The sequence below is a fragment of the Psychrobacter sp. NPDC077938 genome (assembly GCF_044542635.1).
In the GTDB taxonomy this organism is placed as follows: Bacteria; Pseudomonadota; Gammaproteobacteria; order Pseudomonadales; family Moraxellaceae; genus Psychrobacter.
This window is the reverse complement of the sequence record NZ_JBITUW010000002.1, coordinates 173,015-230,685: the sequence shown is the minus strand read 5'-3', so window position 1 is coordinate 230,685 and position 57,671 is coordinate 173,015. Positions and strand designations below refer to the sequence as shown.

Annotated in this window: 40 protein-coding genes (2 of these 40 running past the window's edge); 11 read left to right on the top strand and 29 right to left on the bottom strand. The window is 42.9% G+C overall.

What is annotated here, in order from left to right; genetic code table 11:
* The 5 genes from ACIGBM_RS04485 to ACIGBM_RS04465 form a co-directional block, all read right to left on the bottom strand.
* Nucleotides 1–21 carry the start of an adenylate/guanylate cyclase domain-containing protein gene (locus ACIGBM_RS04485; RefSeq protein ID WP_397476905.1) on the bottom strand. The gene continues 1,011 nt to the left of window position 1, outside the view, so only the first 21 of its 1,032 coding nucleotides appear in the window; its start codon is at nt 19–21; its stop codon lies off the left edge, out of view.
* A gap of 684 nt (nt 22–705) precedes the next feature.
* A complete protein-coding gene (locus ACIGBM_RS04480) occupies nt 706–1,137 on the bottom strand; it encodes an HIT domain-containing protein (RefSeq protein WP_057759208.1) in 432 nt (143 codons plus the stop codon).
* 144 nt (nt 1,138–1,281) lie between these two features.
* On the bottom strand, nt 1,282–4,998 hold the full coding sequence (gene mfd / locus ACIGBM_RS04475) for a transcription-repair coupling factor (protein ID WP_397476904.1): 3,717 nt from the start codon (nt 4,996–4,998) through the stop codon (nt 1,282–1,284).
* A gap of 217 nt (nt 4,999–5,215) precedes the next feature.
* Nucleotides 5,216–5,752: a ribonuclease E activity regulator RraA gene (gene rraA / locus ACIGBM_RS04470; protein ID WP_397476903.1), complete on the bottom strand. Its 537-nt coding sequence runs from the start codon at nt 5,750–5,752 to the stop codon at nt 5,216–5,218.
* A gap of 189 nt (nt 5,753–5,941) precedes the next feature.
* Nucleotides 5,942–6,643 carry an NAD-dependent epimerase/dehydratase family protein gene (locus ACIGBM_RS04465; protein ID WP_397476902.1) on the bottom strand — a complete coding sequence of 234 codons (702 nt, stop codon included), beginning with the start codon at nt 6,641–6,643 and terminating at the stop codon, nt 5,942–5,944.
* A gap of 464 nt (nt 6,644–7,107) precedes the next feature.
* On the opposite strand from ACIGBM_RS04465, the gene rpsT reads away from it, so the two are divergent.
* Nucleotides 7,108–7,374 (top strand): 30S ribosomal protein S20, encoded by a 267-nt coding sequence (gene rpsT, locus ACIGBM_RS04460; protein ID WP_010200097.1) that lies wholly within the window; start codon nt 7,108–7,110, stop codon nt 7,372–7,374.
* 152 nt (nt 7,375–7,526) lie between these two features.
* On the opposite strand, the gene ACIGBM_RS04455 is transcribed toward rpsT, so the two are convergent.
* The 19 genes from ACIGBM_RS04455 to ACIGBM_RS04365 all read right to left on the bottom strand — a co-directional run bounded on the left by ACIGBM_RS04455 (nt 7,527) and on the right by ACIGBM_RS04365 (nt 30,361).
* On the bottom strand, nt 7,527–8,363 hold the full coding sequence (locus ACIGBM_RS04455) for a histidine phosphatase family protein (RefSeq protein ID WP_397476901.1): 837 nt from the start codon (nt 8,361–8,363) through the stop codon (nt 7,527–7,529).
* A gap of 156 nt (nt 8,364–8,519) precedes the next feature.
* The gene (locus ACIGBM_RS04450) at nt 8,520–9,317 is read right to left on the bottom strand and encodes a metallophosphoesterase (RefSeq protein ID WP_397476900.1); all 798 of its coding nucleotides are present in this window, start codon (nt 9,315–9,317) and stop codon (nt 8,520–8,522) included.
* A 225-nt stretch (nt 9,318–9,542) separates the two neighbouring features.
* Nucleotides 9,543–10,241, bottom strand: coding sequence for an orotidine-5'-phosphate decarboxylase (gene pyrF / locus ACIGBM_RS04445; protein ID WP_102091941.1), 699 nt, complete (start codon nt 10,239–10,241; stop codon nt 9,543–9,545).
* 104 nt (nt 10,242–10,345) lie between these two features.
* The gene (locus ACIGBM_RS04440) at nt 10,346–10,753 is read right to left on the bottom strand and encodes a lipopolysaccharide assembly protein LapA domain-containing protein (protein ID WP_102091942.1); all 408 of its coding nucleotides are present in this window, start codon (nt 10,751–10,753) and stop codon (nt 10,346–10,348) included.
* Nucleotides 10,754–10,815: 62 nt separating this feature from the next.
* Nucleotides 10,816–11,127, bottom strand: a complete 312-nt coding sequence (locus tag ACIGBM_RS04435; RefSeq protein WP_397476899.1) for an integration host factor subunit beta — start codon at nt 11,125–11,127, stop codon at nt 10,816–10,818.
* 325 nt (nt 11,128–11,452) lie between these two features.
* On the bottom strand, nt 11,453–13,141 hold the full coding sequence (gene rpsA, locus ACIGBM_RS04430; protein WP_057759193.1) for a 30S ribosomal protein S1: 1,689 nt from the start codon (nt 13,139–13,141) through the stop codon (nt 11,453–11,455).
* A gap of 307 nt (nt 13,142–13,448) precedes the next feature.
* The gene (gene cmk / locus ACIGBM_RS04425) at nt 13,449–14,216 is read right to left on the bottom strand and encodes a (d)CMP kinase (protein WP_397476898.1); all 768 of its coding nucleotides are present in this window, start codon (nt 14,214–14,216) and stop codon (nt 13,449–13,451) included.
* A gap of 189 nt (nt 14,217–14,405) precedes the next feature.
* Nucleotides 14,406–14,930 (bottom strand): tRNA adenosine(34) deaminase TadA, encoded by a 525-nt coding sequence (gene tadA / locus ACIGBM_RS04420; protein WP_397476897.1) that lies wholly within the window; start codon nt 14,928–14,930, stop codon nt 14,406–14,408.
* A 27-nt stretch (nt 14,931–14,957) separates the two neighbouring features.
* Entirely contained in the window at nt 14,958–15,695 is a 738-nt protein-coding gene (locus ACIGBM_RS04415) for a uracil-DNA glycosylase (RefSeq protein ID WP_397476896.1), read from the bottom strand.
* Nucleotides 15,696–15,874: 179 nt separating this feature from the next.
* Entirely contained in the window at nt 15,875–18,415 is a 2,541-nt protein-coding gene (locus ACIGBM_RS04410) for an AAA family ATPase (protein ID WP_397476895.1), read from the bottom strand.
* A gap of 636 nt (nt 18,416–19,051) precedes the next feature.
* Nucleotides 19,052–19,447 carry an ATP-dependent Clp protease adaptor ClpS gene (locus tag ACIGBM_RS04405; protein ID WP_397476894.1) on the bottom strand — a complete coding sequence of 132 codons (396 nt, stop codon included), beginning with the start codon at nt 19,445–19,447 and terminating at the stop codon, nt 19,052–19,054.
* A gap of 166 nt (nt 19,448–19,613) precedes the next feature.
* The gene (locus ACIGBM_RS04400; protein ID WP_397476893.1) at nt 19,614–20,480 is read right to left on the bottom strand and encodes a hypothetical protein; all 867 of its coding nucleotides are present in this window, start codon (nt 20,478–20,480) and stop codon (nt 19,614–19,616) included.
* A 103-nt stretch (nt 20,481–20,583) separates the two neighbouring features.
* Complete coding sequence (argC, locus tag ACIGBM_RS04395) at nt 20,584–21,651, bottom strand: N-acetyl-gamma-glutamyl-phosphate reductase (protein WP_397476892.1); 1,068 nt, start codon at nt 21,649–21,651, stop codon at nt 20,584–20,586.
* A gap of 136 nt (nt 21,652–21,787) precedes the next feature.
* Nucleotides 21,788–22,924, bottom strand: coding sequence for a uroporphyrinogen decarboxylase (gene hemE / locus ACIGBM_RS04390; RefSeq protein WP_191114928.1), 1,137 nt, complete (start codon nt 22,922–22,924; stop codon nt 21,788–21,790).
* A gap of 92 nt (nt 22,925–23,016) precedes the next feature.
* Complete coding sequence (proB, locus tag ACIGBM_RS04385; RefSeq protein ID WP_057759177.1) at nt 23,017–24,189, bottom strand: glutamate 5-kinase; 1,173 nt, start codon at nt 24,187–24,189, stop codon at nt 23,017–23,019.
* Nucleotides 24,190–24,266: 77 nt separating this feature from the next.
* Nucleotides 24,267–25,472, bottom strand: a complete 1,206-nt coding sequence (cgtA, locus tag ACIGBM_RS04380; protein ID WP_057759175.1) for an Obg family GTPase CgtA — start codon at nt 25,470–25,472, stop codon at nt 24,267–24,269.
* A 290-nt stretch (nt 25,473–25,762) separates the two neighbouring features.
* Entirely contained in the window at nt 25,763–27,205 is a 1,443-nt protein-coding gene (locus ACIGBM_RS04375; RefSeq protein WP_397476891.1) for a glyceraldehyde-3-phosphate dehydrogenase, read from the bottom strand.
* Between the two features lie 352 nt (nt 27,206–27,557).
* Nucleotides 27,558–28,775 (bottom strand): lipocalin family protein, encoded by a 1,218-nt coding sequence (locus ACIGBM_RS04370; protein ID WP_397476890.1) that lies wholly within the window; start codon nt 28,773–28,775, stop codon nt 27,558–27,560.
* Nucleotides 28,776–29,224: 449 nt separating this feature from the next.
* A complete protein-coding gene (locus ACIGBM_RS04365) occupies nt 29,225–30,361 on the bottom strand; it encodes an NUDIX domain-containing protein (protein WP_397476889.1) in 1,137 nt (378 codons plus the stop codon).
* 299 nt (nt 30,362–30,660) lie between these two features.
* On the opposite strand from ACIGBM_RS04365, the gene hemP reads away from it, so the two are divergent.
* Nucleotides 30,661–30,819: a hemin uptake protein HemP gene (gene hemP, locus ACIGBM_RS04360; RefSeq protein ID WP_227672156.1), complete on the top strand. Its 159-nt coding sequence runs from the start codon at nt 30,661–30,663 to the stop codon at nt 30,817–30,819.
* A gap of 323 nt (nt 30,820–31,142) precedes the next feature.
* Here hemP and ACIGBM_RS04355 read toward each other — a convergent pair whose 3' ends face one another.
* Nucleotides 31,143–36,137 (bottom strand): translocation/assembly module TamB domain-containing protein, encoded by a 4,995-nt coding sequence (locus ACIGBM_RS04355; RefSeq protein WP_397476888.1) that lies wholly within the window; start codon nt 36,135–36,137, stop codon nt 31,143–31,145.
* Nucleotides 36,138–36,239: 102 nt separating this feature from the next.
* Entirely contained in the window at nt 36,240–39,770 is a 3,531-nt protein-coding gene (locus tag ACIGBM_RS04350) for an autotransporter assembly complex family protein (RefSeq protein WP_397476887.1), read from the bottom strand.
* A gap of 483 nt (nt 39,771–40,253) precedes the next feature.
* Between ACIGBM_RS04350 and ACIGBM_RS04345 the strand changes: the two genes are divergently transcribed.
* From ACIGBM_RS04345 to ACIGBM_RS04315, 7 genes are all read left to right on the top strand, one after another.
* Entirely contained in the window at nt 40,254–41,585 is a 1,332-nt protein-coding gene (locus tag ACIGBM_RS04345; protein ID WP_397476886.1) for an MFS transporter, read from the top strand.
* A gap of 241 nt (nt 41,586–41,826) precedes the next feature.
* Nucleotides 41,827–42,471, top strand: coding sequence for a 2-polyprenyl-3-methyl-6-methoxy-1,4-benzoquinone monooxygenase (gene coq7 / locus ACIGBM_RS04340; protein WP_057759163.1), 645 nt, complete (start codon nt 41,827–41,829; stop codon nt 42,469–42,471).
* A gap of 236 nt (nt 42,472–42,707) precedes the next feature.
* Nucleotides 42,708–43,832, top strand: a complete 1,125-nt coding sequence (locus ACIGBM_RS04335; protein ID WP_238053206.1) for a M48 family metallopeptidase — start codon at nt 42,708–42,710, stop codon at nt 43,830–43,832.
* Nucleotides 43,833–44,131: 299 nt separating this feature from the next.
* The gene (locus ACIGBM_RS04330; RefSeq protein WP_397476885.1) at nt 44,132–46,609 is read left to right on the top strand and encodes an esterase/lipase family protein; all 2,478 of its coding nucleotides are present in this window, start codon (nt 44,132–44,134) and stop codon (nt 46,607–46,609) included.
* Between the two features lie 451 nt (nt 46,610–47,060).
* Entirely contained in the window at nt 47,061–48,557 is a 1,497-nt protein-coding gene (locus ACIGBM_RS04325; RefSeq protein ID WP_397476884.1) for a cytochrome ubiquinol oxidase subunit I, read from the top strand.
* On the top strand, nt 48,557–49,573 hold the full coding sequence (gene cydB, locus ACIGBM_RS04320; RefSeq protein ID WP_057759155.1) for a cytochrome d ubiquinol oxidase subunit II: 1,017 nt from the start codon (nt 48,557–48,559) through the stop codon (nt 49,571–49,573). The genes ACIGBM_RS04325 and cydB overlap by 1 nt, the downstream gene beginning before the upstream one ends.
* A gap of 95 nt (nt 49,574–49,668) precedes the next feature.
* Nucleotides 49,669–49,785: a DUF2474 domain-containing protein gene (locus ACIGBM_RS04315; protein WP_397476883.1), complete on the top strand. Its 117-nt coding sequence runs from the start codon at nt 49,669–49,671 to the stop codon at nt 49,783–49,785.
* Nucleotides 49,786–49,967: 182 nt separating this feature from the next.
* On the opposite strand, the gene murU is transcribed toward ACIGBM_RS04315, so the two are convergent.
* The gene (murU, locus tag ACIGBM_RS04310) at nt 49,968–50,705 is read right to left on the bottom strand and encodes an N-acetylmuramate alpha-1-phosphate uridylyltransferase MurU (RefSeq protein ID WP_397476882.1); all 738 of its coding nucleotides are present in this window, start codon (nt 50,703–50,705) and stop codon (nt 49,968–49,970) included.
* A gap of 46 nt (nt 50,706–50,751) precedes the next feature.
* Nucleotides 50,752–51,855, bottom strand: a complete 1,104-nt coding sequence (locus tag ACIGBM_RS04305) for an aminoglycoside phosphotransferase family protein (RefSeq protein WP_397476881.1) — start codon at nt 51,853–51,855, stop codon at nt 50,752–50,754.
* Nucleotides 51,856–52,236: 381 nt separating this feature from the next.
* Between ACIGBM_RS04305 and lptD the strand changes: the two genes are divergently transcribed.
* Both lptD and ACIGBM_RS04295 read left to right on the top strand, forming a co-directional pair.
* The gene (gene lptD, locus ACIGBM_RS04300) at nt 52,237–55,320 is read left to right on the top strand and encodes an LPS assembly protein LptD (RefSeq protein ID WP_397476880.1); all 3,084 of its coding nucleotides are present in this window, start codon (nt 52,237–52,239) and stop codon (nt 55,318–55,320) included.
* Nucleotides 55,321–55,476: 156 nt separating this feature from the next.
* Entirely contained in the window at nt 55,477–56,868 is a 1,392-nt protein-coding gene (locus ACIGBM_RS04295) for a peptidylprolyl isomerase (protein ID WP_397476879.1), read from the top strand.
* Nucleotides 56,869–57,342: 474 nt separating this feature from the next.
* On the opposite strand, the gene ACIGBM_RS04290 is transcribed toward ACIGBM_RS04295, so the two are convergent.
* On the bottom strand, nt 57,343–57,671 hold the 3' portion of the coding sequence (locus tag ACIGBM_RS04290; protein ID WP_397476878.1) for an endonuclease/exonuclease/phosphatase family protein. Its footprint extends 802 nt past the window's final position; the window shows 329 of its 1,131 coding nt (coding positions 803–1,131); its start codon lies off the right edge, out of view; its stop codon occupies nt 57,343–57,345.

Here is a 57,671-nt window from a genome sequence, read left to right as displayed (position 1 = left end):
ATTACTTAAAATGGTACCCACGTAATAAAAAACAATAGCCGTTATAAATGATACTGTAAGCAATTTGAGCTGGTTCTCAGGCCGGCTAAGAATGATACGTATACCAATCAAAACAGCCAAACTGATTGATATGATCATACAAAATTGTAGGGAGCCAATGACAACCGATAATAGAATAGTAACGATGTTAGACGTCCAAAAGCTGGTCTGGCGTCGATAGTTGTATATCAGGATCAGGAGACTTGGCAATGTAATAATAACCAATAGTGCCATTGAGATAGGACGGAAGTCGTAATATATAGCACGCAAAACAACCGTCAGTATTAACACGAACACTTCTGGATAATCGAAACGACAAACTCCAGCATCTTTCAGCGGCGACCTTGATTTTAGTGTCTCTGAGAAGGTCATATGAGTTTCACTTAAATGTTTCGAGCGATATGAGAGACAAGGATATAGCACATGTGCATCATTTGCCCTTATGACGATTTATCATAAGATATATCTAATAATATATTATACTTTTGAAATAAGTTTAAACAAGGTTACTGATGACTAAAAGACGACCTTTTGTCTAGTTTGTTCGCTATTTTACAGTTTTTATCCAAATTTAAATAAAAAGAGAGGCCAGATACATTTAAGTATCTGGCCCCTCTTTTTATTTGAATTCAATCTATCCTTATTGAAGGCAGAATAGCATGATAATTACATTTGCCAATCAAACGGCATTTGGTGATGACCACGTAGCGCCATCATCAATGTTTGCTGCATTTGCGCCAATACTTCTTTAGTATATGGAACAGCTGGCACACCCCATACTGGGTTTGGCCATTGCATATCATTTTGATAACGGACAATGTGATGAAAGTGAAGTTGTGGCACTTGATTACCAAGAGCGGCTACATTCATTTTATCAGCTTGAAAGGTTTTGGCTAACTGGCTCGATAACCAGCTGGACTCTCGTAAGAACTGTGTTTGATCTGCCTCAGACAGCTCATATAACTCTTTGATACCGGATACACGTGGCACTAATATCAGCCAAGGAAATTGGCAGTCATTGATTAAACGACAAGTGGATAATGGAAAATCCCCCACTAAAAAACTATCAGCAGCAAGTTTATGATGAAGTTGGAACATAATGACGGTTCTCTTGTTGTTTAATGCAAATAAAAATACAGAAGGTTAAAAAGTTAGTTTGGCTATTTTATCAGTTATCTGGTTGATAAAATAGCACCATAATTTATTGGCTTAGATTAACTACCTAGCCTACTTGACAACCAGCTATATACTAAGCGACTCTGTCACCATGTGCTCGCTAAAATAGCGCAGCAGCTCTTGTATGACCGTCACGCGCTGTTGCGGTGTGGCCAATTTATCGCTATTTTGGTAACGGATACCAGATGCGCCATTCATACGATAATGCTGACCATTTGATTGGATCAACTTGATAATCGCTAACGCATCAACTGGAGTATCAGGTGCAAATTCCAGCGTCATACTACTACTATTGGCATCAATTTTATTGATCTTGAGCGGCTCTGCTTGTAAACGTAATCCATGAATGGCGAATAATTGCTTGGTTTGATCTGGCAGTGCACCGAAGCGGTCTATCATTTCCGTACGAATATCCGTCAATGCTTCTTTATCATCGGTATTACTAATACGCTTATAGAACAATAAGCGCTGATGCACGTCATGTAGATACTCTTCTGGAATAAGAGCAGAGCTATGTAGGTTGATTTCACTGGTTAGCGACAATGGTGTATTTAAATCAGGCTCCTTGCCAGCTTTAATGGCTTTAGTCGCACGCTCAAGCATATCCATGTATAAGCTAAAACCAATCGCCTGCATATTGCCACTTTGCTGCTTACCCAATATTTCCCCTGCACCGCGAATTTCTAAATCCTCACTTGCCAGCATAAAACCTGCACCCAACGTATTGGCACGTTCAATCGCATGCAAACGGCGCTTGGCATCACCTTTGAGTCCTTTAAGGGAAGGTACTAATAAGTAGCAATACGCTTGATGATGACTGCGTCCTACTCGGCCTCGCAGCTGATGCAATTGCGCAAGACCAAACTTATCCGCACGCTCAATGATAATCGTATTGGCATTGGGCACATCAATACCCGTCTCGATAATGGTAGAGCAAACCAACACGTTGAATTTTTTATGATAAAACTGCTGCATGATCTGCTCAAGCTGACGCTCTTGCATCTGTCCATGAGCTACTCCTACTCGCGCTTCTGGCACTAGGTCACGAATGGTCTCTGCCATACGCTCGATACTGGCAACATCATTATGTAGTAGATAGACCTGCCCACCACGCAGAAGCTCACGCAATATGGCTTCTTTCATCAAGGCTTCGGTCTTTTGCATCACAAAAGTTTTGATGGCAAGACGACGGGCAGGTGGCGTGGCGATAATCGACATATCGCGCATGCCTGAGAGCGCCATATTAAGCGTTCTAGGGATCGGAGTCGCCGTCATAGACATGCTATCAACATCTGTCTGAATGGCCTTGATACGCTCTTTATGACGCACTCCAAAGCGATGCTCTTCATCAACAATCATCAGGCCAAGGTTGGCAAATTTCACATCTGGTTGTAGCAGTTTATGAGTACCAATGACAATGTCCACTTTGCCAGCAGCCAAATCAGCCAATACCATTTCTTGATGTTTTTTGCCGCCAAAGCGCGATAAGCTCTCGATACGAACTGGCCAATCGGCAAAACGATCGCGGAAATTGTCTTCATGCTGACCGGCAAGCAATGTGGTAGGCACCAGTACGGCAACCTGATAGCCAGCACTAACGGCAATAAAGGCGGCTCGCATCGCGACTTCTGTTTTACCAAAACCAACGTCGCCACAAATAAGACGATCCATCGGCTGGTTTTGTCTCATGTCTTCCATAACCGCACGAATGGCATTTGCTTGGTCAGCGGTTTCTTCAAAGGCAAATTGACTGGCAAATAATTCATACTGTGATGGGTCTATCTTAAAATGAATACCTACTTTGGCCTCACGTCTTGCCTGCATATTGAGCAATTCAGCAGCGACGTCATGAATTTGCTCTAATGCTTTTTGCTTGGCTCGGTCCCATTTACCACTACCAATCTTATGTAGCGGTGCTAAGGCAGGATCGCCGCCACTATAGCGACTAATCATTTGCAGATTGGCCACTGGCACATAGATACTAGCGTCATCAGAATATTTTAAATGGATAAATTCTTGCTCACCATCGCCCACATCTAAGGTAATCAAGCCATTATAACGACCGATACCATGCTCAATATGCACTACTGGACTGCCATCTGTTATCTCAGTGACGCTTTTAACCAAGAACTCTTCTGACACACCGCTTTGGCGACGACGGCGCGTCTGTAAGACTTGACGACCAAACAGCTGTGTCTCGCTAATCAACACCAAGCGTTCAGGCACATAGACACCGCGCTCAATTGGCGCTACGGTCAGACCGACATGCGGTAGATGACTGTTATTAATAGCGCTGGTTTTATCTGCGGCTAGAAAGGCTTCAAAGCTATCGTACGCCTTGATATCAATCTTGCCCTTAAACAGTTCAATGAGAATCTCGCGACGGCCTGCGGTTTCTGCAACGATTAGTACGGGTGTTGAAGTCTTTGATTGCGTATCCAAGAAGTCGAGCAATTCAGATAATGGTTCAGACTTTTGATGATTGACTGCTAACTGTGGCGGTTCTTGAGCACTTAATGTCACCAGTCCTTGTTGTTTAGTGACACTCGATGGCAATGGTATTTGTGAGGCATCTATACTTTCTGACACTGCCACACCATTCATCGTAGCCAGTTCATCACGAGCACTTAATATTACTCTTGGATACTGATTTAGCTGTTCGTTAAGCGCGTTAGATAGTAGATACAGCATTGCTGGCTCTACGATAGGCTTATCAATATCATGTCGACGTTCTTCGTAGCGGCGCTGGATTTGTGACCAGTAATCAGCTTGTTTTTCATTGATTAACTCATCGGTGATAAACAACGCATCGCTTGGTAAATAGGAAAATAAACTACTCTCCACCTCCCAGTCTTTCAAGTCAAAAAATAGCGGCTGATAATACTCTAATCCGCTACTAGCAATCCCTGCCATTACGTCTTTATGCAGCTCAGACTTTCGGCTACTGGTATTGGGGAACATCGCGGCAAAGTTTGTGCGGAACGTCTCACGCCCTTCATCGAGCGGAAACTCTTTTGCAGGCAAGATTTGAAATTGGTCGATAGGTTTAGAGATATCTGGCATTTTATGCAGTAGTGACAATGACTCCTTCGCCATACTGGTATCGTTGCCCGTCAACATCGCCTTCAAATCATCGGCAGTCAATGTACGCTGCGTTTGAGGATGGAAAAAGCGAATCGTTTCAATTTCGTCATCGAACAAGTCCAAACGTAGCGGAAAAGGCTGACCCATGGCAAAAATATCAATGATACTGCCACGTACTGCAAACTCACCTGGTTCAAAGACATTTTCAACCGCTCGGTAACCAGCCTTAGCCAACAGCCCGCGTTGGGTATTGATATCAAATCGATCGCCAACACTCAAATCAAAATGCTGTCCAATCAACCAGCTTGGCGGTGCGACGCGATGCATGAGGGCTTGTATCGAAATAAGTAGCACGCCCGTTTTCGGCATATCCGTCAACAGATTGATGCGTTCGCTAACGATGTCTTGATGTGGAGATAGCTCATCATAGGTTAGCGTTTCCCAGTCAGGGAATACGTAAGCATCGACTCCGCAAAATGCCAGCTCAGTCTCTATTTGATTGAGTTGGTTCTGGTCACGTGCCACCACAACTTTTAGGCGCTCGGCAACATTCCACATAGGTGTTTGAACCAAGCTTGCCAACCATAAACTGCTGACCGCACCATGGACAGGCGCTAGCCAACGCCGCTCAGAATTTTGGATAGGAAACAACTGCTGGTTAATAGGGTCAAACGCGTCAGTCAAAGCAGTAATAGGCATAAAGAGTAGAATCAAAGTTAAGGAGTCAGAAAGCTATTATACGAATATTTGAGCAATTACCAAAACTTATGCCGTAACGGTTTGTCACTTAAGAGTTTACTCATTAATGATTGAGGGTTAACAACGATTATTGCGCTTTAACTGTCGTTACATAACAAAAAACCCCAACTTATCAGCTGAGGTTTTCGTTTTGACTAATCAAGCCAAGCCTAAAACTTCAGCTGATAAGTGATTTATCACTAGCGATGATGCCATTGTTATCAGCATAAATGAACATACCCGAATTCAACGTCAAATCACCAAAACTAATTTCGATATCCGTTTGACCTTCATCACGGCGAGTTGATTTACGCGGGATACAACCAAGCGCCATCACACCAAGCTCCATCTCTGCCATGTCATCAACATCGCGGACACAGCCATATACAATTACCCCAGCCCAGCCATTATCGATAGCTGATTGTGCAATCATATCGCCTAGTAATGCACAACGCATAGAGCCGCCGCCATCCACGACCAATACTTTGCCATTGCCTTCTTTGTCTTTGCCACCGCTATTCAATAGAGATTTAACACGGCTATTGTCTTCAAAGCACTTAACCGTCACGATTTCACCGCAGAATTTGTCTTTTGCACCAAACTGACGGAATGACTTACCTTCGATATTTGGTAAGCATACTTGCGACTCAGGATTGGCATCCAATAGATCACAAGTGACAAAATTTCCTCTATCCATTTGTATCGATTCTGACATTGCTCCTGCTCCTTGTTTTAGTGATTCAACTGACTGGTTTTTCAATACTTATCGATGCTTTGATAATAGTTATTGTGTTTTTTACTCTTGTATTTTGTTCTAATGCAATCTTGTCCTAATGCAATTAACAATCGATATCTGTAGCTTTCCAGCTTTGAGACTGAATCTGTCACTAGAAAAACTGTCCTTTTATTTTTTAACACGGGTCATCGCTAGCATCTGCTTATTTTCGATAATGTCGATACGCTTAATTTGAGGCTCGGTACGGTACTTACTACGATGATAGATATCATGAGCACTCATAGCCATGGCACTGGCAACGCGTTTAGCAGAGATAGGATGTAACGATAGTGACTCTGACACGAGCGGCGAGATAAGTTTAAAGGCTTTTTGACCAAGGCTCTCAAGCGGACGACCTTTATGTTTACCAAGCAGTAATGACGGACGAAAGACGACCAATTGGCCAAAATCTAATGCCATAACAGCCTGCTCTGTCTCAGCTTTGACTCGATTGTATAAAAAACGACTATCAATATCCGCATTCATCGAGGAGAGTAAAAAGAAATTCTCTACCCCTTTGTCACGACATAACTTGGCAAAATTTACGTTATAGTCTCGATCTATCTTGCGAAAAGCCTCATCACTACCAGCCTGCTTTTTTGTTGTACCCAAACAACTAAAAGCATCCGTGGTTCGATCGGCACCGACACTTGCAAACACTTCAGAGAGGTTATCAAAATCATTGATTTGATAAAAACGCATGCTGGCATTAATGTAGCGTGGCGGGCGACGAGCAATCACAATCAATGTGTCATAAAGCTCACTCAGTTGCTTTACCAAATGCTGCCCTACTAACCCTGTTGCGCCAATCACAATTGCTTTTCGCTGCATACCCTATCCACTTATATAACATTAGATGAACTATATTGATGAGAAAATACCTATATCAAGGTCTATCGTTAGAATATCATACCTAAATTCCTCAATAACTGACGCTATTATATAGGATATATTGTAAGAGATTTTATCAACCCTCTACGTCTATTAGCGCTTACTACTGATTTAGTTACTAGAATGACCCAAATTCGATGATATTACGTAACTTCTTTGAGCATTAATCATCAAATATATTGTCCTTAGTTCAATAATTTGCTAAGATAATCGGCTTTACACGTCAACGCTGTTTAATTATTCCAAACAGCTCTGACGCTTACGATGATCTATTCATATTAGATACTTTAATATCAGACATCGACATCATATTTGACGAGACGGCTGCTCGTCACCGATGATTGTTAAACCCATTATTGCAATCAACATTCATATTTTTATCTATCTTTATCAAGGAGATACGCGTGGCTAATACTGCACAAGCTCGTAAACGCGCCCGTCAAAACACTAAACGTCGTCAGAACTCTGCGTCACAACGCTCTATGGTTCGTACTTACTTAAAACGTGTTGATGCGGCTATCGCAGCTAAAGATTATGACGCGGCTACCGAAGCTTACAAAAAAGCGGTACCAGTTCTTGATCGTATGGCTGACAAAGGTATTATTCATAAGAATAAAGCTGCTCGTCGTAAGAGCCGCCTAAACAAAACAATCAAAGGCCTACAAGCTTAAGATTTGTATTGATTAGACCGCATTTCGCTTTTATAGCGTAATGACTAAAACCTTGTCACTGGTTCTAATACCATGGCAAGGTTTTTTTATGCCTATTCAAAACGTATTCGACGCATATCAACTCATTTCAATTTGCGATTAAGAACAAAACATCAATTCCACTGTACTTCTGGCGGCAATAGCAACTTGCTAGGATGATAGCCAGCTGCACGGTAACCGTCTAATAATGAACTAATCGGCCGCGTATATACTTGACCCCGCCAAATGAAATGCGCGCTCGCTTGATCAAATGGCTTATCATCAAACCATAAGAACACGCCTTCCATCATCTTTGGCCAATCATTCCAATCAATCTCTACCACATCGAACATAACTGCTAAGAACGCAGATAACAACGTGTCATGACTCACAGCAAGCATCAGATGGCCGTGCTGCGGCTGATTCTGATAAAAAAGCGACAGAATATCCAAACCGCCTTGATAGGTGTTTTTGGTCCCTTCGAGATTGCCTTGCAAAAAACGATTGATAAAGTTCAGCACGCCAATTTCTTTGAACACAGGATTAGCTATTTCAGGCTCGGTGACGAGGCTACCAGGCTCAACCAACAGCGACTGATGTGCAATATCACGTTTTAGCCCAGCTCCCTCTTGCATTAACTGCGCGGTATCGATACAACGTCCAATGGGGCTAGAGATACTATCGACGTCGAGCGAATATGGTAGATGACCTGATAACCAACGACCCCAAGACTTTGCCAGTATGCGACCTTTGGGAGTCAACGGCAACTGATAGCTAGCAAAACCATTACCATCAGAACGCTCGCGTAAAGAGTGCCTAGTAAATAGAATCAGCCGCTTATTTTCAGGCAATAGGCTAACGGAGGAAATCATACTATCTGGTAGGTGCGAAGGTGCAGGCGCGCTTGGGGTGTGACTCGCGAGCTTGTCAGCAGATATTTTGGACAGGGTGTTATTCAAATATTTACTCATGACAGCAAGCCTAGCAGATTTCTTATCAGGAATGAACCACAGACAAATCTAGTTGCAATATATCTTATAAATACCTTCACTCTTTCAAAAAACACTTTATTCAAAAGAGTCTATACCTAAAATAAATGAAGATTTGCCAAATATTTACATACGTTCCTAGCCAATATCAATGACTTTGTCCCATGCAAACTCTAATGCCGTACTACTAACCTCATTAGGGTAAGCTCGTGGATTGACAATCACTCGCGTATTACCAATTTTATAATCGAATGCTTCATGAGTATGTCCATGTACCCAAAGCATCGGTGCCCAATCCTCATTCATCCATCCTGACAAGTCACTCACGAAAGCTGCATTACTCGGTAGATTGGCATACTTTTCAGACACCGATAATGCACTGACACTATGATGACTCATGACTACTGTTTTTTTACCAAGTTTATGAGATTCCATCAAAGCTTGCTGCAGCCACTGACGATGCTCCGCATGAATCAGCATAGATACTTCAGGCGAAAACAGTTCGTTACCTGCGTAAATCTGCTTGTAGTCACGCATAAAATGCCTAGCAGCAGCCATGGTGTCTTCGTTAGCATGATACTGATAATCTGTCCAAAGCGTACAACCTAAAAGGCGTATATCACCGATATCAATATGCTGACATTGTAATACGCGAACACCTTTTTTAGACGCAGCATCATAATTATCCCAAGTTGCCAGTTTACGGTCAAAGCTCAATACGTCTTCATCAAAGTATTCATGATTACCAGCGATAGTAATCAGGGGAACTTCTAAGCGCGCTGCTTGTTCTTGCAACCACGGCATACCTTTGTCGCTATTAGCAGTGTCCCCTGCTACTAATACTAAATCTGCATCAGTTTTAGGAATATGTCCAACGGGGTGCGATTGACGTGCATAACTATCAATATGTAAGTCACTCAATATCTGTAATTTCATATTATCCAACATCACTTAGTGGCGTTATTATTAAAAATCTAATTAGCGATAAACACTCATAGCAGTACTACTGATATTTAGCTAAATGAGCGTTTTTAATATAGTTATTATATTTTAGAAAGGTTGTAAGAATAAATTTAAGTAGTGTAGCAGCTTTTCCTCGACCATCAAAAAGTAAAAAGACAGCCATTTAGGCTGTCTTTTTTTCTTAACATTTATTCAAACTTAAATACTTTGAAGTATTGTCTGTAGTTTAGCAGCAGGGTCTGAGGCTTGAGTGATCGAACGGCCAATGACTAAATAATCAGAACCGTCTATTAGCGCCTGACTTGGTGTACAGATACGTTTTTGATCATCTGCATTATCTTCTGCTAGGCGAATACCAGGCGTCACCAGTTTAAAATCCTGACCACATAATGCTTTAAGTGCCTTTGCTTCTTGAGCCGAGCAAACTACCCCATCAAGACCAGCTTGCTTGGTCAATTGTGCTAATCGGCTTACTTGGGTATCTAAGCTATCAGTGATGCCTGTTTGCATCAACGCTTCACTATCCATAGAGGTCAATACGGTAACTGCGATGAGCAAGGTATCAAGATCTCTATCTAGCAAACGCTGTTTTGCCAACGACATGGCCTCTAACCCTGCGCTAGCATGGACATTCACCATCCATACACCAAGCTCAGCGGCCGCTAACACTGCTTGAGCAGTGGTATTCGGAATGTCATGAAATTTTAAGTCTAAGAACACTTCAAAATCACGTTGATGCAGTGCCTTGATGATATCAGGGCCACAACGCGTAAACAGCTCTTTACCGACTTTTAATCGGCATTGAGATGGATCTAACTGGTCAGCTAACGCTAGAGACGCCTCTACCGTCATATTGTCTAGAGCGACGACAACTGGAGAGTTAATTACATTATTCATGGTTTTACCATATATTTTGAAGTTATCAAAGTATTGTATTTGAGGTCAGTACTGCGATCGTTAAGCTATCACCTAGCAGATCACATAAAAAATCACTTAACGACTTAATCTCGTCTACGCTTAGACAGAGTAGAGCCTTCAGTTAGGCTAGTTGCGTCACTACTTTGTACATTGGCAGCAGAAGCACCATAAACAGCTTCATCTACTGTTGGCGCGCTTGCTTGACGATCGATAACTGTATTGGCTTGAGTCAATTGCTCTTGCAAGTTTGCGTTTGCTTTTTGCAGACGTGAGATTTCCCACTTATTTTGCAGCACACGAAAGATAAGCAATGCCAGTAAAATACCAATAACAATACCTAGCATCAAACACAAAATAAGTAGCAACCCTAGATTCATCGTAGGTGCTTGTGAAAACAGTAGGTTGACTCCGACCTCAGTATTATTTGCCAATACCAAACCAAGTGAATAGGCAAAGCTCAAGAATAGCAATACAAATAGTAGAAAGCGCATGAGACAGTTACCTCTGTTTGGAATGATAAATTTTGACGGTTAGATAGCCAGTGCTGGTTTAATTAACCGTTTGGGTTTGCTACCGTATCGTTTACTGCTTCGCGTAAGGCCTTGCCTGGCTTAAAATGTGGAATCGCTTTAGCCGGTACAGGTACGCTTTCACCTGTCTTAGGATTGCGTCCCATACGGGCACGGCGATGATGTAGACAAAAACTACCGAATCCGCGAACTTCGACTCGGCCATCATTGGCTAAAGTATGGGTCATCAAGTTTAAGATTTCACGCACTGCGTCATCAACCACGGTATCTGCCATGTTGTCACAGTTTGCACTCAAATTACTAATAAATTCGGATTTGTTAATCGCTTGCTGCATTATTACGCTTGCCTTGTTGATTGATGGATAAGCTGATGATAAGTCAACGCTCTATAGTACGTAAATGCGTTTGTATAATTAAACTATATATACTGAATCTTTGAAAACTAACATTCAGAATCATATTATGACCATAAAAAGCTTATAACTATCATCTCGTTACTCAATGGTGCAAATGATAGCGGATATTAGCGTAAATGGGAATAAGAGTTTGCCCATTTGGCTAAAAACCTCTATTACTAACTGTGTTAATAAAATCTAATCATAAAAAAAAAGCGACCGAAGTCGCTTTTTTTATATTACTTTTATATCAATAGTTTGCAGCTTACTGCATTTGCTCTTTGATCAAATCACCAATAGTTTTTGGCTGTGCATCAGAACCTGGAGCAGCAGTAGTGTTGGTGCTACCAAGATCTTTAATCGCTTGACGCTCTTCAGCTTCGTCTTTCGCTTTGATAGACAAGTTGATGTTGCGTGTTTTACGATCAACACTGATGATTTTAGCTTCAACGTCATCACCAACAGTCAGATGCTTAGTTGCATCTTCAACGCGGTCACGTTGGATTTCAGAAGCACGTAGATAAGCTTCAACTTCGTCAGCAAGTTCGATAGTAGCGCCTTTGGCATCTACTTCTTTTACTTTACCATTAACGATAGCACCACGGTCATTGTTGACTAGGTATTCGTTGAATGGATCAGAGCTTAACTGCTTCACGCCTAGGCTGATACGGTTAGCTTCTGCATCTACAGACAATACCATTGCTTCAACGGTGTCGCCTTTATTGTAGTTACGGATAGCATCTTCGCCAGTTTCGTTCCAAGAGATATCAGATAGATGAACAAGACCATCAATACCACCGTCTAGACCGATAAAGATACCGAAGTCAGTGATTGATTTGATAGTACCAGTGATTTTATCACCGCGCTCATGTTTCTTATCAAACTCATCCCATGGGTTAGCTAGAGTTTGTTTGATACCTAGGCTGATACGACGACGTTCTTCATCGATATCAAGAATCATTACTTCAACTTCATCGCCCACTTGAACAACTTTAGATGGGTGGATGTTTTTGTTGGTATGATCCATTTCTGATACGTGTACTAGACCTTCGATACCTTCAGAAATCTCAGCGAAACAACCATAGTCAGTCAAGTTGGTTACGCGAGCTTTTACAACACTACCTACTGGGTAAGTGCCGCCAACGTTATCCCAAGGATCAGTACCAAGTTGTTTTAGACCTAGGCTAACGCGGTTGCGTTCACGGTCAAACTTCAATACTTTAACTTTTAGGTCTTGGCCAACTTCAACAACTTCAGATGGATGCTTGATACGGCGCCATGCCATGTCAGTGATGTGCAATAGACCATCGATACCACCTAGATCAACGAACGCGCCGTAATCAGTAAGGTTCTTAACGATACCTTCGATCTCGATGCCTTCTTCAAGCTTGTTCAATAGCTCTTCGCGCTCAGCTGAGTTTTCAGCTTCCATAACTGCACGACGGCTAACAACAACGTTGTTGCGCTTCTGGTCAAGTTTGATGACTTTGAATTCTAGCTCTTTGCCTTCAAGATGCGTTGTATCACGGATAGGACGTACATCTACCAATGAACCTGGTAAGAACGCGCGTACTGAGCCGATATCTACAGTGAAACCGCCTTTAACTTTGCTTGAGATAATACCTTTAACGATTTCATCGTTATCAGCGATTTTTTCAAGGAAGTTCCAAGTTTCAACACGTTTAGCTTTCTCACGTGACAGCAAGGTTTGACCCATGCCGTTATCAACCGCTTCAACTACGACATCAACGCTATCGCCAACTTCAACTTCAAGTTCGCCTTCTTCGCTTAAAAACTCTTCACGAGCGACGATACCTTCAGATTTAAGACCAGTATCTACTGTGATCCAATCACTATCGATGGCCACAACAGCACCTGTAATAACCGAGCCACGCTCGATATCTAGGCCCTGCTCTTCAATGCTCGCTTCAAATAGTTCAGCAAATGATTCCATTATGTCTACCTTTGTATAGCCGTATCCTGTCCAGCACAGTACGGATCAAATTTATGATTGTATAGAACGAAATACTGGTTTTATATCCCATGCAATCATATAAAAAAACGTTTGTTGATAGCGAGCTCATCGTAATTAAAACTGACTAACAACAACTGTCTTATATCGACTGCAATATCTTAAATAAACTAGGTTTTTCTTACTGCTTCAATAAAATTTAACTTAACCGTATTATTTTATACTAAAACAATGATTAATAGGAAACTTTTTGGTACTTAATATGTTGTTTTTACTAGCTATTAAATAACTAACTGGTGAAAAACACACCTTTATCTTGGCAATGCTTTTTGACCTGCTCATATACTGCATCGGCATTCAGTGCTGAACTATCAAGTAATAGGGCATCTGCCGCAGGCTTTGATGGCGCTGTACTGCGATTTTCATCACGGTCATCACGCTCTTTTATCGTCGCTAAAATTGCCTCAAAATCTGCTGTTTGACCAGCGTTCAACAACTGAGTCACACGGCGCTCTGCACGTGCTTCAGCACTGGCGGTCAAAAACACCTTAACATCAGCATCTGGGAAAACAACCGTACCCATATCGCGGCCATCAGCTACTAAACCAGAACGAGTGGCCATATCTTGTTGTAACTTAAGCAATGCTTGGCGAACCTGTGGAAAGACAGCTATCTGTGATGCATAGCCTCCGACCGTTTCATTGCGTACTTGCTCACCTACTGCTTGTCCATTAACAATGATATCTACACGTCCTGAGTCATTGTTTGGTACAAACGCTATCTCTAAGCTTTCAGTCAATGCCAGTACAGCATCTTCGTCAATTGATTGGCTAGCATCTGCGCTAATCAAACCCGCTTCAAAGGCTTTTAGTCCGACAATTCTATAAAGCGCACCAGAGTCTAACAACTGATAACCCAGTACTTGTGCCAGACGCCATGTAACAGTGCCTTTACCAGCGCCACTAGGACCATCGATACAAATAACAGGATAGCGCACTGATGAGATGTGGCTATTCTCTGTATTGAGTAAAACATTATCAGGTGTAGAACTAGTCATAATACTTACTCAATAATATGCGTTACTTATATCGCTTATCATATGTCATTAATAAAACAATATTTATTCGTATGTTAAGTCTTTAATAGCCCATTGAAATGGGTGCTATCAAATAGGGCAATATTATAGCAAAAAATCATCGTGACCACTAGCACCAAGACTGATATCTTGTTTATTAGTATTTTGAGTTTACATAGTGGCTCTATTCTTTTTCGCCGCTTGCCTACGCTCACGAAAAAATGTCTTGAGTATTTGGCTACTATGCTTGCTACATAACCCACTATAGGATTGGATACTGTGATTATAGAAAGGTTGTAATGATAAGTCCATTTGACTACCAACCATCCCAGCACGCGGTTCACTCGCTGCGTACACCAACTTGTTTACACGCGCATGGATTAAAGCACCGATACACATCGTACAAGGCTCTAAAGTAACATATAGAGTAGTCTGGAGCGGCAGTCGATAGTTTTCTAAACGCGTACAAGCGTCTCTTAATGCAACTATCTCTGCATGCGCAGTAGCATCATGGCTACTAATAGGTTGATTAAACCCTTGGCCGATAATCTGCTGATCATGTACCAATACCGCACCTACGGGTACCTCTCCTCGCTCAGCACCTTGTTTAGCAAGTTCAATTGCCTCTCGCATCCATTTAACGTCTTCAACTGACCAAAAGGTGCTGGACTGAATATTTAAGGGTTGATACGGCATTAAGCTTATATTCTGTATATTTTGCATTTATTGTGGTAATTGCCAGTCAATTGGAGTTTGGCCATACTGTGCCAAGTAGTCATTTGTTTTAGAAAAAGGTTTAGTGCCAAAGAAACCGCCACGGTTTGCTGCCAGTGGTGATGGATGTACCGCTGTCAGAATCAAATGCTTATCGGTATCGATATACTTACCTTTCTTCTGGGCTTTACTACCCCACAAAATAAATACGGTATGCTTTGTCTGTTCATTGACGGCATCGATGACGGCATCAGTAAACTGTTCCCAACCTTTATTTTGATGACTGTTTGGCTCGCCTTCTCGGACAGTTAATGAGCTATTAAGCAGTAGAACGCCTTGCTGTGCCCAGTATGTCAAATCGCCATGCGCTGAAGGCCGAATGCCAATGTCATCTGCCATTTCTTTAAGCAAGTTATTTAGTGATGGTGGCTTAGGAATGGCTTTAGGAACAGAAAATGATAACCCCATAGCCTGACCTGGACGATGATAAGGATCTTGGCCCAAGATTACCACTTTGACTTGTGATAACGGCGTGAGATTAAGCGCATTGAACATCAATGGTGCAGGCGGATAGATACTATCATCCGACTGATAGGCTTCCTTTAAAAATGCGCGTAGATTGTCCATATTCTCAGACGTTAATTCATCTGCTAATGCCATTTTCCAATCTTCTGGTAAACGGACATTGTCTAAAATCGCTTGTTTTTGTTCTGGAGTCTTGATTGTCGGTTCATCGAACAGTTCCATAGTGTGTCCTTTTTATACTTGTTATCTTGTTATAAGTTCCATAGCTTTGTTAAAGCCAGCTTACTGTAAACAATCATACTAACAAAAAACGGTGTACGCTTTGTTGATGAATTATAGCAATAAAAAAACGGCTACCGCAGTAATACGGTAGCCGTTTTTATCATATTAACACCAACAACTTAGCTGGCTAGAGACTCAGAATCAGGATGTGGCTCATGAGTTTCAACAACTGTCAGAATAATACGACTATCAGCTGAGCCTTTGTCTGACACCTTATCCAGCTTCATCGTATCATTCTCTTGAGAATCATCGACTTTAGGCTCTAAGGTCAGATGCACGACACCGCCATTAACCAGATCACCAAACAAAATCATACTTGCCAACGGTTTTTTGATTTCATCTTGAATCAGACGTTGCATCGGACGTGCACCCATTAGACGGTCATAGCCTTTATCTGCCAAGTAGTCACGTACATCATCATCAATCTCTAACGTTACTTGCTTATCATCGAGTTGCACTTGTAATTCAACTAAGAACTTATCGACAACCGATACAACAACTGACGTATCTAGAGGGTTGAACTGAATTATAGCGTCTAAGCGATTGCGGAACTCTGGCGTGAAGACACGTTTCAGCGACTCTGTATTATCACGACTATGGTCTTGTTGAGTAAAGCCCATTGACGAGCGACTGATACTATCAGCACCAACGTTCGTTGTCATAATAACTATGACCTGTTTAAAGATGGCCACACGACCATTGTTATCAGTCAACGTACCATGATCCATTACTTGTAGTAACAAGTTGAAGACATCTGGATGCGCCTTTTCAATCTCATCAAGCAACAACACACAATGTGGATGCTGATTGATTTTTTCGGTGAGTAAGCCGCCTTGATCATAGCCAACATAACCTGGAGGCGCACCGATCAAGCGTGATGCCGTGTGCGCTTCCATGTACTCTGACATATCAAAGCGTACCAATTCTACACCTAGCAGGTTCGCTAGCTGACGCGACACTTCTGTTTTACCTACACCAGTTGGACCTGCAAACATAAATGAACCGATTGGCTTATCTGGTGCTTTTAATCCTGCACGTGATAGCTTGATAGCATCAGCCAACGTAGCAATCGCCTCATCTTGACCAAACACCAAGTGCTTCAGATCTCGATCTAGGTGCTCAAGGATACTCTTATCATCACTCGATACAGATTTGGGTGGAATACGCGCCAATTTAGCAATGATAGCCTCGATATCAGCAACATCGATTTTCATCGGTGGCTTTTGACCTTTTGACAATTTCACACCATCTGCTGATTTAGCACTATCGCTTGCTTTTGCAGTCGCTGCTTCATCCTGCATTTCATTATCTGTATCACCATCGATACCTTCGATATCAGCATCAATCTGCGCATCAAAATCTTGCTCTAAATCAGCAATGAAACTTTCTTCCGCTTCGATATCATCGACATCAGGTACCACACCTAAGCGCTTATATGCACCTGCTTCGTCAATCACGTCAATAGCTTTGTCAGGTAAAAAACGCTCATGAATATGTTTGGCTGATAACTGTACCGCTGTGACCAACGCTTCATCCGTATACTCAACATTATGGAATTCTTCATAACGAGGTTTCAGACCGCGTAGGATATCGATGGTGTCATCCACACTTGGTTCTTTGACATCGATTTTTTGGAAACGACGCGACAATGCATGATCTTTTTCAAATACTTGGCGATACTCAGTAAAGGTCGTTGAACCAATACAACGCAGCTCACCGTTAGCAAGCGCTGGCTTGATAAGATTCGATACATCCATATTGCTGCTCATAGATGAACCAGCACCAATAATCATATGAATTTCATCGATAAAAAGAATAGCATTTGGTTTTTTCTTTAGCGCATCAAGCAATGACTTCATGCGTTTTTCAAAGTCACCGCGATACTTAGTTCCCGCAATCAGTGAACCGATATCAAGGCTATAAATCACGCAACCGTTAAGGGGCTTTGGTGCTTTGTCGTTAATAATTAACCATGCTAAACCTTCAGCGATAGAGGTTTTACCTACACCAGGCTCACCTACTAGCAATGGGTTATTTTTGCGACGACGGCACAGTACTTGGGCAGCACGTTCAATTTCAGAAGCACGTCCAATCAAAGGATCGGTTTTACCTTCAGCAGCTCGCTGGTTTAGATTGGTCGCAAATTCAACCAATGGATCTTTACTGGTCTTTTCAGAAGCACTACGACGCTCAGTGCCTGCAGAACCACGTGATTCAGATGGCTCCTCTTTATCTTGGCCGTGTGATAAATACTGGGTTAGCTCAAGGCGACTGATGCCTTGTTTTTTAAGCAGGTAGACAGCATAGGTATCATGTTCTGAAAACATAGAGACCAAAATATCAGAGCCTTCTACCAAACGACCACCACCGATCGACTGCACGTGAAAAATAGCACGCTGCAAAATACGATCAAAGCTTTGAGTCGGCTGCGGTGACTGTTCTGTATCAGCATCGATAGTTGGCGTGTGTTTATTAATATAAACCTCAAGCTCAGTACGCAACGCCGAGACATTAGCATTACAAGCAGTCAACGTATTGGCAGCATGAGTGTTTTCTAATAAGGCCAAAAGCAAGTGTTCAACAGTGAGATACTCATGCGATTTTTGGCGCGCAAGCGTCATTGCTAAACGTAGAGAAACTTCAAGATGACGACTTAACATAACAACTTCCTACGGTTATATCTATCTTTATAATTGATAGTTTTATGAATGAGTTAGTAAGTAAATCAGGGCGGTAGATGAATTGTTCAAGGGCTGTATTCGTATTATTAGAAGTCATGAATAAATGAGGTGAGCGGTAGACTATTGATTAAATACTATAATCTCGCTATCAGCCAACAGTAATCACAACTATCAATGGCCGCTTTTCTTTATATCAACACGATACTTCGACGGAGTCAATCTATTAACACAGACTAAAATGTATCAAAGCGTGCTACAAGCTAGTAGCGACAACTCTAATAACGAATATTAAATGTTGAAAAACTGATTAGATAGAAAGAGAGATTGATATTTTAGAAGCTAGAAATGACAGAGTTTTAGCAAGTTTAACTGAGATACTTAGTCTAAGACTATTAAATAGGCTGTTTAATAGATAGGGTTATTTGCTATAAAAATCAAGACTCTATGGATAATAAAACTATTTTAAGAGGCAAAGTTCATATATAAGAGGGGTGACTGAAAAGTCGAAAAAGCTCACTATAAAAGTGAGCTTTAATATGGATTACTTAGAAGTAAAGAACAGTAGGTAAAGCTTTAATAAAGCCATATATCAGTATAAAAAATTAATAAATTGCTCTACTCGCCTTGATGCGGCTCAATCTGGGTCAATAACGGATAACCTTCACGATGTGCCAGACTATTTACTTTTTTGGCCTTAGTCTCGGCGATATCTTTAGGATAAATGCCAGCAATACCTTTGCTGCTATTATGAATAGTCAGCATAATCTCGACCGCAGCATCCATACTATGACGAAATTCTGACTGCAATATGTATACAACGAACTCCATCGGCGTGTAGTTGTCATTGTACATAACGACCGCATACATAGGCGGTTTGGCTACTTCAGGCTCTGCGACCAATACATCTGCTTGCGGTGACGTTTCACCATCGGTATCACCGTCTTGTGCACGATGAGCAGGCATATTGGGAAAGTGCCAATCAGCAACCGTTGGCGTGGCTTGTGATATCATTTTTTTCATCATAATCAAAATATAATTATAAGGTAAGTTTAAGATAGAAGAGATTATTAAGGCAGGCGATAAGGCATGGTATAAAGCACAACCACTAATTAGGGCTGTTGTGCTTCGGTTTCAACCACAGCATCGTCACTGAGTATTTCATTAAGACATGAGGTAATTAAGGTACGATAGGACTTTCATCAACTTCTGGTAAATCTAGGAGCGATGGTAGCATGTTATCCACACTATCACCGAGCTTCCAGTCATACAACTGCTCTACTTTCTGACCACCAGCTTGCAAAGTCAGTTTGGCTTGCAATGGTCTAAAGCCTGATGGCATTACAAAGCGACCACGTATCCGAACGATGCCTTCGATCATATGGTATGCAGGGTCAAGTGGCACTTCTACAAGATCATCATTGTTAAGTAACGTCAATACAGGCCTTAAGCGTTTGGCTTGACCATCGCTACCGAGCATCCCAATATCAAAACCATACTCAAAAGCATTTTCAGGTAGTGGAGAAATTTTGGCACCTAATACCTGTAAAGGCATACCACCTTTCTCACGGATGACATCTGAATATAGCTCATTGAGCTGTGACACTTGTTTATTTTCTACCGTCAATTCTTGCTGGCTTTCACGCAGTTCTTTTAAATTAGCCAAACTGATGGCCAGTTCTTGTTTGGCAGTTGCCGCTTGGTTAGTAGCTATCTTATTGCTAAGGCGCAAATCTTCTAGCGCTTGTGTCGCTTCAGTGCTATCGATGATTGCTTGCTTGGCTTCTGTTTCCATCGAATGAAGGCCACGTTGGTAACCAAGCTTATGACCGAATACCAGCCCAACCATCGCTGTCACTAATACGGCTACAACGAACAGTGCCAATACCAATGTAGAAGCACCGCGTTGTGAGCTATCAATACCACTTATAGGGACATTATTACTTCTAAAGGAATGCTGTTTGCGCTCCAAGCTAGGTATAACCGAGTCTTTGCACGATTGACGTGCTGGCTGTGAGCAAAAGCGTAGTACGAGCTGAACACGCATTTAGACAGTATCTCTTAAGGGTAAGGGCAAGTCATTATAGCCGAATTTATAATCAATACCTAGCACCGAAAATGTGAATGATTGGAATATGAAGTCGTTGATATTAAGGAACAATCGGTGCAAAGTTCAGTCCCATTGACTCATCAAAACCGAACATCACATTCATGTTTTGTACAGCCTGCCCAGCAGCACCTTTGACTAAGTTATCTTGAACGACGATAACCGTTAGCTCAGCGCGCTCATTGTCCTGATGTACCGCAATGCGTAGACGGTTACTAGCGCGAACACTGCGCGTATCGGGATAAAGCCCCTTTGGCATGACATCAACGAACAATTCTGACGCATAGCTATTTTCAAACGCTTGCTGCCAATCGATAGCAGCACCTTCGTCAGTCAACTCCATATGAATAGAGCTGAGCATGCCACGAATCATCGGTACTAAATGCGGCAAAAAGCGAATACGATGCGCGAACTGACTGTCTAATAACTGTGCAACACCCTGCTCAATCTCAGGTAAATGACGATGGCCTTCAACGCTATAAGCCTTAAAGCTATCTGTTGTCTCAGCATAGTTAAGTGCAAGTGATGCTTGACGGCCTGCACCAGACACGCCAGATTTTGCATCGATAACGATACGAGACTCAATCAAACGCTCTGCTTGCTTATTCTGAGCTTCGATAATTGGTTTTAGACCCAAAATCGCAGTAGTTGGATAACAGCCTGGGTTGCCTACTAGTAAAGCATTCGCAAGCTTGTCACGATTGATTTCTGGTAGGCCGTAGACTGCTGTTTTCAACAGTTCAGGACAAACATGTGACTGCTTGTACCAGTGCTCAAAGTCAGTCAGTGACTGCAAACGAAAATCAGCAGCCAAATCGATGACCTTGACGCCAGCTTGGGTAAGCGCTTCAGCTTGCTTCATTGCAACACCATGCGGCGTCGCAAAAAATACAACATCACATTTTTGCAATGCAGCAAGCGTATTATCACCTAAGTCGCTAAAAACGATGTCAGAGACACCGCGTAAGCTTGGGAAGATTTCATCAGCACGAGTGCCAGCTTCGCTACGAGAAGTTAATAAATCAATAGAAACCTCAGGATGAGCAGATAATAAGCGAATGAGCTCAATACCCGTATAGCCTGTACCACCTACGATCGCTGCTGAAATCATAAAACACCCTTTTCTTGGTAAATACTAAATATGCACTGATAGATTCTATATTTGCTTATAACTCATGCAGTTCTATAAATTATACAGTTCCACAAATGCGAACAAAGACAGAATCAGTCTCTAAATATTCTGACTCTTAAATTTTATAGTCGTGTACTGCATCCACAAACACTTTGGCATTGTCAGGGTTAACCCACTGGGTGATACCGTGACCTAAGTTTGCTATGTAACCAGTCTTTTCACCATCAGCGTAAGCACGGTCAAGCATGGCGTTCACTTCAGAACGAATTGTCGCAGGCGAACCATATAACGTCGCTGGATCTAAGTTACCTTGGATAGCTTTGCTGCTTTGCAGTTTTTTATGCTTCTTGGTCAATTGACGCTGACTCTCAGTCAATACTTGGCGCGCACGATCAATCGGCATCGTCCAGTCTAGACCTAGCACATCTGCTTCGCTGTCAGCCTGAATATCAAGCCATAACCCACCACCTTTAGTGAATAGCACTACAGGTACTTGTGGATGACGTTCCTTTAATTCAGCGACAATACGTTTATTATAAATGTGCGAAAATTCGATAAATTGACGATGACCTAACGCTCCGCCCCAACTATCAAATATCTGTACAATTTGAGCACCAGCGACGATTTGGGCATCTAAATAGTCAATAACTGACGTCGCCAGCTTGTCTAGTAATTGATGTAAAAAATCAGGGTTACTATACAAGAAGCCTTTGGTATAACGATAATCCTTCGAGCTACCGCCTTCTATCATATAAGTAGCCAATGTCCACGGACTACCAGAAAAACCGAATAATGGAACTTGACCATTCAATGCTTTACGAATGCTGGTTACAGCACGCATGACATAGTCTAGAGAATCGTTTGGCTCAAGCACTGGCAATCTATCAAGATCAGCCTGCTCACGGATAGGATGTTTGAACTTAGGGCCTTCACCAGTTTCGAAATACAAGCCCAGTCCCATTGCATCAGGGATAGTTAGAATATCACTAAATAAAATAGCGGCATCTAAGTCATAACGACGTAAGGGCTGTAGAGTCACTTCAGTAGCGCGGTCTGTATCTTTGCACAGACTCATAAAGTCACCCGCTTCAGCACGAGTGGCCTTATATTCTGGCAAATAACGACCAGCTTGGCGCATCATCCATACCGGTGTGGTATCAATGGGCTCAAAACGTAATGCACGTAGCAATCTATCATTTTTTAAAGGTGCAAACTGTTGCTGAACCGAGTTACTACCGTCTGAAGCACTCATGTACAAATCTCCAAAACAGCACAATATCCATATTTATCAATGGATATTGTGCTGGATAAAATAAGTTGAATAAAAAAGGTTATATAAAAGCGCTATACAGTTAATGCAAGGTTGTCGCGGTGTACCATGACGACACGTTCTTCGCTACTGCCAAAGATCTTATCGAACTGTTCGGTACGCTCACGAGCGACGCGGCGCGCATCATTCGATGAAAAGTTTACCTGCCCAACGGCAATACGCTCACCTGTATCTTGATGAATGATTTCTACCACATCACCTTCATCAAATCCGCCCTGCACTTCTACAACACCCACTGGCAATAAACTTCTATTATGCTCAGTCAATGCTCTTGCAGCACCTGCATCAACGACCAAGCTACCTGACATACGTAGATGCGCAGCTAGCCACTGTTTACGTGCGATGATTTTATCTTCGTCATTAGTCGTCAGCAAGGTACCTACAGCTTCGCCTGATACCACACGAGTGATAACGTCATCGATAGCACCGCTGACGATAACAGTAGGACATCCGCCCATTGCAGCAAGGCGTCCAGCGCGAATTTTGGTTAACATACCACCGCGTCCAAGTTTACCGCCGTCTCCTGCAATATCAAATAAATAATCAGCCATTGCACGCTCTTGGCGAATCATCTTGGCATCAGGATTATCACGTGGATTATCAGTGAAGACACCTTCTTGATCGGTTAAGATAATGTACAAATCAGCATTAACCATCGCGGCTGCCATCGCACCCAAGGTATCGTTATCGCCAAATTTAATCTCATCAATCGTGATGGTATCGTTCTCATTAATAACAGGTAGTACGCGCCATTCTAATAACTGTGTCAGCGCACCCGTCGTATTAAGATAACGACTACGATTAGACAAGTCATCATGAGTTAGGAGTAGCTGCGAGCTTTGAATGCCATGCTGAATCAAAGCTGACCACCATGTTTCAATCAACCCCATTTGACCAATAGAAGCACAGGCTTGTAGTGCTGCTAGTTTTTTGGGACGTTCCTCAAGGTTCATACGTACCACACCTTCAGCAACAGCACCTGATGATACCAGCAGTACCTCAACGCCTTTTTTGTGCAGCTTAGCAATTTGCTTTGCCCACTCATATATGGCAGTACGATCCAGCCCTCGACCGTTATTGGTTAATAATGATGAACCAATTTTGACAATAACGCGCTGAATATCAAAGTTGCGAGTTTGCTTAACAAATCTTGCTTCTTCCATCGTGTTTGCTATGTCATCTGCCATATAAACTCCTTTTTTCATATCAATTGATTGTAGGGATTAAATTCACAATTCAAGTATAACTGCTCAAGCATACTAGCTTAAGGAACGTACATTACCTCAACGCCATCGTCATCATCGTCGTCAAAATCAGACGCATCCAAGCCTTCACGTGCTGCTTTACGAGCTGCACGATATGCTTCACGCTGTGCTTCAGTGTTAAGACGCACTTCAGCTTCTAAACGCTCAAAACGTTCTTTTTGTGCTTCAGCGAAGATAGGATCTTCTATTTCACGCTCACGCTCAAGTTCGATGTCATTCATCAAATGATATTTGACCGCATCAACGCCTTCACCAGTTAGCGTTGCCGTACGGAAGACCATACCAGTCCAACCAAGCTCTGCGACGATATGAGTACAAAGCGCATTCAAATCTTCATCATTGACCTGATCGATTTTGTTTAATACCAAAATCTGCGGTAAGTTGGCCAATTCAGGAGAAAAACGCTCAAGCTCGTTTAAGATAACACGAGCGTTCTCGACTGGATCGCTACCATCAACAGGCTTGACATCAACTAAGTGTAGCAGACGACGTGTACGCGCAACATGCTTCAAGAAGCGAATACCAAGTCCAGCGCCTTCTGATGCACCTTCAATAAGACCAGGAATATCTGCCATTACAAATGAACGATGACGACCAATATCGACCACACCCAAGTTTGGTACTAGCGTGGTAAACGGATAATCAGCCACTTTTGGTCTAGCAGCAGAGACTTGACGGATAAAGGTCGATTTACCAGCATTAGGCAAACCAATCAAACCAACATCAGCCACTACTTTTAGCTCAAACTTAAGAACTTTTAGCTCGCCTTCAAAACCTGACGTCGCTTTACGCGGTGCTTGGTTGGTCGAGCTTTTGAAATGGGTATTACCTAGACCACCATCACCACCTTTGGCAATCAGTAGTGTCTGGCCAATCTCAATCAAATCGCCCAATACTTCGTCTGTCTCGGTATCAACTACCGTCGTACCAACTGGTACTGGTAAATAAAGATCATCAGACCCTTTACCTGAACAGTTTCTACTATGGCCGTTCTCAGCACGCATGGCGTCATGACGACGCGTATAACGATAGTCAACTAGGGTGTTGGTGTTGTCTTCTGCAATGACATATACATCTCCGCCCTTGCCGCCATCACCACCATCAGGTCCACCACGTGGGACATACTTCTCTCGGCGAAAACTGGCGATTCCGTTACCACCGTCACCTGCTTTTACCGTTACGACGGCTTCATCAATAAATCGCATCTTACGTTCCTTAATTCACAATCCAGTCTATAAACTGGTTACAACCAACGGTTGTATTTTGGGGTTTTGCTATGTTGTTGCGTCAAAATAAACACTGTATAAAGTCTACTTTTACTTAGTGCCCATTATGACAATAACACCCGATAATCAATCGGACTATCGGGTGTTTAAGTATGACAGTTAAAGTCCTACCAAGCTATTTAAAGTAGCATCTGCTACAGCGCCATTCTTATGACACGATAGCGCTACTATACTTGGCATGACGTTATTGCTCTACTGTATTTAGTAATCTATGCTGGAATCTGAGCGTAGCTGATTCCGGCCATTTGCGTCGCCAAGCGCAATACCTGAGTACTATAACCTACTTCGTTGTCATACCAAACATATACGATAGCTTGGTTGTCAGTCAAAATAGTCGCTTGAGCATCGATAATACCAACATGAGTCGTACCAACAAAGTCAGTTGATACCGCTTCTGTAGAATCTGTATAAGCAATCTGCGACTGCCAAGTGCTGCTGTTAGCCATTTTGCGTAAGAACTCATTCAACGCATCAGCGCTTGCTGGAGCAGTTTTCAAATTCACGTTCAAGATTGCTAAGCTGACGTTTGGTGTTGGTACACGAATAGCGTTACCCGTTAGCTTACCGTTTAGTTCTGGCAATGCTTTACCAACAGCTTTTGCAGCACCAGTACTGGTGATAACCATGTTCATCACCGCACTACGACCACGGCGGTCAGCTTTATGATAGTTATCAACCAAGTTCTGATCATTGGTAAATGAGTGAATAGTCTCTACATGACCATTGACAATACCGTACTCATCATTCAATACATTCAGCGTTGGCGTAATCGCATTGGTCGTACAGCTAGCAGCACTAACGATCGTATCATCACCAACGGTGTCATTGTTCACACCATAAACGACGTTCTTGATATCACCGCCAGCAGGTGCTGTTAGTAGTACTTTTTTCACGCCAGTAGACTGTAAGTGCTTACCAAGGCCTGCTTCGTCTTTCCAGATACCTGTGTTATCGATAACAAGAGCATTGTCGATACCATAAGCAGTATAGTCGATTTCGCTTGGGTCTTTAGCATAGATAACTTGTACAAAACGACCATTAACGATCATGCCGTTGTTGTCATCATCAATACTGATGCCACCTAAGAATCTACCATGGATTGAGTCACGCTCAAGCAATGAGATACGCTTAGCCAAGTCACCAGCAGCGGCTGGACGTACAACGATCGCTTTTAGTTGTAGACCTTTCGCACTTGATGCTTGTGACAATAGCAGACGAGTCAAAATACGACCGATACGGCCAAATCCATACAGCACAACATCCGTCGCGCCATTTACAGCACCAGCGTTGTTGATAGACTGTAGAGCGGTCTGTAAGTCAGTATCATTAGCAATCAGTTGACCAACATCGATACGAGTGGCTTGGATATTAGTGTTCTCTGAGATAACTTTTACCATCGCTAGAGTATCAGCGATATCGATAGCTTTGGCGCCATGGTCGCGTAGTGCTACTTTTTGATGCAAGGCAAGTATTTGACCAACTGAGGTAGAGTCTAGCGTTTCGCCAAACAAAGTCACTTGTACGTCTTGCTTGTTATAGAGCTTGTTTAGTAGCCCCATAAGCTCAATCGCTTGTTGCTCTTGATTGTTGTAGTTGTTCAAGTGGTCTTGATGTAATTGGCGTAAGGTATCAGCGTTGCTCACGAGAAACATCCTTATGGTCAGTAATGTATGATCAATAAAATATGAAGAAGTGTAAAATAGATAGGTCGTGTATGCTCTAAATGGCGACTCTAATATGATAATCAACCACTATCAATATGGGTTATTGACGCTAGAGTATTTGAATCGCCTAGATTTTAGCCTAAAACGCCTCATTTTGCCAGTAGTAACCGATTAGCTAGCGTGCATAATAGGTTTTACTCTCGTATATAGCTCTTGTATATAATTCTCATATACAGCTAGTAATAAAAATAAAGGCAGCCATATATGCTGCCCTATCGAGACGTTATTAAATAATAATCGCTATATGGTTTAATTAAAGCAGTAAATTTAGTTATAACGCTTATGGTGCTAGATTCACCGTTTGGTTGCTCTGCGACGTCAATGTAAACTGTTTTAAGTCATAACCTTGCTGCTGAGCAATTTGACGATATTTGGTATACGTTTCCTGACTGATGTTTGGCGAGCGTGCTAATAGCCATAAGTATTTTTTATCAGGTGTCCCTACTAGCGCAGTTTTATACTCTGCATCACGTGCTAGCACCCAATAATCAGCACGGCCGACTGGAATCCAGCGAATCCACTTCGGTAAGAACGTCACTTTTAGTTTGCTGCCGCTTTCATCGACTGGCTTAGCCAAACCTTCTGCCACAATACCCGAACCGTCCTCGCTCACACACTTATTAGTTACCGTTATTCCTGAGCCGTCATCTTTTTGAGCATAATTGGCTGTCACATCGCCAGCACACTTGCGCTGAAAATACATCGGCAAACGGCCAATCTCATACCAAGTACCTGCATAGGTGTTCAGATCTACGCTATCTACGGTAGTTGGTGTGCTTGCAGATTTATGGATAATATCACTTGGCTTAACCGATAGCATATCTGTTGTGGTCTTCTTACTCATCGCATCATCAGACGTGCCATTAGTTGCCATGTTCACTGGCGGCGTGGCCGCATAGGCTGAGAACGCTGCTAACGGTATAATAATTGCTAAGGCAATGCCTGTATGTTTGATCAGTCCATTCATAAATATGCGCTCCGGTATTTCTTTGTAAGATGAATTATTTGTTGGTGCATCACTCATTTGCTCAGCGTCGATGGCGTGTTCAGAACTACTTCTGAGATTATCTATTTGATCCTCTAACAGTCCCGACATCAATGGCTCATCTTCATTTAGCTTTTGTAGCGACTTATTTTGCGCTGACTTATAGCCAGATGATTTGTAGCCACTAGCCACGTCATGATTGTCCTCATTGCTACTTTTTAGATCTTTGCTTATCTCGTTGTTACTCATAGCTGACTCTTTTGCCCTAGGGCTTTTGTCGGCGCTTTTGTATCCAAAATAGCTGTCTTGCGAAGACGTGTCTTTTGCCAGATGGTGCGAATATTCGCCATTCGAGCTGTCGTGATTATAGCTAGCATCGTTACTAGCTTGGTTTGTCTGTTGCGTATCATCGCCATATTCATTGTCATTGAGCGATTGCTTAGGCTGCTGAAGTTGAGAACCAGCTGCCTGTGAATCAGTCCATGCTGACTCAGGTAACTTATTGGTTTTCATAGGAGTACCATTCTTAAATAGTGATTGTTAAAAACGCTTTATGTACGGCATCTATTTGGTCTCGTTTTCTAAAAGCCATTTGCTTTGGTATAAATTATTCGTGCAAAACTTGACTCTACAAAAGCTTTTTTATTATTGTATTTTGAACATCACTTTTGGTCAGTCACTCGTCTATAGAAATAAGATCAACGTATCGTAGATATGCAATATATACTAAGGACAACTGGACTATTAAAACAGTAGTGCAATGTAGGAAAACGCAACGGTTTGTAAGTAACTATGGGGTTTGAGTGTTGTTTGAACACATCATAACCACATAGTTACTTGCTGGATAACTAAGTTAAAAATCAGTTATTTGAACTTACTAAGCTTAATACGCACGTCTAATACGGGTCACATTAGGGCAGATGGAACTATAGATTGTAGATAGCTTTCTTGAATCGTGCGGATTATATAAACTGACGAATGCCTGCTACACTGATACCGCCATATTGCAATGCTTGATTGAGCATTGCAGGCTCCAGACCACCTAACCCAATAACAGGCATATCAGCCAACTCTGCTAATGCTGACCATGCTTCCCAGCCAAGCGGTGTGTCATCAGGATGCGTTTGGGTAGCGAGCACAGGCGATACGAAAGTACCAATCACTGGTGGTAATGCATTCTGTATGCGCATGCTAGCAAGTTGATTGGCTGCTGTTATGCTCGCGATGTCATGGCAGCTGACGATAAGCGGATGGTCTTTAGATAGCGACTGTGTGAGAACTGTAGAGCTGCCTACCTCATCGAAACACTGCATCAGTGTCGTTTGTGTCAGATGCTTGGCAACTATTCGCTGGCCCATTTCTGTCTCATTAGCGGTTAATGATTCCTCAACATTCAAAGGCTGCTCATTATCATTAGGTAAAATCGCTAAAATATCTGGACGTGCCGTTATCAATTGCTCAGAAAGATGCTTAGATCTTGCGTCCTTCAATCGGATATATACCCACGACTCTGATGCTAGGTTTTCTTGGTGATATTGTAGCCATGCTGCCGCTGCATCAGTATGTGTGCCGAAATGTGCCAGAGGATAAGTAATCGCTATCTTTGATGGGAGCTTCAACCATTCAAGGATTGTCTTATTAGCAGCGGGCAGATGATACGCTCCTGCCAAAAGCTGTGATTTGCTTACCCAAGTTAATACCTGCCCTTCTAAACCCTTCTCACGGTGTTTATGCTGCTCGTACTGCTCTGCTGTCAGCTCAATCTTATAAACCTGTAAGCTGACCTGCTTGTCGCCATAATCATGATGCAAACGCCCAAGCTTAACAATAGTATCATTATCAAGCAGAATACCCGTCTCTTCAGCCACTTCTCTTATCAATGCCTGCGCTGCTGACTCATTCGCTTCTATCTTTCCACCGACGAACTCGTAACGATTTCCTTGATGCTGAGTAGCATCTCGAAACCCAAGCAAATACTGATCTTTATAATGAATGACAGCCACTGCAACATTTACAATGCTAGGTTTGTTAGTTTTCGCCTTACCATCTGTCTTACTTTCCGGCTTCGTCTCTGATTGTTGATTTGACCCGTTCAACATACTTATATCCTTTATTTCGGTGTGTACTCTGATTATTTTTGATAATTTAATAGTTTTTATAGGCTAGATTATTTATTTAGATTTACTACCTAACTTACTAATTTATATAGATAAAATATTCACTCGAGATGATTTATGACAGCGAACTTAGATAAGTTTACATAATAACTGCATTTTATTTTATCAATTGCCTTGCAAATTTATCAAATCTAAATGATAATTATTATCGTTAAAAACAATTACGCTATGGTTAGCCAATTTTTTAAGCCACTTCTTCTCAAAAGGAATTTACTATGAGCATGGTCATCTCTCGTTATTTAAACTGTCGTGAAAACCGTCTGCCTACTTTGCAATCACAACATCTATTTGCACTGACTAAAGAGGTACGTATCGAGCATGAAGGCGAAGAGTATCGACTACGCCTAACTCGCAATAATCGCTTGATTCTAACCAAGTAACGTTTATTTCAGTGACACCTTTTTCAATACTTCTATAAAAAAACGCCTTCATTATGAGGCGTTTTTTTATAGGTCATACAGCTCAAAAATAATTTAAAAAGCTCTCTCAGTTAACACCGACTAGAAAGCAGTTGTCTTACTAGGGCGTGTCCTCATTTTAAAAATGGTGATAAAAATGAGATAAATTGCAGTCAAACAAGGAAAATAGCGCAGATAATATCGAGATATTAGTCAGCTATTTGACGCCATTTGGCAAGATTTAGCCATTTTTAACCCATTTAGATAACTATCGATTGAATTGAGGACATGCCCTAATAAACAATTTAGAACTGCCAACTATAGACCACATCCACTGCATTTTCAGCTGCTGAGCTTGCTTCCACATAGATACGGCGTGTCAATTGATAACGAACAGAAAGACTGTTTTGGGCGTTGAAAACACCCACACCATAGCGAATGTATAAATCAGGGGTCACATAACCTGTGACGTTGACATTAGTATCTTCGCTGCTACCTGAGGCATCGACTGTCAGACTCTGCAAGCCGAACGCCTGTCCGATTTGATTGGTCAGGCTACGAGTGCCACTCAGACCAAAGCTCAATCCAGCGGCGGCCAGATTATTAGTCACTTGCGACTTAAACCCTTGCTCACTGATTTGCGTCGCGCTCTTGTTATCGATACGGCCTGTCACCAACGCATTCATGGCTTGTTGTTGGGTCAGACCTGCATTGTTAAAGACGACAATATTGGGGCTTTCAGTCGTTCCTTTGACACGCAGACCTACTGTCTTGCCATTAATGGTTTTGGCTGCTTCAATACTCAAGCTGGGCTTCATCACATCGCCATTGAAACGCACTTGACCATAATTCAGCTCTAGGCTTTGGCCAAAGGCATTGATATTGGTACGGCGTGAGACCTGCACAACACCTCTGGCACGCATGATACCTGTGCCATTCTGACTCACATTAATCGCACCTGCCAATGGAATAACGGCGCCAAAACCACGGAAGTTGATATCATCACCCAAATCAACACCGATATCAGCATTGATGGACCAAGGTTTTGAGATAGCCAGTACTTCATCGATATTGCCAATCAAACGACGATCTAGTACGACTGCATCTTCGGTTTGAGTAATGATATCTTCGCTGGCTTCAGGCGGACGAATGGTCGCAGACGGCACACTGATCGCCCCTTTTATGTCGACATAACGATCGCCTGGGCGCACGATAATATCGATATCAGGGTCAATTTCAGCGACCAGTAATGGCGGCTGAGTAATGACTAGGCCTTCACCGACAATACTCAATTTGGCCTGCAGTTTTTGCTGCCAATTGACTGTCCCTGACAATTCGCCTTCACCTGTACCACTATTGAATGTGCCGTCAATAGTCGCTTGCGTGCCGCGGATTTTGGCTGCCGCATTTACTTTGGACAGATTCACGGGCAAATCAAGCATGGCTATACGGCCGTCAGAGAGTTTTACGTCGCCATAGAACTGCGGTTTGGTTAAGGTACCACCTAGGCCACCCGCCATTGTGACGTTACCTCTTAGGACACGCATACCAGGGAAGAAAGGCTTAAATATCGCAAGATCAAGCTCGTTCAGCACCAATGCACCAGAGATTGGTTTAGGGTCTTTATAAGGATCGACGATCACTTCAGCATAGCCACGCGCACCGCGTCCAGTATTGATATCAGTACGCAGCTTGATACCCTCAGGCACAGACAGAGCAATGAGAGACACGCGCTTGTATGGCAAAGTCATTGATGTGCTTTCGCCATCTTGAACGAGGCCAATCTTGCCATTGTCTGAGTATAGCGTGGTATTGATAGTTGGCGGACGACCACGTTGCCATCCGACGATTGCTTTACCATTAATCTTGCCATTCCAGTCAATATCTTCTGGTAAGAACACTGAGAATAACGACGTGTCTAAATTCTGCAACGCTACATTGACTTCACCTTGGTCTGGCGATGCCACTAATTTTTCACGTAAACAAAGCTTGCCAGTTTGATCCGTGGCCTGCCAGCAGTGAGCGGCAAGCTGTACTTTTAGATCACGGTTTTCACCACCTTGATTGTAAGGTAAATTCACAATCAGCTGTGCAGGTTGCAATTGATTCAAAGTCGCATATTTAGATTTAATGCGGCCTTTTCCAATGACACCTGACCAGCTTAGCCTATCTCGATCAAAACCACCTTTTAGCCTAGCACCGACATCGAGTTGCTTATTGGCCACATTGAGATCGACCACATGAGACTTTTCGGTACCATTAAAAGACGCTTTGACACTATCGAAACTTTGACCAGCAGCATCTAGACCTTCAGCCGTCACGATTAACTGGCTTGGGCTATTGGCTAAGTTGACCAGCTTGCCGCGTACACGGCCTTGACGCAATATAAAGCCAGGTAGCGCGAGTCTCTCACCGACCAAATCAATATGAATAGTAGGCAGTGCTTGTCCAGCTGGTTGAGACAGCGTGGCACCGCCAGTGACTTTGCCAGCCAGTTGACTAGACAGCTGATCTAGACTGGTAATGTTAATTTTGGTTTGTAGCTGCTTGGCATTGCCGTTAGCCGTGACGTAATTATCACCCCAACGCAGCACAAGGTTATTAGCATTTAAGCTATCAATCAAAGCATTTACTTGCTTATATTGTGCTTGGGCATCTTGGGTCTGAAGTTGTTTGAAGTAACTTGCTAAATCTTTAGGCAAACGCATTTTCGCTGATAGGCTGCCTTTAGCACTCAGTTGCTGCCCTTTTAGCATGCCATTCAGATTGACTTGTTTAATATTGACGATCTGCTGCGTGTCACTCCAGCGGCCATCTGTGTCAATCGTACCAGTGATAAGGCTCGGGGTATCTTTTAGGAAATAGCCAATGTTAAAACGATCCATCACCGCGTTGATATCCCACGCAACGCCTTGACGCACATCAACGGTACCGCTGGCATCGATACTACCTGCCGCACCCACATGACGGAAACGATTGATACGTATCAGCTGACTGTCACCACTGGCTTCTATATTCAGCTTACCTGCTGGCAATTGCTCGGCATCTAATATGCCGTTAAAATTTACGGCAAAGCGCTGCAATGTGCCTGCGGTGTTTTTGCTATTTTTTGGCGCATTTTGCCATTCGCCACTGGTCTTTAGATCGCCTGTGATTATCGCTGGATTGTTGGGTAAAAAATAACCCAAGTTGAACTGGTCAAAACGACCATCTATATTCCAGCCGATATTTTTACGTAAGTCGATAACACCTTTCGCATCAACTGCGCCCGCTTCACCTTTATAGTTCAGCTTACGAATACTAATCAGCTTTGGCGTACCCGCAGCATCGATAGATAGACGACCTTGTGGTACATCTGCTGTATCAATCCGACCATCAAAACGCGCATCAAATACTGACAGCTCACCACCTACGATATCGACACTGGCATCACCAGCACCAGTAATACCGATAGCACGATCCGCTTGCGTCGCATCGAGCTGCGCTTGCATATCGGTATTGTTTAAAGTAATCACATGACGCTGTCCGCTGACACCATTTTTGGTGATGTTTAGCAGTCGACCACGTGCACTTATACTACCTGTTAGGCGCTCAAGCGGTAAATCGCTACGATATTTCTTAGGAAGTAAACCTTTGGTACTGGCATCAATCTGCCATGTCAGTGGACGCTGTTTGTTCGCTAACTGAATCTGTCCTGTGCCGGATAAGTCTCCTACTATGCCGTTATAATTAAGACGATTGATATCAATGACATCACCAGCCTTACGTATACGTAGATCATAGTTGCCCTTGGGGGCAGCATTTAGTTCATTGATAACGGCATTGGCATCGACTGATAGGGTCGAACCACGAACGATGACGTCCGCCTGCCCACTAGGACTGTCGATATTGCCAATATTGGGTACGTTACGGCGGGTTAGGTTTTTCCAGTTAGCATCAATATACCAAGGCGCAACTTGCTTAGATTTAGCAGAAGTTTTACCACGGACCATATTGGCATTGATGTGCTCACCATCGCGCTGACGCAAATCTGCATCGATCTGCGTGTTACCAGTAGAATTCTGCTGCTGATAACGCAGTGACAGCCTACCGTTAAGGGTTTGCGGGGCATAAGCTTTGAAGTCGGTATACTCAGCCGGAATAGCTTGGCGAATATCAAAGTTGCTGCCTGTCGCACGCACCGTGGCCTCAAAGCTGTCTTTCCAATCTAAAATACCTTGTAACGCCAAACGTCCCGCTGGCACGTCAGCATCTAGGCGATCTATACGTAGCTGACTGTTGGCAATAACGGCGCGGCCTTGGTAATGACCTGATGGAATATCTTTGGCCGTCAATTCAGTATTGATACGTAATCGTATCTCAGAGATGACACCAGAAGCTGTAGCCATACCGCTTTGTAGGCGAATGTTTTGGCTATCAGCGTAAGGGATAAGAATATCATCCCACTGTAGTTTTGCATCGAACGGCGCACCCGCATCCAACCCCTGTACTACAAAGTCGCCTCTCACATCGCTATCGTTATAACGACTACGTACTTTACCGACAGTACGTTTAAGCGTTCCCGTTGCAGAGATATTCAATGGGTCGATATAGGCTTTTTCAAGGGCGCTGACTTCCGCAATCGCACTCAAATCTAGTGGATAGTCGCCCTGTAGGTCAATCTCTCCTTGTAAGGCACTGACTTTCACGATATCAGCATACTGCAAATCACCACGGCCAACAGTCACCGTACTACCCACCCACGTCAGGTCACGCGCCGTAATATCTTGAATAACGATAGGATCTTTGGTTACTTGCTTATAAGTAATTTTCTTAATTTTTGCTTGGTCAAAACGCAAATTCACTGGCAACTTTAAAGTTTTATAATCAAACGGTTCACCAGTAGGCGGTTTTTTATTGATGATCTCTATGGTCTGGATGTCTGCATCACTTAAATGCACTTCTTTTGCAAATACTGCGCGCCAGCCTATTTTCACATAGGCCTTATCTACTAATATCTCAAGATCTTCAGTCGCTTCAATATCGATATCAGTGACCCAAATACCATCACGCAAGTTACCACGTCCGTATTTGAAATCAATACCTGTTTCAACACTGATTTTCTCTAGTATAAACTTCGTACCAGCGTCAGTACCTGCCGCATAAAAGAATATAGCAAACATGATCGCCAGTACGATAAGTACCAATACCAGCAGTTTGAGCAGAAATGACAACGGATACCAACGCCTAACGGCACGGGCATCACGCTGTGCTGGATCTTCGTCTGGAGCATTATTAGGCGGGGTATTTTCTGTCAGCATGACACTCAACTACGTTAAAAAATGAAGACCAGCAATCGGTACGATAAGTGATGATTAGAACATTTGGAGCTACTAAACATTTGGAACTACTACATTAAGCGATTATAACGGTGAACCAATAAAGAAGTGTAGTCGTACTGGAATGCTTTCCTCGGTCACACCAGCAGCCACATCGACACGTACCATTCCTACAGGCGATGCCCAGCGGATACCGACACCAACGCCCACTTTTGTCTCAGTGTCAAAATCTTTGTCGTAGGCATTACCGACATCAGTGAAGAATGCGCCACGGAAACCTGGTTTAAATTCATAGTTATACTCAGCACTACCGACCGCTAGTACCTGCCCGCCCGTTAGATAGCCTTTATCTAATGGTGACAAGCTCTCATAGTCATAACCACGGATACTCTGATCGCCACCTGCAAAGAAACGCAACTTATAAGGCACATCGTAAAAATCATCCGCCCAGATATAACCTGTATTGGCACTACCTAATACTTGATGCTTTTTGTCTTCGCCAAAGCTATAAATACCACTAACGCCTGCGCGAATAATCGCCATATCGGTATCACTGAATGCGCTATCAGTGCCAGCCTCGATTGAATAGTACTGGCGCATGCCTTGCGTTGGATTGGTAGCATTGTCAGTATCTGTTTTATTCATACCATAGCCAAACAATAGCGCGCGCTGTTTCGGACTTGAAGAGGTAAAGCGGATAGGCAGATCATCTAATGCTGCTCCATCAACCCCCGTTTCAAGCTCATCCAAGCGGTAACGCACAGAGTAGCTGCGATTCCACCCAGTATCACTACGGATATTACGTGCTAAAGCCGCCTTCAGCGTTGTCGTCGACAGATCGAAATTACCTTCGCCTTGGTCAATCACTTCCTCTTCATAAGTAAGACGCCCATCTAACTTATCATTGAGCGGATGCTTCCATGGGCGACTGGCGTATACAGCCACGTTTTTGCTGATTCTCGATACTTCTGTTTCTGCACCCGCTTGATAGCCTTGGCGATTGAGCAAGTTATAGTCTATTTTTGCGGTGGCGCGAACGCCAGTATCTGTTCCATAACCCAGACCAACTTGAGCATCACGCGGTTTATCCGCGTATACAAACACATATAAAGGTACTTTTTTGCTTTCTGCAACGTCTTGTGGCGTTTTACGTCCTGCTAGCGTTGGCGGTACAAAGTTCTCGTCAGCGATCAGACTCTTTTCATCAGGGAATATCTTTTGTGCAACATTACTAATTGAGTCACTGATTTTACCCAATAGGTTATCAGCTTCCTGATCTTTTTCATCAAGCACGCGATCATTCGGCAAGCGGCTTAGTCGTTCTGCTTTTTGTCTGATAGCTTGTAGCTTATCAAGGGTGGCTTCATCAGCTTCAAAATCAATAGCAGCGATATCCGCTTCATTGACCGTCTCGCCGCTGTTAGCACTCAGAGCATCATCGCTCTCTGCGCCTATGTCGCTATTATCGTTAACCGTATCTTCTTTGCTAGCAGTCACATTTAAGGCAGCTGCGCCATCATTGCTACTCAGATCTGCGATGCCATCATTGTCTACATTGTTAATATCGTCATCTAATGTGTCGTTACCCTCGGTAGCAGCATTGTCAAACGCTAAGGTACCAGCTTCACTACTATCAGTTGGTGGTAGTATCGACTCGACGTTGACCGTATTAAAGTAACGAGTTGCCGATAAGTCATTACTAAACTTCGTAACTGCGGGACGATAAAATGGCTCGCCCGGCGTAAAGCCATAGAGCTGTTGTAATAATGAAAGCTCTACTGGTAGCTTGTCAGGATCTTGGGTCAGCGTATTGGTTTCTTTGTCGTAGGTAAAAAACACCACATCGTCAAACTCGTAGCGATCACCCGTGTTATAAACCAACGAGACATCTGCTTTGTTATCAGGCAAGATGATATCAACGGATTTGTTCAGCCAATACTGGTCAAAGTAGCCGTAGGTATTACTCAAAGATTCTAAGGCCGCTTTACTGCTCTTATAGACACGATGATTAAAAATATCACCTTCTTGCGGTGGCAAGTCTGCCTCAAGCGATGCAAACTCTTCCTGTTCACTACCCTCACCGCGAATCTCAATAATACGGCTGTCTACCAGTACCGGCTCGCCTAGCTCTTCAATCACAACATTAACTGTATCGCGATCAGGTTGGGTCAAGCGCATCTCAACCTCATAGTAACCAACGGCTTTAGCAGCATTCTGTGCTGTTTCGCGCAAACGTGGCAATGCCGCAGTAAAGTCAATAACCGACTGAACGGAAGTATCATCCAGTGCTGCTTTGATGTTTTTCATTGGCTGAATGTCATTATCAGCCTCAATCAGTTGAGCCTTACCATTAGGCGAGTCTTCAGCAGATACTTGCTCTAGATAAATAGCGGTTTCTACATTTGGCAAAGCAACCACGCCACCGTCGTTAAAAAAGCGATTATACAGACGCGTCACGATATTACCTCTATTGCGCGCGCGTGGCCGTGGTCTATTGGCTTGTTCGATACTTTGATCAACGGCCTGAGTATCATTCTGATAATCTGGTAGATAGTCATTAGGATTGATAATATCTGTCGTCGTACCTTCTACATTGGCAGGCACATTCGTACCAGCTATCAACTCATCACTACTATCATCAGTCGTCAGGCCATTTTCATTCTTAACAATAGCTTCATTCCTAGCGACATCTTCATTGCTCAAAGCACCACTTACCTCAATCGGACGTGACATCCCTTCAGCTGTGCTCGGCTGTTCTTGCGTTGTTTCACTTCTACCCAACGTATCAAGGTTGTTAGGCGCTGGCAAGTTTGTCGCATCTAGCTCTACATCGAGACCAATTGGCGATGTTGTATCATCTAACGTAGCGATTGGCGCATCAAAGTCACTGTCATTATTGCTAATATTGATACTATCAATATCTTGAGCATTCTGCGCATCCATTGCCGCTAACTCACGATCGATCTGCTCAGGGGTCATCATTTGATAACCCTGCTGCTGAATCTCAGCTGCTTGTTGCAACAGGTCATCATTAGAAGCGATTGATTGAGCGTTATTTGGATTATATGAAGTACTCGGACTATCAGTGAAAGTTTCTAGATTTTGAGCGTTTTTGTTTTGAGAAGTTGCGTTTTTAGATCCTGACTTTGTCGAGTTAGGTTTTTTAATTCCTAGGCTTTGTTCGCTATAGTCGTCCAATACTGACTGATCGATGATGCCTTGCTCTACTGCTTTTTTTAGACGTAGCGCATCTAGAGCCATATCTAGCTGAGTATCGTCATCGAACAATGTAGCTGATTGCTTGATAGATGCTTGCTCATTCGCACTTTGACTATTGTTAGTCTGGTTACTAAGCGTTTGATTGCTATCAGTTTGCTCAGCAGCAGATGAGTTGGTGATAGCGGTATTGTTTACATTATTAATGGTATCTGCCATTGCCGCAGGTGCTATACCGAACAAACTGGTCGCAAGCGCAGTGCACAATGCCGAGCGTCTGAAATTTTTACGCGGCGCTGCTGGATATGTACTTGGATTATTATTATCGTTTTGGATTATGGCTGTGTCACGCTGCATCATTAGACCCTTGCATGCTCGAGTTGAAGGCTGCTTTATCATCTTTACGTCCTATCAGCTCACGCGGCACAATCTTATCAACGATAACGATCGTAAAGTCTGACCGGTGAATAAACTTATAGCAGTTATCTGGAATTAATGGTTTACTACTTTAATTTTATGACTGGTTATCTATAGTGTCGGCTTTAGCACTCTGTGTCTACTGCCTTATAGGTCTACTAGCTTAGAAAAGGCTACTAGCTTATAGATAGCATTAATGGGTAGTAGCCTTTGTTTTCACTACTATTTATACCCTAAAACGCAATCACATAAAATTTATAAATCATAACTTAGTTAAATATCGAATCATAGCATTGACTGCATGTATTTTCACCGAAGCCTTGCTATTATACGGCTTAATATTGATAAAACCTATGCTATATCTTGATATAGTTTTTAATAAAATTTACGATTATTATCATAAAAAAATTGTCGTTCAGCGCCGCTATTTTCTCTATCAGTCGCGATTTATCTGTAGGAATGTCCATGTCCAACCAGTTTCAGTTATTCAAGCGCCGTCGTTTTAGCGCTATGTTTTTCACCCAGTTTTTGGGCGCATTCAATGACAATATTTTTAAGCAGGCGCTCATACTGGTGCTCACTTATACTGCTGCCAGTAAATTGGGCGTAGAGGTCAGCATCCTTAATAACTTGGCCGCCATGTTATTCATCCTACCCTACTTTTTGTTTTCTGCTTTGGCAGGACAGATTGCTGATAAGTATGAAAAATCAAAGCTCACAAAGTTTATCAAACTCCTTGAGCTAGTCATTATGGCAGTTGCCGCAGTCGGCTTTGTCTTTGAATGGTATGCACTGCTATTTGTCGCGTTGTTTTTGATGGGCACACATTCGACCTTCTTTGGACCGATCAAATACGCTTATCTGCCGCAAGCGATGAAAGAGGATGAACTGGTCGGCGCCAACGGCCTTTTTCAGATGGGTACTTCGCTGGCTATTTTGGTCGGGATGATTGTCGCTGGTATTTTGACTCAGCTATCACACTCATTATATTGGATTAGTGCCACAGTGTTGGTTGTCGCTGTTTTGGGATATTTAGCTGCACGCTATATTCCTAATATGCCAGCGATGCAGCCTGACCTGAAGATTAACTGGAATATTATTACAACCAGCTTAGCCACTGTACGTTACTTATACTCTCTGCCTTTTTTATTCTTTATCATTCTTGGCAACAGCTGGTTTTGGTTTTATGGGGCGACGTTTTTGACCCAAGTGCCAGAGTTCAGCAAGGTGATTTTGCTTGGTGATGAGTCAGTCGTTATTTTCTTACTCACATTGTTTTCTGTTGGTGTGTCAATCGGTTCAGTACTGTGCAAAACATTGACCAAAAACAAAGTCAGCTTGCGTCTATTACCATTCGGTATTGCTGGATTAAGTATCTTTGCTATTGATTTGTATTTTTCACTTTCAGGTTTAGATATAAATGTGAATAATGACACATTACTTGGCATCGGTGATTTGTTTAATATAAGTGGTAGCTGGCGGGTATTCGCGGATTTATTCTTATTAGGATTCAGTGGTGGTTTGTATATCGTACCGCTATATGCTTCTATGCAAGCCTACGCACCTAAGAGTCATCGAGCACGTATTGTTGGCGCGAATAACATCTTTAATGCGATATTTATGGTCACATCAGCGATTTTTGCGATTGTTATCTTAAACGTTTTAGGGTTTACACTACCGCAGCTATTCTTGGTGACAGGGTTATTGAATATAGTGTTTGGCGTGTTCTTATACATTAAGCTCAATAAACATATTAAGCATGCCGTTATCCAAACCAACGATGGTATAGCACCGTAAATATGGTTAGCGCCTTAAATAAGTTTGGCTCCATAGATACAGTCTAATGTTGCGCTGATGGTTTCGTAGTTATGATAGCTATAGTAGTTTGCCCACTATCTATAGATTATTTATGGGCTATCTAGACAGTAATATTCGAGCCGATAATTTGGATTGTTTGTTATAGTAATACGCATCATGCCGTTGCGTTTAAACGGTAATACATTTTATTGACAGTTTTTAACACCATCAGGAGTGAGTTATGACCCTGCGTCCTTTATCTAAAATTGACCAGTTGTTACTTGGGGTCGATAAGGCATTACGAGCTGTCGTGCCACATTCCAATCCAAGCACGCGTCCGTTGCCCGTCAGTAGCGATGAGATTCCTGAGCTGACCATCACAGAGGCACGGCACGTTTCAGGTCTTATGCGTATCAATCATACAGGTGAAGTATGTGCGCAGGGTCTATACCATGGCCAAGCGTTTGCCGCAAAAGATAGTGGTGTCAAACAAGCCATGCAACAATCGGCCGAAGAAGAAGTCGATCATTTGGTCTGGTGCGAGACTCGTCTAAGCGAACTTGGTAGCCATGCCAGCGTATTTACGCCGCTTTGGTACGGTATGTCTTTTGGACTCGGTGCAGTCGCAGGCGCGATCTCAAATGAGTTTAGTCTAGGGTTTGTAGCGGAGACAGAAGCGCAGGTCAGCGAGCATTTACAGGATCATATCAAGCAGCTACCTGAACATGATCAGCGCTCAAAAGAAATACTGGCACAAATGGATAAAGAGGAGCTGCATCATCGCGAGCTAGCACTTGCAAGTGGCGGCGCTGCCCTGTCTCCGGCAGTACGTCGGACCATGCGATGGATGGCAAATCGTATGAAAGATACCGCTTATCACTTATAACTTATGGTTACAGATACTGTTATTAGCTGCTGTTGTCGACTTTCTTACCCATCAACGTCTGCACAGATTTACGTAGGTTTGCTTAATTCTAGCAATTAACAATCCTACCACAGATAGCGTGAAGCTTAATTTGCTACGGTATTAAAAATTTGTACGATTTTGCAGCAATGCGCTATTTATATTACCGTCCAATCAATGAATAACAACCAAATAAATTAAACAAGGTAACGATTTTTATGAAAGCGATTCTCTCTAGTAGCCACTCTATTAAGTCACCAAAGTTTGCAACGTTGACCGTTATGGCTGCAACCTGTGCCATGCTGTTATCTGCACCTGTGAACGCTGCAGAAACTGATGCCACTGCAACGGCTGTACCTAGTGCAATGGACTCAAGCAAACGTGTGATTCGTCTTGCTCGTCCTAATGCAGCTATCAGTCCTGCTCAAGCCAATGCCGCTCAAACAAGCTTGCCAGCAACACCTGCGAGCAACAGCCAGCCGACTAATGCGCAAACAACTAACATGCAACTAAGCGGCACTCTGCAAAACAATGCATCTGTTAGCACTGCTCAACCTCAAACACCGCAAATGATGTCGCCTGCTGCTGCACCTGTCATGAACGGCACTACTCGTGTCTATGAGCCTGGTCCAATGACAGCTACCGGTATCGACTTGCGTAGCGGACAACTTCCAAATATTCCTACACCGCAAGTACAGCTCTCAGACATGAGCTTTGTCAAAACCGTACTGATTCCGCAACAAAAAGGGCTAGGTACTGATAAGCTTGATGTTAGCTTATTAGACGATTTCATCGCTGACGTATCCCCTAACGCGCGTCATTACCCACCAAACTTCCCTAACCGCTCACAGCGCCATTACACACGTGAGAAAATCAAAGTATTGGCTGATTGGATCGAACCATATGCCAAGTCGCCAGATGCGTCTTTTGATGTATTGCTTCGTGCTGCTAAGCTAAACGGCATGGGTCGTAACCTAGACTTGGGTTCAGACTACACGGTACGTGGTGGCCAGTATGTCGATCGCGCTATCAAGCTGCAACCTGATAGTGGTGAGGCTAACTTCCTATACGGCATGATGCTATCAGAAGGTGGCGGTTTCAAAGAAGGTCAAAAGTATCTAGACCGCGCTGTCGCTTTAGGATATACCGAAGCAGAACAAAGCTTGGCACAGTCAGATCTACTTAGTGACCGCCGCGCTAATGCGTTAGAACGCTTACGTCGTCTTGAAGGGCAATACCCTAACAATACTGTTATTCCTCAACAAATCAAACTCGTTGAAGAAGGCAAATTCTACATTTGGGATATTCCTGCTCCTGATATCAGTGTAAAACCAGGTGCTTAGAAATTATGTGCTTGTTGAGATTAGCTATTGAGGGTTTGATTCATAAGATATTTGTTTCATAAGACCTTCACTAGGTCAAATATTTACTAAATAATCTAAGCTTTAAATACCAAGCGCTTTTGTTTTATATCTATAAGACGAAAGCGTTTTTTTTCGACTAGTAGAAACTCATTCGTTTTAAGATTCGCCTTTGTAGAGCTGCAAATGAATAGTCTAACGTCAAAAGTTGCGCTACACTCATTATCAATTGCTACCTTCATTACTCGTACTCTCATAACTACCGTTTATTGGACTGACTTATGACTTTCGCTAGCTTTAGCAAACAGACAGTAATGCATACTAATAAAAAAACCCTGCCCATTACGTCACTTATGCTTTTGGCGGCAGCAGTATTGCTACCAGCGTGTAGTACGGTGACGGTCGATAAACAAGCCTCTGCCAAGACCATCTCAGCGCAGCGCGGTAATATTGTCACTGACAATGCGCTAAGCAGCGATACAGCATCTGCTTTATTATCAGCAGGACTGAATGAGCAAGCCTGTATGCAGCAATTTGACTTATGTTTGACTCAGCTCTCTGACAGTATGCTTAACAGGCACTATCGGCCTGCCTTAGCTATTTTTGCAGAACTGCACTATGCAAAAGCGCGTCAACTATCTGATTCAAAAAACTGTCGTAATGCGCTTGCACGCCCGCCACTTGATCCGTATTACGCCAATGCGCCCTTAAGTGATGATGACGCAAAAACACAGCAAAAAGAGACCGACCTGTGCTTAACCGATTATCAAGCAAGGTTGTTTGATGCCGTCAAATACAGCTACACCTATCTGTTTTATGACAGTTTAACCCATGACTTCGAAGGTGCAGAACAAAATAGCAATGGCATTCGTGCGCAAAACCGTATTCCGAATGACAATGATATCCAAACCCAAGATATTTATAACGCTGCTAGCAATGACGTTATTACTCAAATTTATCAGTCGACTGAAAACGCCAATAAATTGATGGGTGATACAACAGTAGAATATCTACCGATAACTTCTACCAAGCGTGACAATACTGATGAAGCAGCGATTGCCAATCGACCACCGCTAAAGGGCAAAGCAACAGACCAAGTCAAAGTCATGAAAGTTACCGTAGATGACTATAACCTCGACATTTACTTGCCCAACGAAAACAACTATCTGCAAAATGCCCATAAACAAACTTCCGCTTTGGCAGACTTATCATCTACTTATGAGCTGCGACTATCTGGTCTCAATTCTGTGAGTAAGCGTCCCGGTTTAGGCATCAGCTTGGTGGCGTCGTTGGATGATCGCTACACCACCACAATCCGTCAATTGCTAGTCGCCTCATTATCTGGTCGACTAACAAATGAAGATAAAAACACCGACGACAGCGAGCCAAGCTCTCGTATTTATCCGACTGGGCACCTGTTATTAACGGGTCTGATCAAGCCAGATGGCGATAGCGTATTAGATGCGCTAGGCAGTCGTAAGCTTGATATTCATTTATACAATCCGTACCAAACCGAATCCGTTAATATTCTCAATGATGACTACCCACTGGCAGCCAACTTTTCCGCGGGATATGGCTTATGGCTATCAGAAAACCAGTTAGATGGTGTGGGTTATTTAAACTTGATTACGCGCCAGCCAGATGCTCAGCTGCCCAAACTATTCATGCTCGAGCCTTATGATCCTGATAAGCGCGTGTTGATTATGTTGCATGGGTTGGCCTCTAGTCCGGCCACATGGGTAAATCTGACCAACGATATTCTTAATGATGACAAGCTGCGTGATAACTACCAAGTTTGGCAGATATTCTATCCAACCAACCTGCCTATTTTAGAAAATCGCTACCAGATTCAGCAGTTAATCAACAGCACCTACCAGCAGACCGATCCCAATGGACAAAATCGTGCCAGTCAGAACAGTGTGATTATCAGTCATAGTATGGGTGCCATTATCGCTCGCATGATGCTGTCTGATGAAAATTTAGTCGATGATTTAGATAAGCTCAATGACAAAGATATCCTCTCTAGCAATGAAAAACAGCAAATCCGTAACGCGCTCAAAACATCTTTTGGTGAAGATGAGTTAAAGGAACGTTTTGAGCTACAGGCACTGCCGCAAGTAGACACCGCTGTTTTTCTATCTGCACCTTTCCGTGGTACCGATTATGCAGATCGCTGGTTTACCCGTGCACTACGCCGCATCGTTTACTTACCCGTAGGTCTGGTCAAGACATTCACAGATAACTTAGCGACCATTGCCACACAAGGCGACTTGGCGCAAAACCCACTGGGCGCATTGTATTTGCAGAACGGTGCCAGCCAGTTAAGTGACAAGTCTTCTTTTATAGAGTTAACCAAAGACATCACTATGAATGAGCGGATCACTTACCATTCAATCATTGCCAACAATGATGCCGATATCACTAAAGGGTTGGCACAAACACAACCAAATGGTGCCAAAATTGATTTGTCGCAAGCGGTAGAAGACAATGCTGGAAATGAAACGGTGAGCGTTGATGTGAGTGACAATACTGAGACATCACAGCTATCACCTGAGCCGCTTGTTGCCGCTGTGACAGTCAATGATGATATCAGTCAAGCACTGACCGAGCGTTTGTCAGATGGTATCGTCCCTTATAACAGTGCCCATCTCGATGGTGCTGCGTCTGAAACAATTATCAATGGCGGTCATAGTATTCAGACCAATCCGCAGACCATTTTGACGTTGCGAAGAATTTTGCATAAGCAGCTACAAGAATGATGTAGATTTTTGTTATTTCACAAGGTTTTTGACGTATAAATCGTAACCTTCAAACATCAGCTATAGGTTTCAAGTAAGCAGTATGTTCGCGCATACTGCTTTGTTTTTAATAATATTAATTTTATTTTTCAATGTTTGAATTATGTTATTTTGATGACTGTTAGGTCTGCAACAGACAGACTGGGTTGCTTGCGTGTATATCTAGGTGAGCGCATAATATATCTATAGCACATGACAGTAATATGTAAATTTATAAGGACATAAATTATTCAATTCAGCTAAACAGTGAGTCGCAAACTTAGCCACAATTTATGTCTAATGGAGCTAAGTCCACGTCACTGAGCTATTGCCCGTAATGCTTGCCACTTTGATCGATGGATAGTTACGGACAGTTACTTGAGCGTTGTATGGAAGTCAGCGCTATTCAGCTAACAGATGAGAGTAACCGTTTATGTTCGCTACATTTATGATTGACCAGCTCGATGCGCTGCTGCTTGCGCGTATCCAATTCGCTTTTGTTATCTCGTTCCATATCGTCTTTCCCGCCTTTTCTATCGGTCTAGCCAGCTGGCTTGCGGTGCTTGAATTCCGCTGGTTAAGAACTGGTGAACCTATCTATGCTGAAGTCTACAAGCATTGGGTCAAAATATTTGCTGTCGTCTTTGGTCTAGGCGTGGTATCAGGCGTGGTGATGTCCTACCAGTTCGGTACCAACTGGGCAGTATTCTCTGATAAGGCCGGTAACGTTTTAGGCCCATTACTCGCCTACGAAGTATTGACAGCGTTCTTCTTAGAGGCGTCCTTCTTAGGTATTATGCTATTTGGGTGGGGTCGCGTGAGCAAACGCATGCATTTTGCTTCAACCGCCATTGTTGCTATCGGTACCTTGATTTCAGGTTTTTGGATATTGGCCGCCAACAGCTTTATGCAGACTCCTCAAGGTTTTATGATAGGTGCAGATGGCCTACTCTATCCTACCGACTGGCTTGAAATTATCTTTAACCCATCGTTCCCTTACCGTTATGCTCATATGATGACCGCAGCCTTTCTGACGACTGCCTTTGTCATCGGTGGTATCGGTGCTTACTATATTCAATCCAAAAAGCACGTCGAGCACCGCGCGCATGGTCGTGTAATGCTAGGTATGGCGATGATTATGGCCATCTTTGTTGCACCAGCGCAGGTATTGATTGGTGATGAGCATGGTCTAAATACCCTTGAACACCAACCTGCTAAAGTGGCTGCGATGGAAGGGCTCTGGGAAGATGAGCGCGGTGCTGCACTACGTTTATTCGCGATTCCTGACCAAGAAAATCAGACCAATAAGTACGAAGTAAAAATTCCTTATGTGACTGGTTTAATCTTAACCCACTCGTTAGATGGTGAAGTTAAGGGGCTCAAAAACTGGGCACCTGAAGATCAACCACCCGTTATCATCGTGTTTTGGGCGTTTCGTATCATGGTTGGTATTGGCATGCTTATGGTACTGGTCGGCCTATTCAGTCTATACAAATACTTTAAAAAACAGCAGTTCAATACTGACAGTGTGTGGTTCCACCGTGCGTGGATGATGATGACACCGCTTGGTTTTATCGCCTTACTATCAGGTTGGTTCGTAACCGAGACGGGACGTCAGCCGTGGACGGTTTATGGGGTGATTCGTACTGCTGAAAGTATGTCTCCGCTTGCAGCACAGCAAGTAGCGACGACATTGATTGGCTTTATCGTGCTGTACATATTTGTCTTTGGTGCAGGCAGTTTTTATATCTTGCGCTTGATTGCTCAAGGACCAAAACCTTATACAGATCCTGCAGAAGACAACTTCTACGAGCACTCAGTGACCGAGAGTCAAGGCCGCGCGTTAAGTGGTGATAGTAATCCTGGCAAAGGTACTGAAGAAGGCTTAGATGAGCCTGTAAATGATGTCGATGATGGAGGATTACGCTAATGTTTAACTTCGGTGATGTATTAGATTTACCTCTTATTTGGGGCGGTTTGATTGCTTTGTCTGTCTTTGTCTATGTACTGCTTGATGGCTTTGATTTGGGCTGCGGTATTTTGTTCCCTTTTGCAGGCTCAGATAAAAACCGTAGCCGCATGATGAACTCTATCGCGCCATTTTGGGACGGTAACGAGACGTGGCTAGTACTAGGCGGCGGTGGTTTATTCGCAGCATTCCCTGTTGCTTATGGCATCATCATGACAGGTCTTTACCTACCAGTAACTGCTATGTTGTTCGGTCTTATCATGCGCGGTGTGGCGTTTGAGTTTCGCTTCAAATCCTCTTCGCGCCGACATGTATGGGATACCTTTTTCTTTGTCGGCTCAGTCGTTGCCACTTTCTCTCAAGGCATTATGCTTGGGGCGTTAGTGCAAGGGTTAGAAGCCAGCAACCGTCTATATACTGGTGGCCCATTTGATTGGCTCACACCCTTCTCGATTGTGTGCGGATTTGCCATGATTATCGGTTATGCCTTACTTGGCTCGACGTGGCTTATCATAAAAACAGAACATACGTTGCAAGTGTGGGCGCGCCAAGTTTCTAGATGGATGCTTACTGCGTTACTAGTGGCGATGGTTGTGGTCACAGCGTTTATGTACTTCTCAGACATCGATGCATTAGAAGGATGGTTTAGTTTCCCAGATTTATTATACCTCGCTCCTATGCCTATTATTGTCATGCTTTTATTTTTTATCATGCGTAAAGACTTGAAAACTGAGCGTGAGTATCGTCCATTTTTGCTAACGGTTGCTCTATTTTTAATGGGTTACATAGGGGTTTGTTTCGCCCTATTCCCTTATATCGTACCGTATCAGATGACGATTTATGAAGCGGCGGCTGCCGATACTTCGTTATCATTCATGCTGATTGGCGCATGTATCATGTTACCGATTATCTTGAGCTATACAGCATTTGCTTACTATACCTTCAAAGGTAAGTCTGATCACAATCCGATGTACTAGTCGCTAATCGCGGCGGGCAACGGATCAGCTAAAAAGGATGGCTATCATTGTTCGTAGATGGTAGTCACACTTCATACGCTAATCAGGAGATCTCTATGAAAAAGTTCAGTAAAAAACAATCGCAATGGGCATGGTTCGTGGGTCTATATTTGGCAGGGTTTTTAGTGGTGTTTACCATTGCTCAGCTAATCAGGTTGGCCATGGGTGTTTAGCACAATTGCCTAATTATACGATTGAGTTCCAGTTAGTTAGCTAATGAATAGCTTGCTAGCTGCTAAATTTGCACTTTTGTCTTGCCAATATACCCTCTAGACATGTCGTAAAAAGTATTTCTATATACACAAAAAAAGCAGCGTTGAATAATCAATGCTGCTTTTTATTTATCTTAAATTTATCAGTTTGGTTTACCTGCATGCTCGATATCATTCTGTTCGATAAACTCATTAACTTGTGTTAGACGCTCTGGTGTCCCAACGTCTATCCAATTATCTGTCGTCACCTCAGCGGTAATCTGAAACTTTATCATTGCTTGCTTTAATAGTGGTGCCAATGCAGCAGGCTGTCCTGACACCAGACCTTCTACCAATTTTGGTGACATTACGCTAATACCCGCAAAGGTATACTTATCTGCATCGCCCACTGGCTGCTCACTAGCAAGACCGTTATTGATGGCGAAATCACCGCCATTATTGTGCTCTGGATTATCAATCAATAATAAATGGGCGCGCTGATCTGCTCCCAATGTATAGTCTGTTAATTGAGAAAAATCATAGGTAGTCCATACATCAGAATTGACCAGAATAAACGGCTCATCCTTTAGTTTACCTGATTGTAATGCCTGAAAAATGCCGCCTGCGGTCTCAAGTGGTTCATCGTCTTCTACTGACCAATGCAGATTTACGCCGTACTGTGAACCGTCGCCTAAGGCGTCCATTAGTCTATCTGCCAACCATGATGCATTGACCGTGATATCGGTGATGCCTGCTGCTTGTAGTGCTTTAATATGCCATACAATAAGCGGTTGACCTGCGACTTCAACCAAAGGCTTGGGCGTCTCAAGCGTTAATGGACGTAGGCGTGTGCCCTTGCCCGCTGCCAAAATCATGGCTTGTGTAATCGTAGAGGTAGACATCTGCGCTCCTATCTTTATTATTTAAATTAATTTAGCTGAGCGTCATCTACGCTGAAGCAAACTTCTCTTTATAAGCAGGTAGCACTGCCTCTTGCAGCCATTGATTAAACGGCATAATTGATTGCTTTAGTTCATCGTTGCCATATTCGGCAAGCCAGTTTAATTCAATAATCAAATCGCGCATAACTTTAGGGATATCCGCCAAATAGCGGTCTTTGCCATCGCGTTCAGACAAACGAATGAAAATCCCTAATACTTTTAGGTGACGTTGTACGCCTATGACATTCACATCGTTTTCAAACTGTATCGCGCTGTCAGCAGTGGTTAGTGCCTTTTGTTTTTGTAGCTGCCAAAAGTCATTAATCCATGTAGATATTTGGCTCTCTGACCACTCAACATAAGCATCGCGTACTAACGACACTAGATCATAAGCATACGAACCAATGACAGCATCTTGAAAATCAATCACACCCAACTTTGATTTATCTGCTTGATCTTGCATAAGGTTGCGGCTGTGATAATCACGATGGACCACCACTTGTGGCTGTCGCAAAATCTCATTCATTAGTGCTGTTTTTAGGTTTCCCCAGACCTGCTCATTTAGCGCTATACCAATATAAGCTATAAACCATTCGCTAAATAAATCCATCTCACGGTCTAATAGTGCTGTGTCATAATCTGGCAGCTGGTGTTGCGACTTTGCCGTTTCTACTGGTACCGTTTGTAGCGCGACTAATGTCTGCATTGCTAGCTGATAGCAGTCATTGATTTGGTCTGCGGTGGCATCGACAAGCAAATGGGCAAATTCTACTGTGCCAAAATCTTGTAATACCAAAAATCCTTTTTCTACATTTTGTGCAGTCAGAGTCGGCACGTTGACAGCAGGTGCCATCAGTTTCGCAACATTGATAAACTGCAGCATCGCATCTTGCTCGTCAGCGGAGTCCATGACGATATAATACTTATTGGCACTATTGTCTGTCTCTGATAGTTCGATACGATGATATCGGCGGGCACTAGCGTCACCAGGTAAGCTGTCTAGACTAAAGGTTTGATCTAAAAATACTTGCTGTAACCATTGTTCTAATTGCTGTTGGCGGTTGTTATTTTCATCGATCATATCAGTCTCTAAAGTCGTTTTGTCAGTCATATTGGGCATCGCTGGTTAAATATAAGTCATAAATAATTAAAGTAGTGATAAGTCTGACAAATACTTGCTAAAATAGCGATATGTGTCGGTGCTCTACAAGCTGTCACAGACGTATTGCTATATCATTCAATACTTGATGTCGGATAGAATCGCTATCGCTACTTAAAAATCAGCATGGCTATATTATAAATTTTGGTAAATAGTGTAGCTGATTTGGTTTTTTTTGACTATGATTAGTCGTCATTATATGTAAAACATCCGAATTTTTAAGAATACATTAGTCATATTTTAGTCGCTCGTTCACTGCTTTATATCGTTCGGTGATACCGCTACTAAACTCAGTCATGCAATCCAATAAGCTCTGCAATCATAGGTGTGCCCTTGTTATATTCTCCGCTTTACCAAAGCATCCGCTTGATCTTATTTGGTGCCTTAGGTTTATCTAGCCTAACTGTCAGTGCTGCCATTGGTGATGCCAATACGCAAAAAACTGAACCACTAACTACGGACAGTACAGGCAGCTATGCTTCTAATAGTGTGGCGACTGACGCCAATAGTATTAGTCGTACTCAAAGTAATGATGGCTATCAAGAAGCAGATATTCTAAATGATAGCTATCAAGACAACGCTAGTTCTGTTAATACGAATAACGCTGCTTTATTAAATGATACTGCGTTAGATAGCAGGTTCTCTGAGAACAACGACCTAGATATTACAGATATTAATGAAGCTGCTGACTCTGAAGCTTTTAGCAATGAAGTCTCTAATGATACTAATCTAAATACAGAAACTAGCAACCAACCAAGCAGTAATACACCAGATAGCAATGCCTTTGTCCCTAAAGCGATAACAACTGACAATGGCAAGCTAGATCTTAATGATGAGAGTATTCAAGCCAGCCTAATGCGCTTAGCAGAGTTTTATGAGCTGACACCAGATACCGATGCTTCAACATTAAACAATGAGGCTATCAGCACTGAGGCGGACAATTCTCATAATAATGCGATGCCTGCTGCACAGACGATTCCAAAGGTCGGTAGAGATTTACGTCTACTGCCAAATGCCGTGGACAGTGCCCAGCGCTGTGAAGGTCAATGGGTATATCCACAGAGTAACCCCAATTATCAACGCGCTGTGAATGAAGCTGGTACGGCAAACGGACAACTAGCACCAAATGTGGCTAGCGTTCCGAACAATCAAGCCCCTTTATTTACCGAGTCTGATTACGGTTATTACAATAATATTAATTATGCCGAGCTATCTGGCAATGTAAAAATTGACCAAGGCACTCAGCATATCGAAGCAGAAAAAGTCATGATTGACTTGAGTAATGGCGTTGCGGCGGCTCAAGGCAAAGTCATGTTTACAGATAATGCGACTGGACAGCGTACAAACAATACAGCTACGAATAACACCTCTACAAAGAGCGGCCAAGCCAGCTTTAATGATAGAGCGGCACAAAGCGGCCTAATTGGCGTTGCAGACAGCTTGAATTACAATACTGAGACTGGTCAATCAACGGCCAATGATGTGGCGTTTGCCAGTGTCGGTCTACAAGCGCACGGCTATGCCAAACGCTTAAACAAACCTAACGAGAGTGAATACGAGCTGGATCAGGTTATGTTTAGTACCTGTCCACCTACCAACCGCAAATGGCAGTTTGAAGCCAAAAGTATCGATCTAAATACTGATACAGGCCGCGGCGAAGCGTATAACACTACTTTCCGTGTGGCTGACATACCCGTATTTTATCTCCCCTACTTTAACTTCCCGATAGATAGTCGTCGCAGTAGTGGATTTTTATTACCAAGTGCCAGTGTCAGTAGTGAAAGCGGTCTTGAAGTTGATATTCCTTATTATTTCAACTTAGCACCTAACTATGATGCCACTCTTAACACGCATATTTATACTGATCGTAACCCTATGCTATCAGGTGAGTTCCGTTATCTGACTGAGAATTATGGGGAAGGTATTTTAAACGGTTCATACTTACCAAACGATAGAGAGTATGACGACGAAGATCGTACCAGCTTGTTTTATGACCACACTTGGTCGTCGAAAAGCATTCCACGATTAAGTGCTGATGCCGAATACAACTATGTATCAGATGCCGATTACCTTAATGATTTTGATACATTGGGCTTGTCAGACAGCACCATAAACTTGCCACGTCGTGCCCGCGTCAATTACTACAATGATTATGTCGATGGTGAATTAAAAGTAGAAACTTTCCAGACTTTAGATGCATTCACTGATAGCGGTGAGGCGTTAGAAGACAAAGACAAGCCGTACTCACGCTTGCCACAGCTCAAATTAAATTATCGCCTGCCTTGGGCCGAGCGCTTCGATATCACTGGTATTCATGATTCTGCATACTTCAAAAAGTCTATCGATGATGGTTCTGAAAACGAAAAAAGTGGCGCGCGTATTTATAATAAACTGAGCGCCGCCTATCCGATGGAAACCTCTTGGGGTTATATCAAACCTAAGCTTAGCTTGCAGCATCTATATACTTCATATGATGAAGATAGCTTAGAAGATAATCAGCTTAGTGAAGAAGATGGCAGTCAATCGGTGTTTGTTCCGCAAGCCAGTATCGATGCAGGTCTACACTTCTATCAAGCGGGCTCACCATTTGGTGCGTTTGACGATACGATGGGCGGCTATCGTTTACTTAGTCCACGCGTAAAATATACGTATTCACCGTATAAGAACCAAAACGATATTCCTAACTTTAATACGCGTATTGCCTCTATTAACTATGAGCAGCTGTTTTCGGACAGTTGGTTCTTAGGTCATGATCGTTTGCAGGATTTGCATTCTATTACGCCTGGTGTCAATTATCGTTACATCGATGCAACGGGTGTGACACGTTTTGATGGTAGCATTGCAGAACAGTTCTATCTAGATGATGGACGTGTAACACTTGATGACGATCAGCCAGTATTTACCTCGTCTTCTTCAGGTATGGTATGGGATACCAGCACTCAGCCTTATAATAATTTTTGGGTTGATGTTAGCGGTGCCCTAACCAGTAACTATGATTTGAACTACATTACGACTGAGCTGCGTTATCAGCCATCAGACAATAGCTTATTTAATGTGGGTTATGTTAAGCGTCAGCGTGATGACAATACCGATCAGTTGCCATTATCTGCGTTTACCGCTTCTGCTGTTTTCCCTATCAATAACAGCTGGCGTATATTGGCTCAGGGTCAGTACGATTATAATCGTAACAAGATGCTTGATTCACTCATCGGTGTTGATTACGAAGATTGCTGTTTCGGCTTTGCTGTTTATGGTCGCCGCTATTACAATGACCTAAACGTAAAAGACGAACCAACACAAGCTATTATGGCAGAAGTTAGATTAAATGGTCTTGGCAGCGGTAGTAGCCGCTTGACACGATTACTTGCTGATAAGATTTTAGGCTTTGAACCTGTACAGACGGCATGGAAAGACTAACCAGTTTTTTGCTAGATTAGAATTATTTACGTAAATATTTATAAGACACTATTTAAACCCCTATTATGGGAAACGCTGTCGAATATTTTATTATTAAGAGTATTGGATAGAGTTGACCGACTACCATCCGATGCAATGACATTGATGAGGAGCATCATGAGATTTTTTTCTTTACGTCAGACTAGCAGAGCAGTATTGCTATCTATGGCAGGCCTTACGCTTACGTTAAGTGCCAACGCTGCTACTGTCAAACCTGCAGCAGCTCAAGCTTCTACTCCTGCTGCGCAAAACTCAGTTGATCGCTTGACGCCAGCCAATAGCACAGACGGTATTATTGCTTTAGTCAATGAAAATGCTATCTTAAAAAGCGAACTGGTTGATGCTATCGAGCAGACTCAAGCACGTGCAAAAGCTGCTGGAGAGCCTATCGCAAACTCAGCACAACTACAATCTGAAGTGTTAAACGCACTTATTTTGCGTGAACTACAACTGTCTATGGTCAAACGTGCGGGACTGTCTGCCGATGAAGCAGAAATCAATCAACGTCTTGGTCAAATCGCTCAAGCTGAAGGCCTTAATAGCATCGCAGCATTGCAGCAACGTCTAGATGCAGCGCAACCTGGTAGTTATGCCAATCTACGCGCCAAACTGATCGAAGAGGCTTCTATCCAAGCGCTACAGCAGCGTCAAATTACTCGCCGAGTACGTATTAGCGAGCAAGACATTGATGCATTTTTGGCCTCACCTGAAGCCAAACGTCTGAATCAAAGCGAATATCAAACCATTCACGTACGTGTGCCTTATATAGATGACTATAGTCGCCTATCGGCCGCTCAACGTGAAGAAGCATTAAAAGTCGCGCAAGCATTACGTACGCGTTTGCTTGAGCCAAATGTCAACGTCGCTGAAGCCGTTGCTGCTAGCCAAGGTAGCTATCCGATTCCATTACAAGGTGGAGATATGGGCTTTCATAAGGCCGCCTCTTTACCGACAGAACTGTCTAGCAAAATCACCAAGCTAGACGTTGGTACTGTAAGCGAGCCATTATTGACTCCTGAAGGAATTGATATCATCAAGCTTGCTGATAAAAAAGCCAGCAATACGATGCTGATACCACAGTGGCATACTCGCCATATCCTAGTCAAAGTTGATGACCTACAAACTGACGCGCTTGCTGAACAAAAAATCAATGATCTATACGAGCAGCTTCGTGGCGGCGCTGACTTTGCTAGCCTGGCCTCAACGTATTCAGACGATCCAGGTTCTGCAGGACGTGGCGGCGACCTTGATTGGGTTAGCGAAGAAGATATGGTTGGTCCATTCGAAGCTACAATGAAGAATACGGCTGTTGGCGACTACTCTGCGCCATTTAAAACGCAATTTGGTTGGCATATCCTAAAAGTCGACGGTAAGCGCGATCAAGATATTAGCGAGCAATATCGTCGCAATATGGCACGTCAAGCATTGTATCAACGCCTAGCACCACAAGCTCAAGAAGACTGGTTACAAGAGCTACGTGCTGGCGCTTATATTCAGATACTTGGCTAATATGTTGCAATAAGCTAATAGTATTAAGTTAGCTAGAATATTGAATCGATTTAAATAAAGAAGGGTATATGCCATTGCATATACCCTTCTTTTTGTACGCAATTAAATATTTAACTGGAGGCTTTAAAAAATCTCAAAGTTAAATAGTTTGAATCTTGATAAACCAAAATCTATACACAAAGAAAAACCCCGAACCTAGGGCGATTGGTTCAGGGTTTCAATACTTCATGTTATTGTTATTATCTCTCTTCCGTGCTGACTCATCCTAAGTCATTTAACAGTATTATATAAGACAGCGGGCTGACCTGTGCTTTTATTGATACTGTCTCAACACTACATCCATGCGTATCCTTGTGTTGATGGATGTATTATAGGCCAATGGATTTGGTGCCGATAGAAGCTAAAGACTCTATTTTGCGTAAGCATATGCTTACATTATCTCTATGCACTACAGCTAATAAACACCTTCTTTTATTAACCAAAGCTGCGCTGCTCTTGTCTGTGCTCTTCTGACACTTTTTCGCCTTCTTTCTTGCCTTCTTCGATTTTGTTATCAGTTTCTTGGATATCTTCTGCTTGTGCAGTAGGCGCATTGCCTTCTTGCTTGCTTGCTTCTTCTGGCTCATATTGTAAGGTAGTCATCACAGGAAAATGGTCAGATCCTACGGATGGCATACGCTGAATATCAACTACTGTAAAGCAGGCACTATGAAAGATATGGTCCAAAGCCCAACGCAGAAATGGATATTTAACATGGAAGGTATTAATAAAATGTCGACCAATGCGAGGATCTAGTAGGCCAG

Coding starts and splice junctions, on each gene's coding strand:
- ACIGBM_RS04400 (WP_397476893.1), bottom strand. CDS start 20,480: ATGCGTGTTCAGCTCGTACTACGCTTTTGCTCACAGCCAGCACGTCAA.
- ACIGBM_RS04305 (WP_397476881.1), bottom strand. CDS start 51,855: ATGACTGACAAAACGACTTTAGAGACTGATATGATCGATGAAAATAAC.
- hemE (WP_191114928.1), bottom strand. CDS start 22,924: ATGAGTGCTTCAGACGGTAGTAACTCGGTTCAGCAACAGTTTGCACCT.
- ACIGBM_RS04355 (WP_397476888.1), bottom strand. CDS start 36,137: ATGCTGACAGAAAATACCCCGCCTAATAATGCTCCAGACGAAGATCCA.
- rpsA (WP_057759193.1), bottom strand. CDS start 13,141: ATGGAATCATTTGCTGAACTATTTGAAGCGAGCATTGAAGAGCAGGGC.
- ACIGBM_RS04375 (WP_397476891.1), bottom strand. CDS start 27,205: ATGTTTCTCGTGAGCAACGCTGATACCTTACGCCAATTACATCAAGAC.
- ACIGBM_RS04345 (WP_397476886.1), top strand. CDS start 40,254: ATGTCCAACCAGTTTCAGTTATTCAAGCGCCGTCGTTTTAGCGCTATG.
- cmk (WP_397476898.1), bottom strand. CDS start 14,216: ATGACTAGTTCTACACCTGATAATGTTTTACTCAATACAGAGAATAGC.
- mfd (WP_397476904.1), bottom strand. CDS start 4,998: ATGCCTATTACTGCTTTGACTGACGCGTTTGACCCTATTAACCAGCAG.
- tadA (WP_397476897.1), bottom strand. CDS start 14,930: ATGCCGTATCAACCCTTAAATATTCAGTCCAGCACCTTTTGGTCAGTT.
- ACIGBM_RS04295 (WP_397476879.1), top strand. CDS start 55,477: ATGAGATTTTTTTCTTTACGTCAGACTAGCAGAGCAGTATTGCTATCT.
- pyrF (WP_102091941.1), bottom strand. CDS start 10,241: ATGAATAATGTAATTAACTCTCCAGTTGTCGTCGCTCTAGACAATATG.
- ACIGBM_RS04465 (WP_397476902.1), bottom strand. CDS start 6,643: ATGCAGCGAAAAGCAATTGTGATTGGCGCAACAGGGTTAGTAGGGCAG.
- ACIGBM_RS04405 (WP_397476894.1), bottom strand. CDS start 19,447: ATGATATCACAAGCCACGCCAACGGTTGCTGATTGGCACTTTCCCAAT.
- proB (WP_057759177.1), bottom strand. CDS start 24,189: ATGGCAGATGACATAGCAAACACGATGGAAGAAGCAAGATTTGTTAAG.
- ACIGBM_RS04350 (WP_397476887.1), bottom strand. CDS start 39,770: ATGATAAAGCAGCCTTCAACTCGAGCATGCAAGGGTCTAATGATGCAG.
- ACIGBM_RS04335 (WP_238053206.1), top strand. CDS start 42,708: ATGAAAGCGATTCTCTCTAGTAGCCACTCTATTAAGTCACCAAAGTTT.
- ACIGBM_RS04450 (WP_397476900.1), bottom strand. CDS start 9,317: ATGAAATTACAGATATTGAGTGACTTACATATTGATAGTTATGCACGT.
- ACIGBM_RS04330 (WP_397476885.1), top strand. CDS start 44,132: ATGACTTTCGCTAGCTTTAGCAAACAGACAGTAATGCATACTAATAAA.
- ACIGBM_RS04435 (WP_397476899.1), bottom strand. CDS start 11,127: ATGCAGCAAGCGATTAACAAATCCGAATTTATTAGTAATTTGAGTGCA.
- rraA (WP_397476903.1), bottom strand. CDS start 5,752: ATGTCAGAATCGATACAAATGGATAGAGGAAATTTTGTCACTTGTGAT.
- ACIGBM_RS04370 (WP_397476890.1), bottom strand. CDS start 28,775: ATGAAAACCAATAAGTTACCTGAGTCAGCATGGACTGATTCACAGGCA.
- cydB (WP_057759155.1), top strand. CDS start 48,557: ATGTTTAACTTCGGTGATGTATTAGATTTACCTCTTATTTGGGGCGGT.
- cgtA (WP_057759175.1), bottom strand. CDS start 25,472: ATGCGATTTATTGATGAAGCCGTCGTAACGGTAAAAGCAGGTGACGGT.
- coq7 (WP_057759163.1), top strand. CDS start 41,827: ATGACCCTGCGTCCTTTATCTAAAATTGACCAGTTGTTACTTGGGGTC.
- hemP (WP_227672156.1), top strand. CDS start 30,661: ATGGTCATCTCTCGTTATTTAAACTGTCGTGAAAACCGTCTGCCTACT.
- ACIGBM_RS04365 (WP_397476889.1), bottom strand. CDS start 30,361: ATGTTGAACGGGTCAAATCAACAATCAGAGACGAAGCCGGAAAGTAAG.
- ACIGBM_RS04410 (WP_397476895.1), bottom strand. CDS start 18,415: ATGTTAAGTCGTCATCTTGAAGTTTCTCTACGTTTAGCAATGACGCTT.
- murU (WP_397476882.1), bottom strand. CDS start 50,705: ATGTCTACCTCTACGATTACACAAGCCATGATTTTGGCAGCGGGCAAG.
- argC (WP_397476892.1), bottom strand. CDS start 21,651: ATGATTTCAGCAGCGATCGTAGGTGGTACAGGCTATACGGGTATTGAG.
- ACIGBM_RS04440 (WP_102091942.1), bottom strand. CDS start 10,753: ATGCGCTTTCTACTATTTGTATTGCTATTCTTGAGCTTTGCCTATTCA.
- ACIGBM_RS04415 (WP_397476896.1), bottom strand. CDS start 15,695: ATGGAACTGTTCGATGAACCGACAATCAAGACTCCAGAACAAAAACAA.
- ACIGBM_RS04455 (WP_397476901.1), bottom strand. CDS start 8,363: ATGAGTAAATATTTGAATAACACCCTGTCCAAAATATCTGCTGACAAG.
- ACIGBM_RS04480 (WP_057759208.1), bottom strand. CDS start 1,137: ATGTTCCAACTTCATCATAAACTTGCTGCTGATAGTTTTTTAGTGGGG.
- ACIGBM_RS04325 (WP_397476884.1), top strand. CDS start 47,061: ATGTTCGCTACATTTATGATTGACCAGCTCGATGCGCTGCTGCTTGCG.
- ACIGBM_RS04315 (WP_397476883.1), top strand. CDS start 49,669: ATGAAAAAGTTCAGTAAAAAACAATCGCAATGGGCATGGTTCGTGGGT.